Here is a 55,924-nt window from a genome sequence, read left to right on the forward strand (position 1 = left end):
GCGCTGCCGCGCAATCCGGAAGACGTTGAAAACTGGATGTCCGGGCTCGCAGAGTAAACCGGTGACCCACTGACAGCTGATTGACAGAGCAGAGGCTCCGCACCCGTTGGGTACGGAGCCTCTGCTCTGTCTGTGGCTAAGTTTCGTTCCTGCTAGCGGGGAATGCCGCCTCCGCCTTCGCCGGGTTCCTTCTCTTCACCGCTGTGCTTGCCGGCAGGGATCTGCGGGGCCGCCTCCGGGCTGCCCGGAGCCTGGGCCTGCTTCGGCTGGCCCTCTTCCGGTCCGGCAGGGGCGGCCGGCGCCGGGGCGGACGGAAGACGCACACCGTACTGCGGACGGCCGTCGGGAAGATCCGGGAACTGCCCCCGAGGCACGGTTCCCGTTGGAGCCTGCCCTCCGCCCGAAGCCTGGCCCCGGCTCGAATCCGCGTTCTCCTGTCCCGCGCCCACCGGTTGGTTCGGCTGGTTGGGCTGGTTGGGCTGCCCGCCGGTTGCCGCCCCGTACGGGTTGGCCCAGCCGGCCGGACGTTCCGGTCCTGTTCCGGGACCGCCCTGCGGCGGTCCCTGTTGTCCCTGTCCCATGTACGGCGGACGGTACTGCGGAGGCTGCGGGTGGCCGTGCTGGCCGATCATCGGCAGCTGCTGCAGAACGCGGCGGGCATCGTTGGCGGCCTGCGGCGCCACGATGACGTCATAGCTTGTGGCGATGACTTGGCTCGTGGAGGTGAAGTCCCGCCGGCCGCGCTGGAGGGCATAGGCGAGCACCCCGAAGAGCAGCCAGAAAACCGCACCCAGTGCCATCGACGGGATCAGGGAAATATAGCTCTCGCCGCCGGCGAAGAGCATCAGGGCCAGTCCAACGAACAACCCGAACCAGGCACCGGTAGCCATCGAAGACAGTGCAACCCTGGGGTAGGACAACCTGCCGGTCACCCGTTCCACCGACTTCAGTTCGCTGCCGATAATGGAGACCATCTGCACCGGAAACTTGCTGTCTGCCAGATAGTCCACCGCCTTCTGGGCATCCAGGTAGGCGGTGTAGCGGCCCACCGTTTCGCCCTGGGGCAGGGCGCGGCCTTCATCACGTGGCGGCTTTGAACCGAAAAGGGTAGACATCCCTCCATTCTGTCCCACTTACCGCTCCCATGGGGGCCGTATCGCTCGAAGTGAACTTCATCCCGCCGAGGGAAGCCGATCGAGGTCAGTTCCCCCGCCGTCAGGCTCTGCGGCAGTGCCCCGATACGGCGGAAGCGCCGGGCACCCCGTAGCCTAAGAATGTGAGCAAAAATCCTACCCGTGTCTTCATCGCACGCCTGCTCGGCCTGGACGTTTTCGACCCCCTGGGGGACCGTTTGGGCCGGCTGCGCGACGCCGTCGTACTGGACCGCGGCCCCGGTCTTCCTCCACAGGCCGTGGGCATTGTGGTGGAGGTGCCGGGCAAGAAGCGCGTCTTTGTGCCGCTGACCCGCATCACGTCCATGGATCCCAGCCAGATTATCTGCACCGGCCTGGTCAACCTGCGCCGGTTTGAACAGCGCGGAGCGGAAATGCTGGTGGTTGGGGAGCTCTTCGACCGGCGGGTAAAGCTGCGCGACGGCAGCGGCGAAGCCACCATCGAAGATATTGCCATTGAACAGAACCGTGCCGGTGACTGGTACGTTTCCAACCTCTTCGTCCGCCGCGGAGGTTCGGAATCCCGGCTGCGTCCCCTGCGGCGGCGAGGTGAACAAATGATCGTGGATTGGAAGGACATCATCCACTGGGACACCTCGGGCCCGCAGGCCGCCACGTCCTTCGTGGCCCAGAACGACGATCTCAAAGCTGCCGACTTTGCCGACGCCCTGCACGAGATGAGCGGCAAGCGCCGCATTGAAGTGGCCAGCGAACTCCAGGATGAACGTCTCGCGGATGTGCTGCAGGAACTGCCCGACGACGACCAGGTCCAGATCCTGCAGTCCCTGGACGTGGAGCGCGCTGCCGACGTGCTGGAAGAGATGGATCCCGACGACGCCGCGGACCTGCTCAACGAACTGCCGGAGGACCAGAAGGAAGAGCTCCTGCAGCTGATGGAACCCGAGGACGCACGCGATGTCCGGCGGCTGCTGAAGTATGAGGAAGACACCGCCGGTTCGCTGATGACGCCCGTTCCGGTCATCCTGCCGCCTGAGGCAACGGTCGCCGAAGCGCTCGCCCATGTGCGCCGTGAAGAGCTGACCCCGGCCCTGGCTTCCTCGATTTACGTGTGCCGGCCTCCGCTGGAGACGCCCACGGGACGGTACCTCGGCGTCGTGCACATCCAGCAGCTGCTGCGCTCGGCTCCTCCGGAGGCGCTGGGGAATATCCTTGATACTGATTTGGAGCCGGTCCGGGACTACGCGAGCATCAGCGAGGTCTCCCGGATGCTCGCCACTTACAACCTCAATTCGCTGCCCGTCGTCAACGACACCGGCCGCCTGGTGGGGGCAGTGACCGTGGATGACGTCCTGGACCACCTGCTCCCCGATGACTGGCGCGCCTCCGACGATGCCCCGACAAATGCTAAACAGGGAAGGACCCATGGCTGAAAGAGTAAAGTCCCAGACCAGCGGCCTGGACACGCCCCGGACCGCCCGCACGCGTTGGTTGCCTCGGCTCTCCCCAAACCCGGACGCCTTCGGCCACGCCACGGAGAACTTCGCCCGGTTCATGGGAACGCCCACGTTCCTCGTCTACATGACCGTGTTCTGCGCGGTCTGGCTGATCTGGAATACCTGGGGTCCGGAACCGCTGCGCTTTGACGACATTGCGCTGGGTTTCACACTGCTGACCCTCATGCTCTCGCTGCAGGCTTCCTACGCTGCACCCCTTCTCCTGCTGGCCCAGAACCGGCAGGATGACCGGGACCGCGTCTCGGTTCGCCAGGACCGTGAACGCGCCGAACGCAACCTGATGGACACGGAATACCTGACTCGGGAAATTGCCGAGCTGCGGATTGCCCTGCGCGAAGTCGCCACGCGTGACTACGTGCGTTCAGAGCTCCGAAGCCTCCTTGAGGAACTGCTCGAGGCCAACAACAGCGAAGCATCCGAGGACGCTCCCGCTAAGCGCAACCAGCGCCGTCGTCCTGAGTCTTCGGGATCCTCGGCAGCCACGGAACACATGCCCAAACTCAATCCCGGCGGGAGGGAAAACTAGAGCGTGGCACCACTGCAACACACAGCCGACCGTGCCTTGGCTGCCCTTGACACGGTCCTGGACCCGGAGCTCCGGCGCCCCATCACTGAGCTGGGAATGGTCAGCGGGGTGTCCGTGGACGACGACGGCGTCGCCTCCGTGGGCGTCCTGCTCACCATCTCCGGGTGCCCGCTGCATGAAACCATTACCGCCGACGTCGAACGCGTCCTTGGCGGCGTTGACGGCATCTCGGGTGTGCGCGTGGACCTGGGTGTGATGACCCCTGATCAGCGGGCAGCGCTCAAGGAAAAACTGCGCGGATCTGCCGGTGCCAAGGACATTCCCTTCAACCGGCCCGGTTCTCTAACCCGTGTCTACGCGGTTGCCAGCGGAAAGGGCGGCGTGGGAAAGTCCAGCGTCACGGTGAACCTGGCAGCGGCCATGGCTGCCTCCGGTCTGCGGGTGGGGATCGTGGACGCCGATGTGCACGGCTTTTCCATCCCCGGGCTGCTGGGCATCACCCAGCCGCCCACGCGCGTGGATGAGATGATCCTTCCGCCGGTGGCCTACGGCATCAAGACGATTTCCATTGGCATGTTCGTGGCCGGCAACGCTCCGGTGGCCTGGCGCGGCCCCATGCTGCACCGCGCCCTGGAGCAGTTCCTGACGGACGTGTATTTCGGCGACCTCGATGTCCTCTTCCTGGACCTTCCGCCGGGCACAGGCGACATCGCCATTTCCGTGGCCCAGCTGCTGCCGCAGTCGGAGATTCTGGTGGTGACCACACCCCAGGCAGCGGCGGCGGATGTCGCGGAACGCGCCGGCTCCGTGGCTTCACAGACAGGTCAAAGTGTTGCCGGCGTCATCGAGAACATGTCCTGGCTGCAGCTGCCCACGGGTGAGCGGATGGAGTTGTTTGGCTCGGGCGGCGGAGATATCGTGGCCAAACGCCTCAGTGAAGCACTGGGCAAGGACATTCCGCTGCTGGGGAGCATCCCGCTCGACGTTGACCTGCGGACCGGCGGAGACTCCGGTGCACCCGTGGTGCTCTCGGAAGCAGCTCTGGTGGAAGGTTCTGCCGGTGCTGAGCTGCGCCGCATCGCGGGGTCCCTTGCCAGGCGTCCCCGGGGGCTGTCCGGGCTGAAGCTGGGCGTTAGCCCGCGTTAGCCCTGTGCTCCCCAGTTCCGCGTACTACGTGGCTTCGGTGTCGAAGGGAGCCCGTTCGCCGTTCTGCAGCCGCATCAGCGGTTTGACGGCGGGCGGTCCGGTGGGTGCGGCTGCGCGTTCGGCGCCGGGGGCGCTGGTGCCTCCGCGGGGAGCTGCAGGCGCGGGCCGTGCGCTGACCGGCTTGACGGCATCCTCAAAATCATCAATGAGTGCTTCCTTGATGATCCGGCGCGGGTCGTACTGCCGCGGATCCAGCTTGCGCCAGTCCACCTCGTCGATCTCGGGGCCGACCTCTTCCCGGAGCTGTTCCTTGGCGCCGCTGGCCATCCGCCGTACTTCACGGACCAGGCGGGCGAGCTGGGAAGCATATTCCGGCAGCCTTTCAGGCCCCAGGACCGCCACGGCAAGGATTGCCAGGACGAGCAGCTCATAGCCGTTGATTCCGATCACCTGTGAAGACTACCTTTTCTGCCGCATCGCGGGCCAGTTGCGGGACATGGCGGGAGGTTTCCCTGCTGTCGGGTCATTCCTGTTCTCCGGTGCCTGTCATGACGGACAATCCGCGTTTGATCCGGTCCCACACGCCATAGGCGGTATCCCGGGCGTGCAGCACCAGCCGGGATGATTCGGTGAGGGAAATCTCGCTGACCGCTTCGTCGAGGACGTCCGGTGACGCGGCCAGGGTGTAGGTGACCCGGCTCGATGCGACGACTGCCTGATGAGGACGCTGCGGATGCATCCAGATTTGAGGGCGGCCCGGGCTCTGTTCCTGCAGGACGAAGCCTTCCTCGGTCACCGGCTTCCCACTGACACCGTCTACGACAGTCTCTTCGGACCAGGAACCCGGGTGGGTCTCATAAACGGTGACACTGTTTCCGTTGCCTTCCAGCGTCATGATGACTGCAGGATGCCCGTCAACCAGGCCAGCCCGTGCTCCCGCCACGGACAATCCTGCCGCAGCCAGTTCCGGGCAGGCCCATCCGCGGGAACGCAGTTCTGCCAGCTGTTCCGGGGCCAGCTCATCATCCGGGGTTCCTCCGGTGACCTCGCTCCATACGGCCGCCAGGCCCGGCGTTGCCTGCTGCAGGGCAGGCGGCTGCGCCCAGCCTCCCAGCAGATATGCGGTGGACAGAACCAGGCCTACGGCGGCGGCAACGACACCGGTGGCGGTCACGAGCCGGTGGCGGCCGCCACCCGAGGGAACCGGCTGCTGGGCATAACCGTCAGGCGCCGTGTCGCCAGCCATCTGCGCGGTGCGTTCGATCCGTTCGCGCAGCAGAGGGCTGGGCTCGGGAACTTCCAGTGAGCGCAGGCGTGCCCGCAGGCGCCGTTCGCGGGCAGCTTCGGAACGACAGGCGGCGCATCGGGAAAGGTGTGCCTGGAGTGCAGCAGCACGGGCCGGGTTGGCCTGGCCGTCCAGGTACTCCTGCAGGAGTCGTTTGGGATGTCGCATGGAGTCAGTTGGCGCCCGCCACGCGTGGAAGCTTGAGCCGGGGACCGGTTTGGGTACGGACTTGGGGATCGCGGTGGGCCAGTTTCTCTTTCAGCATGGTCCGGCCGCGGTGAATACGCGAACGGACAGTGCCAAGCTTGACTCCCAGTGCACGGGCAACCTCGTCATACGACAGGCCTTCGAGATCGCAGAGAACCACGGCCGCTCGGAAGTCAGGAGGAAGTTCGTCCAGCGCTCGGGCGATGTCCACGTCGAGGTTGTTGAACTCGAAGCTGCGTTCCGGTCCCGGCCCGTTGCTGGGCAGCCGGCTTTCCGCTTCTTCGGTCATGCCGTCAAACCTGATCCGGCTCTTCCTCCGTGCCTGGTCGAGGAAAAGATTGGTAGTAATGCGGTGCAGCCACCCGTCCAGGGTTCCGGGCTGGAAGTTCTCCAGGGAGCGGAAGACACGGACAAACACCTCTTGGGTGAGGTCTTCGGCGTCGTGCCGGTTTCCGGTCAGGCGGTACGCCAGCCGATATACTTTGGCTGAGTGTGCCTGCACTACTTCTTCCCAGGTGGGTCGCACCCACTCGGAGGCAGCCGGTCCGCCGGCTGCTGAGGTCGTGGACAAAGCCGCCCTCCTTCCCGTGAAGTCATGTCATTGCGCCTGTGGCGAAACGACTCCCCTTGCTGGTGTCCTGCATAATTATGTTGACCCATCAATCTGGGAGTTCTCTGTTAGCACTCTTGGCACGCACATGGAAGTACCGCTGCACTGCTGCCGCCGGCGTGCTTCCCATCCAAGGCCAAGGGTGAAGACGGTGGGCCTTAAGCTTGACTGAGCATGGTCCCCCCTTCCAACGAAAGTGATTCGAATGAGCGCCGACAAGCAGACCAGCTGGTCCTACACGGAGGGCCTTCCCTTCGAGGACGAAGTCCTGCTGCGCGCCCGGGAGCGCTCCTACGAGCTGGGAGTCTCACCGATATCCACTGGCGTGGGAGCGGCCTTGACCGTCCTGGCAGCGGCGTCCAAGGCCCAGACTGTGGTGGAAGTAGGCACCGGTGCCGGTGTCTCCGGCGTATGCCTGCTGCGAGGGCTGGGCCGCCAGTCGGTTTTGACGACCATCGATTCCGACGTCGATCATCTCCGGGCAGCGCGTGAGGCCTACCGCGAGGCCGGAGTGGCCGGCAATCGAACCCGCACCATCTCAGGCCGTGCCGCTGAAGTGCTTCCCCGGCTCACCGACGGAGCCTACGACATGGTCTTTATCGACGCCGACAAGCCTTCTTTTCCGCTCTACGTGGCGCAGGCTGTACGGCTGCTCAAGCGCGGCGGACTGTTGATAGTCAACGATGCCCTGGACCACGGCAAAGTCTCCGATCCGGCTATCCGTGAAGAGACCACCAACACCATGCGAAAAGTGGGCAAGGTGATCCGGGACAATGACGCTCTTGTGTCGTCGTTGCTGCCCACCGGCGACGGTCTTCTGCTGGCTGTGAAGACAAACTAGCAAGCAGCCGGAACACAGACGGAGGCGCCCGCCCGTCTCTCAGTTGACCCCGTCCTGCAGTTAGCTGGGCCGCCGGAGGTTGGACGCGTCCCGCAGAAAGCTGATGAGCAGGCGAGTTCCAAAGCCGGTGGCGCCCTTGGCGATTTCATGTTTGTCCGCACGGGCGCTCATGGGGCCGGCGATGTCCAGATGCACCCAGGGAACGCCGTCGACGAACTTCTCCAGGAACAGCGCGGCCACAATAGCCCCGGCGCCGAACTTGAGGGCCGGCGGTGCCACATGCGCCACGTCGGCCGTCTCCGAGGCGAGAGCGTAGTCGTAGTCATGCACCAGGGGCAGCGGCCAGATCCGGTCCCCGGATGTGTCTCCCGCTTTCTCCAGCGCCTCCAGCAGGTATGGAGTGTTGGAGAAGACCGCCCCGTACTGCTGGCCCAATCCCAGAGCCGCAGCTCCAGTCAGGGTGGCAATGTCCACCAGAACATCCGGAGCAAGCCCTGCCGCAGCATAAGCCAGCGCGTCGGCGAGGACCATCCTGCCCTCGGCATCCGTGTTGCCGATCTCCACGGTGGTGCCGTTGTACGTGGTGACGACGTCACCGGGCCGGTAGGCCGAAGCGCCAATGGCATTCTCGGCCAGCGCCAGAATGCCGGTGACGCGGTGCGGCAGCTCCAGCTCGGCAGCAGCCTCGACCGCCGCCAGGACCACGGCGGCACCGGCCATGTCCATCTTCATGCTCATCATGGCCTCGCGGGGCTTCAGCGAGATGCCGCCGGAGTCGAAGGTTATTCCCTTACCCACCAGAACCACGTGTTCCGCAGTCTTGGCAGAAGGCTGATAGGAAACCTGCACCAGCCGCGGCGGATTGGCGGCTCCGGATCCAACAGCCGTCAGGCCGCCGAATCCCTGCCGGAGCAGTTCGGCCTCGTCCAGCACGGTGATTTCCAGGCCCGCACGCTCCGCGACGGCGCGGCTGCGATCAGCCATCCATTCGGGGGTTGCGACGTCGGGGGGAAGGTTGGTGAGGTCCCGGGCCAGCCACACGGCCCTGGCGGTAATCTGTGCCAGGCGAAGGGCGTCGGAATCCAGCCCGGTGACTTCCATGGCACCGGCCATGGCCGGGCCTGCAGGGGTTTTCCCCTGCCGGGGAGCAGTGTATCCACCCAGCAGGAAGCCTTCAACAAATGCCTGCTGGGCAGCTGGGTCCAGTCCGTCGACCACCGCTGCACGAATAAGGTGCGCCCCCTTGGTGGCCCGCGCCAAGGCCGCCCCTGCGCGGCGCAGGCTCTGGACGGACTCATCGCCCACACCCACAAAAATCAGTTTTGCCGGCAGCTCGCCGGTTTTGCTCGACGGCGGCTCCACCAGCAGCGTTTCACCGGCCTTGCCGGTAACGCCTGCCGTGGCGGCGCGGGCCGCCACATCCACGCCGTACCAAAGGGCAGTTTCCACAGCGCCCCGCCGGGGCTGCGGCGTGGGATGCAGCGCTTCGTCGGTATCCTCCCTGGACGAGGTTTCCGGAGCCGCCGCGATGGCGACTGCCAGGACATCGACCCCTTCCTCAGGTGCCGGCTGCAGCCCGGTGCCGGCGGTGGGGGCGCCGGTCCGTGCCTTCAGCTGCTCCGCTGCGGACACTGCCGTCATGGCTGTGCCCGGCATTTTCGGCCCTGGAGCCGCCCCGGTTGAGGGGGTGGCCCGGGAGGATCCTCTGGGGAGTCGCTGCATGGTTTCGCTTCCTAGCTCGTGGCGCCCAGCAGGCAATCCTTGAGCTTGCCCGCTTCCTCGGCGTTCAGCTCAACAACGAGCCGGCCGCCGCCGTCGATCGGCACCCGCAGAATGAGGCTTCGCCCCTCCTTGGTGATTTCCATTGGTCCGTCACCTGTACGCGGTTTCATCGCTGCCATGTTCCAGTTCCCCTTTCACAGTGCGCTGGGAGCTGTGCCCCCAGTCACACATGTAACCTCTGTCGCACGGCCTCAAACCTGCTCCGGCGGCAATTGCCCTTCATTATTCCGCACAAACCCGGCGCAAACGAAATTTCTTGTGTTCCGCGCCACAAAACTAGGGTGGATAATCCCCTCCGCCGGGGAGCGGAGTCCAGCGCCAAAGCCAGGCCACCCAGACAATCTGGAGCACCAGGAACGCCGTTGTGACCGCCGCGCGGTAGGCCCGGGAACTGCTCAGGGACGCCAGTGCCAAGCCCAGCGGGAACAGCGGCAGCAGCAGCCGGAACGTACTGGTCAACGGATTCAGGAAGGCCAGAAGGTACATCACGTAGGCCGCGCACCATACCTGCATTTCCACTCCTAGCCGGCGCACCGGCCCGGAGTTGAGGCACAGGAAGGTGAGGGCCACCAGGGCAATCAGCGTCACCGGACCCATGACGGGACCGAAGAGGCGTTCTGCCTCGACAAACCACGGCTTGAAGACCAGCAGGGTGTCTCCCCGCCATGCCGTTTCCGTGTCCGTGTAGGCGCGCACATCACCGGTGACAAGCCAGGCCAGGGCTGGCCATGCGAGGGCGCCCACACCGGACGCAGCGCCCAGGACCACCATCCGCCAGGCCTCGGCCGGTGGAAAGGCCTCCTTTCGCCGCAAAATCCAGCGGCGCAGGAACAGGATGCCCATCATCAGCGCAAAGGCGACACCCACGGGTCTGGACAGGCACATCACCAGAACGACCGGCACGGCGGACAGGTAGCGGCGGGTGATCAGCAGATACAGCGATGCTGCCAGCAGCAGCAGGTTCAGCGACTCCGCGTACGGAACCTGCAGGATCGGGGACACCGGATTGACTGCCACAAAGACCACGCCCCAGAGCGCGGTGCCGGACGAGGCCCGCAGCGCGAAGAGCCGGTACACCATGAGCGCGGCGCCAAACCCGGCAGCGGTGGCCACCACGGGTGCGAGGACGTCCCAGCCCAGTCCGGTCACGGCTGCGAGCGCGCGGACCAGCCCCGGGAAGAGGGCGTAGAACGCCCATGGGTTCTCCTGCGCCCGGCCCGATTCGTCGCGGGGGATTTCAGACGGGTAACCGCCGGCAAAAATGCGCTGGTACCACTCGCTGTCCCAGGCGCCAATGAACTGCAGGTACGACGGCGGTCCCTCCCACCCCCACGGGTTCAGTCCCTGCTGCGCGGCCACGGCCACGAAAACGGTGAAGGAAAAGAGGCGGGCAAGCGCCCAGACGGCCAGGACCCTCAGGTACCACGGCCAACGGCTGACGGCTTCCGAAAGGTGCGAGGCGGCGCGCAGCAACGCGGCGTTGGAGGCCGACGGCGGCCGGCCGTCCCCTTCCCGGACCGACCTATCCGTCATGGCGGACCCAGCAGCTTTCCAGATGATCATTGGCGTAGCCGGTGGCCTGCAGCATCGCATAGGCGGTGGTGGGACCCACAAAGCGGAAGCCGCGCTTCTTCAGCGCCTTGGCCAGCGCAGTGGACTCCTCGGTGACGGCGGGAACGTCGGAAATGCTCTTCGGTGCCGGGCGCGCCGGGTCAACTCGGTGTGCCTCAAGCAGGGTTTCCAGGCTCTCCCCTGCAGGCAGGTCCAGGAGTGCCTGGGCATTGGCGATGACGGCGTCGATCTTTGCCCGGTTGCGGACAATCCCCGCATCAGCCATCAGCCGCTCCCGGTCCGCATCGGTGAACCGGGCCACGACAGTGGGATCGAACCCGGCAAAGGCCTTCCGGAAGGCAGGCCGCTTCCGCAGGATCGTGATCCAGCTCAGGCCGGACTGGAAGGCCTCGAGGCTCAACCGTTCGAACAGAGCCGCTTCGCCGGTGACCGGCCGGCCCCACTCCTCGTCGTGGTACTGCTGATAATCGGCGCTGCTGACAGCCCAGGGGCAGCGAAGAAGCCCGTCGGAACCGGCCACTGTGCTCATGCCGGCGCCCCCGGATCCCGAGGGGAGCGTTTCTCCAGGGCAGCGTCCCTTTCCGCCAGCACTGACTCAAGCCGCGCCAAAACGGCGTCAACCTGGTCCATCCGGTAACCCCGGAACGCCACGGAGAACCGCAGCTTCCCTACGTCGTCGGGCCGGACCTGGTCCGGAAGCAGGACCGGGGGCAGCCGGGGGTCCGGTTCCACCAGTCCGGGGTCAGCGGTCGCCGCAGGCCGGACCGGCGCCGCAACGGATCTGAGCCAGGGCCGAAGCCCGGTTGCCGCGAGTGTCACGGAGCCGGCAGCAAGAAAAGCCACGAGAACTAGGAAGGTTGTCACAGGACCATCGTGCCAGACGGGGACCCGCTGCCCCCTCACCCCGCAGGCGGTGCGTCAGGGCGCGACGTGCCCCGCACTGTCGGCAATCATCAGCTCCACGGCCTCCGCCGGGTCATCCACGATGTGGATCAGGGCGAGGTCCTTCTCGGAGATCATCCCCTCGGCCAGCAGCGTGCCCCTGACCCAGTCCATCAGGGGGGACCAGAAGTCGGTGCCGATAAGGACGATCGGGAAGGAGGTGACCTTCTGCGTCTGGACCAGCGTCATGGCTTCGAAGAGCTCATCCATGGTTCCGAAGCCGCCGGGCAGGACGATGAACCCCTGGGCGTACTTGACGAACATCGTCTTCCGTACGAAGAAGTACCGGAAGTTGATGCCCAGGTCCACCCAGTCGTTCAGGCCGGTCTCGAAGGGCAGCTCGATGCCCAGTCCCACCGAGATGCCGCCAGCCTCGACCGCCCCTCTGTTCGCTGCCTCCATGGACCCCGGGCCGCCGCCCGTGATGACAGCCAACCCTTCTTCCGCAAGCAGCCGTCCCACTTCCTCGCCGAGCTTGTAATACGGAGACCCCGGCATGCTGCGGGCGGAACCAAAGACGCTGACGGCCGGACCCAGCTCCGACAGCGTGCCGAAGCCTTCCACAAACTCGCTCTGGATGCGCAGTACCCGCCACGGATCCGTGTGCGTGAAGTGCGTCTGGTCGGCGCCGTCGAGCAGATACTGGTCCGACTGCGGCGCACGGGCCTGCGCCCTGCGCAGTTCCACCGGTCCGCGTTTGCGGGGGCTGGCATCCCGGCCTCGGGAGATGTTGTCGCTGAATTCCATGCTCCAAGGGTAGCCACATGTATGTCCGCGCTCTCACGCGTGTCGGCGAACACGTTTGGTTGCTCTTGCGTCACGATTGTGGAGAAATTGTGGACTCTGACACATTTCGGACACAAACATTGGATATCTTTCTTCTTATGACCCGTGACACAACCGAAGGCGCAACGCCTGATCCTGCTGCACCTCTTGTCTCGCTCAAGAACGTCAACAAGCACTTTGGTGACCTGCACGTCCTGCAGAACATCAACCTCAACGTGGCCCGCGGCGAAGTGGTCGTAGTGATTGGCCCCTCGGGTTCCGGAAAGTCGACCCTCTGCCGTGCCATCAACCGGCTGGAGACGATTGACGACGGCGAGATCGCCATCGACGGCAAGGTGCTGCCCGCCGAGGGAAAGGCGCTGGCAAAGCTCCGCGCCGACGTCGGCATGGTGTTCCAGTCCTTCAACCTGTTTGCCCACAAGACGATCCTTGAGAATGTTTCCCTGGGACCGGTCAAGGTCAAAGGCATGAAGAGCGCCGAAGCAAAGAAGCTCTCCATGGAACTGCTGGAGCGGGTGGGCGTGGACAACCAGGCCAACAAACTGCCGGCGCAGCTCTCCGGCGGCCAGCAGCAGCGGGTGGCGATCGCCCGTGCCCTGGCTATGAAGCCCAAAGTCATGCTGTTTGATGAACCCACCTCAGCCCTCGATCCCGAAATGATCAACGAGGTGCTGGACACCATGGTCAGCCTGGCCAAGGAAGGCATGACCATGATCGTGGTGACCCACGAAATGGGATTCGCCCGCAAGGCTGCCGACCGCGTGGTGTTCATGGCTGACGGGCAAATTGTCGAGGAAGCCACCCCCGAAGAATTCTTCACCAACCCCAAGAGCGCCCGCGCCAAGGATTTCCTCGGCAAGATCCTCGCCCACTAAAAACGCTTCACCGGATCTACCAGATCCACCGCAGTACCGGATTCACCAGTTGGGGGAAACCCCTTGAGGCTAGGCCACCCCGTCCGGGAGGCCGCTATGCAAGGAGCAAACATGCGCAAGACCCGTTACGCCGCAGTGGCATTCGCCGCTGCAGCAGCACTGACCCTCTCCGCCTGCGGAGGCGACTCCGGCAGCGACGCCGGAAGCAGCGAAACCGGCGACGGAGAGAAGATCGTCATCGGCATCAAGTTTGATCAGCCCGGCCTGGGCTTCAAGGAAGGCAACGAGTACACCGGCTTCGACGTTGACGTCGCCAAGTACGTAGCCCAGGAACTGGGATACGGCGAAGACCAGATCGAGTGGAAGGAAACCCCCTCCGCTCAGCGCGAGAACGTGCTGGAAAACGGCGAAGTGGACATGATCTTCGCGACGTACTCCATCACGGATGCCCGCAAGGAGCGCGTGGCCTTCGCCGGACCGTACTTCGTTGCCGGCCAGGATCTGCTGGTCAACGCGGACAATTCCGACATCAGCGGCCCCGAGGACCTGAACGGCAAGAACCTGTGCTCCGTCACCGGTTCCACTTCCGCCCAGAAGGTCAAGGACACCCTGGCCTCCGACGTGAACCTGCTGGAGCAGGGCGGCTACGCCAACTGCGTGACCGCCATGCAGGGCGGCCAGATCGACGCCGTCACCACTGACGACATCATCCTCGCCGGCCTGGCGTCCACTGACGCGAACGCCGGCAAGTTCAAGGTGGTCGGCAACCCGTTCAGCGAAGAGAAGTACGGCGTTGGCATTTCCAAGGACAGCGACCAGTGCGAGGCCATCAACACGGCCATCCGCAAGATGGTTGAGGACGGCTCCTGGGAAGAATCCATCAAGGCCAACACGGAAGGTGCTGACTACACCTACAACGCGGCTATGAACCCGCCGGAACCCGAAGCCTGCGCCTAACCGCTGACTCCGGCTTCACTCGCCGGCTCCAACCCGCGGTGCATGTGCAGGAAGGTTCCTTCCTGCACATGCACCGGTTCTTTCTCAGAACTTCACCATAGAAGAGGTACAACATGGGTGATTTCTTCACCCTCTTCGAGGACGTCCCCGCCGCGTTCTGGGTCAACATCCAGCTCGCCTTCTGGGCCGGCCTGGCGTCGCTGGTGCTCGGAACAATCCTTGGCGTCATGCGGATTTCGCCGATCGCCAGCCTGCGCTGGTTCGGCACCGCCTACGTCAATATTTTCCGCAACACCCCGCTGACCATCATCATGGTCTTCGCCGTGCTCGGCTTGTGGGGCCAGCTCCAGATCAACCTCAGCTCCAACTTCACGCTGAACTTCTTCCTGCTCGCAGTCGTGGCCCTGAGCGTCTACCACGCCGCTTTTGTGTGCGAAGCGATCCGAAGCGGCGTCAACACCGTGCCCCTGGGCCAGGCGGAAGCAGCCAGGTCCATTGGTTTGTCCTTCCTGCCCGCCGCTCGGCTGATCATCCTGCCGCAGGCATTCCGCGGCGCCGTGGTTCCGCTGGGCAACGTGCTGATCGCCCTGGTCAAGAACACCACAGTGGCCGCTGCCGCCAGCGTGGCTGAAGCCTCCGGGCTGATGAAGACGCTGATTGAGTTCCGGCCGGACGTCATGACGCAGATCTTCCTCGTCTTTGCCCTCGGCTTCGTTGTCATCGTCATCCCCATCGGCCTGCTCACCACGTGGGCATCAAAGAAACTGGCGGTTAGCCGATGAGCACGCAGGCAGTCCTGTTTGATGTCCCCGGTCCCAAGGCCAAGCGCCGGATCCTGATCTTCAACATCCTGGGCGCGCTGCTGGTCCTGGGGATCCTCGCCGTCGTCGTCAACGGACTGGCCGAAAAAGACCAGTTCGAGTCCGCCAAGTGGACCCCGTTCCTCGAGTGGTCGACATGGCGCTACACACTGCTTCCCGGGCTGCTGCAGACTCTGAAGGCAGCCGGCGTCGCCGTCGTGGCCTCCATTGTCTTCGGACTCCTTTTCGGCTTCGGCCGTCTCTCCGGGCTTGCCCCGCTGCGGTGGGTGTGCGACGTCGTTGTGGAGTTCCTGCGCGCCGTGCCGGTGCTGCTGATGATGATCTTCCTGTACCAGTTCTTCGCCAAGTCCACCCCCATGGAAGCTGCAGACGCTCCGTTCTGGGCCGTGGTGGTGGCACTGACCCTCTACAACGGATCAGTGATCGCCGAGCTGGTGCGCTCGGGCGTCTTCGGGCTGCCCAAGGGCCAGCGGGAAGCGGGACTGGCAATTGGCCTTACTCCGTCCCAGTCCCTGCGCAACATCGAAATCCCGCAGGCGCTGGTGGCCATGCTTCCGGCCCTGCTGGGCCAGTTCGTCGTGATCCTCAAGGACTCGGCTCTTGGCTACATCATCGGCTACTCGGATCTGCTGGCCAACGCCCAGCGCCTGGGCGCCGGTGAAGGCAACATGCTGCCGTCCCTCCTGGTTGCCGCGGCCATCTTCATCGTGATCAACATGCTCCTGACCTTCACGGCCCAGCGGCTCTCCCGCCTGCTGGGTGCGCGCGCGGGGAAGCTCCTGGAACGCGAAGAGGCCATTGACCCGGAGGGCATCGAAGCTCCGGTGAAGTAGCAACAGCCAACAGACAGGCAAAGGGGAGGACCGGCAGCGCCGGTCCTCCCCTTTACTTGTCCGCCTGTGGCTGTGTCAGCTCAGCCAGGTCCGCAGCGCAGCCAGGCAGGCCCGCACGGCATCCGCCTCGACATGTTCGTTGTCCGTGTGCGCCAGCAGGGCGTCCCCCGGACCGAAGTTCACGGCCGGAATACCCAGGGCACTGAAACGGGCAACGTCGGTCCAGCCGTACTTGGGCTTGGGTTCCTGCCCGACGACGGCGACAAAGCTCGCCGCGGCGGGCTGGTCCAGTCCAGGACGGGCACCGGCGGCGGCATCCGTGCGGACCAGATCGAATCCGGACAGCAGGTTCCGGACGTAGGCCTCGGCTTCTTCCACCGATTTGTCCGGGGCGAAGCGGTAGTTGATTTCAACCGTGGCGGCATCGGGAATCACATTGCCGGCGGTGCCGCCCCAGATCTTCACGGCGTTCAGCGACTCCCGGTAGTCGAGTCCCTCGACAGAGACGGTGGCCGGTTCATGATCGCGCAGCCGCGTCAGGATTTCCGCTGCCGCGTGGATGGCGTTCTCCCCCATCCAGGCGCGGGCGGAATGTGCGGCCCGGCCGGCGGTGGTGGCGTGGAAGCGCATGGTTCCGTTGCAGCCGCCCTCCACCGTTCCGTTGGTGGGTTCCAGCAGCACGGCGAAGTCAGCCTCCAACCAGTCCGGAAAGCTCTCCTGCAGCCGGCCCAGCCCGGACAGCGACGCTTCGACTTCCTCGTGGTCGTAAAAGACGTATGTTACGTCCCGTGTCGGGGTGGCCAGCTCGGCTGCCAGTGCCAGCTGCACGGCCACCCCGCCCTTCATATCCGTGGCTCCGCGGCCGTACAGCACTTCGCCGTCCCAGGATGAGGGAACGGTTCCGCGCGAGCCCGGAACGGTGGGCAGGGGAACGGTGTCCAGGTGCCCGGCGAGGATCACCCGTTCGGCGCGGCCCAGTGAGGTGCGCGCAATGATGGAGTCGCCGTCGCGCACCACCTCCAGATGCGGCAGGGTGCGCAGCGCAGCTTCCACCGCGTTGGCCAGCTCCGTCTCGTTGCCGGACACGCTTTCCATGTCCATGAGGTCTGCGGTGAGCAGGGCAACGTCGCGGGTGATGTCCAGGGGGCGGGAGGAGGATGGTGTCATGGTTCCACCCTACCGATCCGTAGGCGGAGGGCAGGAAGCGGGCTGGTCCTCCAGTCTTGGCAGGCTGCCGCTCGGTAGACTTGCAACCATGACTTCAAGCACTTCCTCGCCCACCGCCCGCATCGCTTCAGGCCTTGGCCTGGCGACCATCACCGACGACGGCACGGTGTTGGATGTTTGGTATCCGCAGCCGGTGCTCGATGCACTGGACGCAGCCGGTTCGGCTGACGCCAACTCCCCCGGCGCCGAGCTCGAAGCCGCCGCAAACGCCATGGTTGATCCGATACGCGGCACGCACGGCGCAGTTCTTCGCACCGAGATCGACCTCGATGCCGCCCCGGCGGATACCGCCGATGCGTACCTGCGCCTGCATCTGCTCTCCACCCGCCTTGCCGCACCCAACACACTGAACCTGGACGGCATCTTCGGCAAGCTGCCCAACGTCGTCTGGACCAACTTCGGACCGTGCGCGGTTGAGGGCTTTGAGGCAGTCCGCCTGCGGCTGCGGGCGCGCGGCCCCGTCACCGTGTACGGCGTGGACAAGTTCCCCCGGATGACGGACTACGTTGTTCCCTCCGGTGTGCGGATCGCCGACGCCGGCCGCGTCCGGCTGGGCGCCCACCTGGCCGAAGGCACCACGGTCATGCATGAAGGTTTCGTGAACTTCAACGCCGGCACCCTGGGCGTTTCCATGGTGGAAGGCCGCATCTCCGCCGGTGTGGTGGTGGGCAACGGCACCGATGTGGGCGGCGGCGCTTCCATCATGGGCACGCTCTCCGGCGGCGGCCGGGAGAAAATCGCTCTCGGTGAGCGTGTGCTGCTGGGCGCCAACTCCGGTGTCGGAATCAGCATCGGCAACGAATCGGTCGTGGAAGCCGGTCTCTACGTCACGGCCGGCACCCGGGTGTCCGTGCTGGTCCCCGGCGAGGAGCCGCAGATCGTCAAGGCGGTGGAACTCTCCGGCGTCCCGAACCTGCTCTTCCGCCGCAACTCCACCACCGGCGCAGTGGAAGCCCTTGCCCGCAGCGGGGCAAGCGTGGAACTTAACGCTGCCCTGCACGCCAACTAGCACTCCAGCCCTTGGCTTCCGACACCCGCGGCCGGCGCAGCACCGGATTCCTTCCGGTGCTGCTGCTGGTGGTGCTCTTCCTCGCGGCGGTCACCGTATACGCCGTGTCCGTGCTCCGGGAGCCGGGAGACAAGGGCCCCGCACCCGCCGCCTGCACGGCAACGGCGGACGGGGTTGACTACCGTCTGACGCCCGGCCGGACCTCTACGGCTGCCCTGATCGCCGGAATCTCGGTCCGACGGGGCATGCCGGCGCGTGCAGCCTCCATTGCCGTGGCCACAGCCATCCAGGAATCCGGGCTGCGGAACCTCAACTATGGGGATGACGCCGGACCGGATTCCCGCGGATTGTTCCAGCAGCGCCCGTCCCAGGGCTGGGGCAGCGAAGAGCAGGTGATGGACCCGGTGTACGCGGCGAATGCCTTCTACGATGCGCTGGAAAAGGTTCCGAATTACGCGGACCTGCCGCTGACGGTGGCGGCCCAGACGGTCCAGCGCAGCGCGTTTCCTGACGCGTACGCCGATCACGAGGCCGAGGCCAAGGCCTTCGCGTCCGCCCTGACCGGGCACTCCCCTGCATCGCTGACCTGCACACTGCCGCCGCCGTCCACCTCGGGCAGCCCGGACGCCGTCCTGGCGGCAATGAGCGCCGTCTACGGTCCGGTGGACGCGACAGTCGAAGGAGACCGCATTACCGTTGCCGGAACCGGAGCCTACGGCTGGTCCCTGGCGCAGTGGGCGGTCGCCAATGCCGAAGCCCTGTCCCTGGACTCCGTGGCCTTCGACGAGCGGCGGTGGACGCGCGCAACCGGTACCTGGGATCCCGCGCCCGCCCAGGGAAGCGCCGTCGTCATAACGGTCCATCGCGCGGCTGAGCAGTCATGAACCCCAGCCCACGGCGGAATCCATTAGTCTGAAAGCATGCGAATACTAGTTACCGGAGGCACGGGATACATCGGATCCCACACGACGCTGGCCCTGCTGGAAGCGGGCCACGACGTAGTGGTCCTGGACAATTTGGCCAATTCGAGCGAGGAATCCCTGAAACGGGTCCAGGAGCTGACCGGACGCAGCGCCGTCTTCGTGCGCGCGGACCTTTTGGACGAGGGCGCTGTTGACAGCGTTTTCGCTGAACACGGGATTGACGCCGTCATCCATTTTGCGGGCCTGAAGGCCGTGGGCGAATCTGTGGCGAAACCGCTGTACTACTACCACAACAACGTGGGCGGCACCCTGAACCTGCTGCGCATGATGGACAAGCACAACGTCCGGACGCTGGTCTTCAGCTCCTCGGCCACGGTGTACGGAGCCAGCGAAGAGGTTCCGCTGACCGAAAAGATGCCCATGGACGCGGTGAATCCCTACGGCCGCACCAAGGAACAGATCGAAGACATCCTCGCGGATCTGGGTGCTGCGGACGGACGCTGGAACATTGCGCTGCTGCGCTACTTCAACCCCGCCGGCGCCCACGAGTCGGGCCGGATCGGCGAGGATCCCACCGGAGTGCCGAACAACCTGCTCCCGTTCGTTGCGCAGGTGGCGGTGGGCCGCCGCGAGAAGGTCATGGTGTTCGGCAACGACTATCCCACGGAGGACGGCACCGGTGTGCGGGACTACATTCATGTGGTGGACCTGGCTGCCGGCCACCTCGCCGCCTTGGAGTACATCTCCGTGAAGTCCGGGGTGCACCGCTGGAATTTGGGCACGGGCAACGGCTCCTCGGTCCTCCAGGTCCTCGCCGCCTTCTCGAAGGCTGCGGGCAAGGACATTCCGTATGAGATCGCTCCGCGCCGTCCCGGCGATGCCGCCGTCAGCTACGCGGATCCCTCAGCGGCGCTGGCAGACCTGGGCTGGTCCGCACACCGCTCTTTGGAGGCCATGTGCGAGGACCACTGGCGCTGGCAGAAGAACAACCCGCAGGGCTACGCCGCGTCCTAGCACCTGACGGACAGACAAAGGGCCCCCGGAATCCTTCACGGATTCCGGGGGCCCTTCTGCGTTGCTGCTCAGCCGCAGGATTTGCGGGCTTAGCGTACGGGGTAGTTGCGCTCCAGGGAGCCGGTGTAAAGCTGGCGCGGACGGCCAATCTTCGTCGCGGGGTCCAGCATCATTTCACGCCACTGGGCAATCCAGCCCGGCAGGCGGCCGATGGCGAACAGCACCGTGAACATCTTCTCCGGGAAGCCCATGGCCTTGTAGATCAGGCCGGTGTAGAAGTCCACGTTCGGGTACAGCTTGCGCTCGATGAAGTAATCATCGGCCAGGGCCTTCTCTTCGAGGCGCATGGCGATGTCCAGCAGCTCGTCGTTGCCGCCAAGCTTGGCCAGGATGTCATGGGCCGTGGACTTGACGATCTTGGCCCGCGGATCGTAGTTCTTGTAGACGCGGTGTCCGAAGCCCATGAGCTTCACGCCGTCTTCCTTGTTCTTGACCTTCTCCATGAAGGTTTCCGGAGCCATGCCCGTGGACTTGATCTCCCGGAGCATGTTCAGCACGGCCTCGTTGGCGCCGCCGTGCAGCGGTCCGGACAGGGCGCTGATCCCGGCGGAAACGGAAGTGAACATGTTGGCACCGGCGCTGCCCACCAGGCGGACGGTGGACGTGGAGCAGTTCTGCTCGTGGTCGGCGTGCAGGACCAGCAGCTGGTCCAGTGCCTTGACCAGGTCCGGATCAATCTCGTACGGCTCGGCCGGGAGGCCAAAGCTCAGCCGCATGAAGTTCTCCACGAGGTTCATGGAGTTGTCCGGGTAGAGCATCGGCTGGCCAAGGCTCTTCTTGTGCGCATAGGCAGCGATGACAGGAAGCTTGGCCATCAGGCGGATGGTGGAGAGTTCCACCTGCTCCTCGTCAAACGGGTCCAGGGAGTCCTGGTAGAAGGTCGACAGGGCGCTCACCGCCGAGGACAGCACCGGCATAGGGTGCGCATCGCGGGGGAACCCGCCGAAGAAGCTCTTGAGATCTTCGTGCAGCAGCGTGTGGCGGCGGATCCGCTGATCGAAGTCTTCCAGCTGGGACGGCGTGGGGAGTTCTCCGTAGATCAGGAGGTAAGACGTCTCCAGGAAACTTGATTGCTTGGCCAGCTGCTCGATCGGGTAGCCGCGGTACCGCAGAATCCCGGCGTCGCCGTCAATGTACGTAATGGCGGACTTCGTGGAAGCAGTATTCATGAAGCCGGGGTCATAGGTGACGGTTCCGGTCTGCTTCAGCAGCTTGGAGACATCAAAGCCCTCGTTGCCTTCCACCGCGCCAACGCGGGGAAGCTCCAGACGGTCTTCGGTGTTTTCCCCATAGTGCAGCTGTGCACTGGGACGCTCAGTCATTAAGTCTCCTTCAGGAGTTTGCAGAAACCAGAGCTATGGGTCCCGTTTCTTCCGGGGCACCCATAGTGTCAATTCCGCTGGATCTATTTAGGCAAAACGCTACCCTTTAGCCGGGCTTTAGGACTAATCGAGGGCCGGGTTGTTGTTGAAGAGATACATACAGCGGATCCGGCCCCCGGGTTATTCGGCGGATTCTCCGGCTGCTTGTCCGGCTGCTTGTCCGGCGGCCGCAGTCAGCCGTTGGGCGGCGGCTGCCACCCGCTCGTCGGAACCGGTCAGTGCAATCCGGACAAAGCCGGCCCCGGCCTCTCCGTAGATGCTTCCCGGCCCGGACACAATGCCCAGCTTCGCCAGCCGCTTCACAGTGGTCCAGGTGTCTTCACCGGCAGTTGCCCACAGGTACAGCCCGGCCTCGGAATGGGAGATCCGGAGCCCGAAGCCTTCCAGCGCGGGAACCAGGAGTTCCCGCCGCGCCCGGTACCGGTCCTTCTGCGCGTCGACGTGCCCGTCATCCCCCAGGGCCGCCTCCATGGCGGCCTGCACGGGTGCGGGCACGATCATGCCGGCATGCTTGCGGCTGTTGATCAGATTGGCAATGATCGCGCTGTCGCCGGCGATAAAAGCGGCACGGTAGCCGGCCATGTTCGACTGCTTGCTCAGCGAATAGACCGAGAGCAGCAAGTCGTTGCTTCCGCCGCTGACGGCGGGATCCAGGATGCTTGGTACGGGCGATCCGCCGAGCGAGGGATCCCAGAGGCCCCAGCCCAGTTCGGCATAGCATTCGTCGGAGGCGACCACGGCTCCGACGGACCGGGCGGAGTCCACCAGGGCGCGCAGCGAGGACGTTGAGCGGACAATGCCGGTGGGGTTGCCGGGCGAGTTGACCCAGACCAGGCGCACCCGGGCGCGGACGTCGTCGTCGAGCTCGTCCAAATTGTCCGCCGCCACCGCCGTGGCACCGGCCAGGACGGCGCCCATGTCGTAGGTGGGATAGGCGACCGTCGGACGGACGACGACGTCGCCCTCCCCCAGCCCCAGCAGCAGTGGCAGCCAGGCCACCAGCTCTTTGGAACCAACGGTGGGCATAATGTCCTGCGGGTCCAGTCCCGGCACGCCGCGGCGGCGTGCGTACCAGGCCGCAATCGCTTCCCGGAGGGACTGTGTGCCGTGGGTGGTGGGATATCCCGGTGCGTCGGCTGCTGCTGCCAGTGCCTCACGGATGACTGCCGGAGTGGGGTCAACCGGTGTTCCGATGGACAGATTTACGGCCCCGTCCGGGTGCTCGGACGCCAGTTTGACGTAGGGAGCCATGGCTTCCCACGGGTATTCCGGGAGGTTCAGTCCAAAGGTGCGGGACGGAGCGGAACTCATGCCTCTTGGTTCTGCGGAGGCAGCACGGCGATGATCGGGTGATCCTTGTGGGTGTTGCCAATCTTGGCAGCCCCGCCCGGGGAGCCGAGGTCATCGAAGAATTCCACGTTGGCCTTGTAGTAGTCGGCCCATTCCTCGGGAGTGTCATCCTCGTAGTAAATGGCTTCGACGGGGCAGACCGGCTCGCAGGCACCGCAGTCCACGCACTCGTCAGGGTGGATGTAGAGGGAGCGTTCACCTTCATAGATGCAGTCCACCGGGCATTCCTCAATACATGCCTTGTCTTTCACATCTACGCATGGCTGCGCAATTACGTACGTCACGTCCCTTGCCTTCCTGATCTGCGGACCGTCCCGGAGGGAGAAATCCACGAAGTGTTGGTTCCACGTTAGTAGCCCGAACCATTATCTCCCAGCCGGACCCTCCCCGCGTACCATTGAACAGTGAACGTTCCGACCCCTGCAGCCGTCCTCCGTGCCCTTCCCGAGGGTGCCCGCGTGGTGGTCCGTTACCGCATCGAGGGCGGTTTCACTGACGTGCTGGGCTATTTGGTGCAGGCAGGGGAAGAGTCCGTGACGGTGTCGGGCCGCCGGGGAAACGTCATTGTTCCCTGTGCCCTGATAACCGCTGCCAAGCAGGTTCCCCCGCCGCCGGAACGCCGTTCACCGAGGAACTGAGCCGAGGCCTGCGTAACGGGGAACTGCCCCCTGGCCCGCCGGCCTTAAACCAAAGAAGACCGCCGTGGTGTCCACGGCGGTCTTCTTTTCGTTGCGTTGAGCTAAGCTGTCGGCTCCGCCGCAGCGCGGCGGGACCTGGCCAGCACACGCGAGGTGATCAGCAGGGCTGCGATGGTCGCCAGCGCCTGCCCGTACAGCCAAATGCGGCCGGCCAGGACAATCCCGGGCTGCTCCTCGAGGATGGTTCCGGTGATGATCAGCGGAGTATCCCAGAGATCGAGCGTGAAGAGCCCCAGCACCACGTAGGCCAAGAGTCCCGCGGCTGCGCTCCACAGCGCCGCACCGGCCCAGAGACCGGCAAACACGGTGGCTGCGCAGCTAAGGATCAACGCAGCGGCAGCTCCCAGTGGCAGGGCTGTGTCTCCGATGTAGAGAATCTGGGCGTGCAGCCCCGTTCCCAGCACGGAGGCCAGCAGACCGCCAAGCACAGCTGCCAAGGGGCCCCGCCAGCGCGGGGCCCGACTCAGCGGCACTGTTGCCGAGCTAATGGGATTAGCTCTTGGCGCGCGCGCGGGTTACCTTGGCACGCTCGGAAGCGCCCAGGACCAGCTTGCGGATGCGGATGGACTCCGGAGTAACTTCCACGCACTCGTCTTCGCGGGCGAATTCGAGGGACTCTTCCAGAGTCAGCTTGCGCGGCGGGGTCAGGTTCTCGAAGGTGTCCGAGGAAGCGGCACGCATGTTGGTGAGCTGCTTTTCCTTGGTGATGTTCACGTCCATGTCATCGGCGCGGGAGTTCTCGCCAACGATCATGCCCTCGTAAACCTCGGAGGTGGGCTCCACGAAGAAGGAACCGCGTTCCTGCAGCTTGATCATCGCGAACGGGGTGACGACGCCGGAGCGGTCAGCGATCAGCGAACCGTTGGTGCGGTACTCGATCGGGCCAACCCAAGGCTCGTAGCCTTCAGCGATGGAGGAGGAGATGCCGGCACCGTGGGTTTCCGTGAGGAACTTGGTGCGGAAGCCGATCAGGCCGCGGGCGGGAACGATGAACTCCATGCGAACCCAGCCGGTGCCGTGGTTGGACATGTTGACCATGCGGCCCTTGCGGACGGCCATCAGCTGAGTGACTGCACCGAGGTATTCCTCGGGTACGTCGATGGTCATGTGCTCCATCGGCTCGCACTTCTTGCCGTCGATCTGCTTGGTGACAACCTGCGGCTTGCCAACGGTCAGTTCGAAGCCTTCGCGGCGCATCTGCTCCACGAGGATGGCCAGGGCGAGCTCTCCGCGGCCCTGGACTTCCCAGGCATCCGGACGCTCGGTCGGAAGGACCTTCAGCGAAACGTTACCGATCAGTTCCTTGTCGAGGCGGTCCTTGACCTGGCGGGCCGTAACCTTGGCGCCCTTCACGCGGCCGGCCAGCGGCGACGTGTTGATACCGATGGTCATGGAGATTGCCGGATCATCGACAGTGATCAGCGGCAGCGGCTTGGGGTTGTCGATGTCGGTGAGGGTTTCACCGATGGTGATGTCCTCGATACCGGCAACGGCAACGATTTCGCCGGGGCCGGCGGATTCGGTCGGAACCCGGTCCAGGGCCTTGGTGGCCAGCAGTTCGGTGATCTTGACGGACTTCATGGTGCCGTCGGCACGGGCCCAGGCAACGGTCTGGCCCTTGTGCAGGGTGCCGTTGAAGATGCGCAGCAGTGCCAGGCGACCCAGGAACGGGGAAGCGTCAAGGTTGGTCACGTGGGCCTGGAGGACACCCTCGGGATCGTAGGTGGGCGCCGGGATGTGGTCGATGATCGTCTGGAACAGCGGTTCCAGGTTGTCGTTGGCCGGAGCGGAGCCGTCAGCCGGCTGTTCCAGGGAAGCAGCGCCGACGCGGGCGGCTGCGTAAACGACCGGAACGTTCAACACCAGGTCCAGGTCCAGGTCCGGAACTTCGTCCGCGAGGTCCGAGGCCAGGCCCAGGAGCAGGTCCATGGCTTCGCTGACGACCTCGTCGATGCGGGAGTCGGGACGGTCGGTCTTGTTGACCAGAAGGATGACGGGCAGCTTGGCGGCCAGCGCCTTGCGCAGCACGAAACGGGTCTGCGGCAGCGGGCCCTCGGAAGCATCAACGAGCAGCACAACGCCGTCCACCATGGACAGGCCGCGCTCAACCTCGCCACCGAAGTCGGCGTGGCCGGGGGTGTCGATCACGTTGATGGTGATGGTTTCACCCTTGGCAGCCGGACCGTTGTAGAACACGGTGGTGTTCTTGGCCAGGATGGTGATGCCCTTTTCGCGCTCCAGGTCACCGGAGTCCATCACGCGTTCTTCCACGTTACCGTGGGCGGCAAACGAGTTCGTCTGCTTCAGCATGGCGTCGACGAGAGTCGTCTTACCGTGGTCAACGTGGGCCACAATCGCAACGTTGCGGAGATCGCTTCGTACTGCGGTGTTTACAGCCGTGTTGGTTTCTGACATGCGTGAGGACTCAATTCATAGGAGATAAGTTCGAAGGTGGTGCACAGTAGCCCAGTCGTGTGACCGGGCTAATCCGGCCGTTCTGTACGAATCCCGCTCTGCACGTATGCTCCGTAAGAATGTACCGAAGGCGCCGCCGTCAGCGGGCACGCTAATATTCTAGTCCGAAGACCATAAGTTCCCTAATGGAGTTCTTTGGCGCCTCGCTGACTGTACCTCGCCAGGCACCGAAGAAGGCAGGCAGCTCAACGCTGCCTGCCTCCTATTTAGGCCGCGTGGCCTAAGCGCTAGGCCACAGCCGGCGGGAGCATCAGCCCGGCACCCGGGATGGCCGCCAGCAGCGCCTTCGTGTATTCCTGCTGCGGATTGTCGAAGACATTGTCGGTGGATCCGGTTTCTACGATCCTGCCCTTTTGCATCACGCAGACCTCGTCCGCGATCTGGCGGACCACGGCCAGGTCATGGGTGATGAACAGGTAGCTCAGTCCCAGTTCGGACTGAAGATCCGAGAGCAGGTTCAGGATTTGCGCCTGGACCAGGACGTCCAGGGCCGAAACAGCCTCATCACAGATGACCACTTCAGGGTCCAGTGCCAGTGCGCGGGCGATAGCCACGCGCTGGCGCTGTCCGCCGGACAGCTCGTTCGGGTAGCGCCGCATCATTGACGCCGGCAGCGAGACCTGGTCCAGCAGCTCCCGGACCTTCTTCTCGCGGCTCTTGGGATTGCCGATCCCGTGGACCCGGAGCGGTTCCTCGATGGTCCGGAAGATGTTGTACATCGGGTCCAGAGATCCGTACGGGTCCTGGAAGATGGGCTGCACACGGCGCCGGAAATCGAACATCTTCCTGCGGTTCAGAGTGGTGATGTCCACTCCGTCGAACAGGATCTGCCCCTCCGTCGCCTTTTCCAGGCCCAGGACCATCCGCGCCACCGTGGATTTGCCGGAGCCGGATTCGCCGACGACGGCGGTGGTGGTGCCGCGCGGAATCGTAAAGGACACGTCGTCGACGGCTTTGAAGTCGGTGGACTTGCCCAGCGCCCCGCGCAGTTTGAACACCTTGGAAAGCTGCTTCACCTCAATGACGTTCTCGGTCTTGACTCCGTCGGGATGTGCCGCGAGGAGTTCCGCCGAGTCATCCAGGCCCAGTGATTTGGCCGTCTCAATCCGCCGGGAGGCGAGCGAGGGCGCGGATTCCACGAGCTTGCGGGTGTACGGGTGCTGCGGGTTGGTGAGGATTTCCAGTGCGGGACCGGATTCCACCACCTGCCCCTTGTACATCACGACAACCTTGTGGGCGCGCTCGGCTGCAAGGCCGAGGTCATGGGTAATCAGCAGGACTGCAGTACCAAGCTCGTCGGTCATGCGGTCCAGATGGTCCAGGATCTGGCGCTGCACGGTGACGTCCAGGGCCGATGTCGGCTCGTCGGCGATGAGCAGCCGCGGCCGGCAGGACAGGCCAATGGCAATCAGCGCACGCTGGCGCATGCCGCCGGAGAACTCGTGCGGGTACTGGTTGGCCCGCTCCGCGGCGTCCGGCAGTCCGGCCTCGCTGAGCACCTGCGCAATATCTTTCGCGGTGTGCGGCAGGCCGTTGGCCTTCAGCGTTTCCTTGACCTGGAAGCCGATCTTCCACACGGGGTTCAGGTTGGACATCGGATCCTGCGGAACCATGCCAATGGAGGAACCGCGCAACTCCACGATGCGCTTTTCGCTCGCATGGGTGATGTCTTCACCGTCAAAGATGATGCTGCCTCCGGAGACTGCACCGTTGGCGGGCAGAAGACCGATGGCGGCCAGCGCCGTCGTCGACTTTCCGGAGCCGGACTCCCCCACGATCGCGACCGTTTCTCCGGGCATGATCGTCAGGTGGGCGTTGCGCACAGCCGGGACGTCGCCGTTGTTCGTCTTGAACGTAATGGCGAGGTCCCGCACTTCGAGCAGCGGCTTGGGCAACCCGTTCAGGGGCTGTGACTGGTCCATGGAATGCGTGGACATGGTTCCATCCTTAGTCATCGCTTACGCGACTTGGGGTCGAGCGCGTCCCGCAGAGCATCACCAAGCATGATGAAGGACAGCACGGTCAGCGACAGTGCAAGTGCCGGCCAGAACAGGGCCATCGGATTGGTGCGCAGGGAGGGCTTCGCGGAGAAAATGTCGTTGCCCCAAGACATGACGTCCGGCGGCAGGCCAATGCCCAGGAAGGACAGTGTCGACTCGGCCACGATGAAGGTGCCCAGCGAAATGGTTGCGATGACGATGACGGGTGCCATCGCATTCGGAATGACGTGCTTGATCAGTGCGGACATCCGTGAGACGCCCAGCGACTGGGCTGCCGTGACGAAGTCCGCGTTGCGTATCTCAAGCACGGCGCCTCGCGTAATGCGGGCAACCTGCGGCCAGCCGAACGTGACCAGGATCAGGACGATGGTCCAGACGTTGCGGTTCTCCCGGAAGAACGGAAGCTGCACCACAACGATGGCGCCAAGGATCATCGGCAGCGCAAAAAAGATGTCGCTGACGCGGGCCAGGATGGCATCCACCCAGCCGCCGAAGAAACCGGCAAGGGCGCCAATGACACCACCGACAACAACCACGCCGAGCGTGGCCAGCAGGCCGACCATCAGCGATGAGCGCGTTCCATAGACCACTCGCGCCAGAACATCGCAGCCCTGCTGGGTAAAGCCGAGCGGGTGGCCCGCAATCGGACCGCCGTCTGAATTGGCCAGCAGGCAGTTGTCGTTGGGCTGTTGGCTAGTGAAGATGCCGGGGAACAGTGCCACGACAATTACGGCCAGAAGCAGCAGGGCGCTGATGATGAACAGCGGCTGCTTGCGCAGGCTGCGCCAGGCTTCGCTCCAGATGCTGCGGGGCGCGCCGTCTGCGGTTGAGCTGTCAACGGGCTGGACCGGAGTTTCCTCCACGTCCGCCACGAAATGCTCGATCGGGTAGGGAGAGACCTTGCCGCGTGAAGCGGGGGTCAGTGCTTTGTCATTCTCAGGCATATCGAATCCTCGGGTCCAGCCACGCGTACAGAAGATCTACCAACAGGTTGGCGAGGCAAAAAATCAGGATCAGCACGGTGACGATGGAGACGACCACCGGAGCTTCACCATTGAGCACGGCGCGGTACAGGGTGTTGCCGACGCCGTTGACGTTGAAGATCCCTTCGGTCACGATCGCGCCGCCCATCAGGGCGCCCAGATCGGCACCCAGGAAAGTGGCAACCGGAATCATGGAGTTGCGGAGAATGTGCACCGTGACGACGCGCGGACGGCTCAGGCCCTTGGCCGTTGCGGTGCGGACATAGTCAGCATTGGCGTTCTCGATCACGCTCGTGCGGGTAAGACGCAGCACGTAGGCGAAGGACACCAGGCCCAGCACAATGGCAGGCAGCAGCAACTCGGTGAAGGACGCGTCACCGCTCACGGTGGGGTTGGTCCAGGCGAGTTTCACGCCAAAGACGAACTGCATCAGGAAGCCGAGCACGAAGATCGGGACGGAAATGACCACCAGGGACACCACGAGAACCGTGGAATCGAAGATCTTGCCCTTGCGCAGGCCGGCGAAGAGGCCGAAGACGATGCCGAAGACGGCTTCGAAGACGAGGGCCATGACAGCCAGCTTTGCGGTGGTCGGGAAGACCTCGGCGATGATGGTGGAGATTTCGCGGCCGGCGAAGTTTGTTCCCAGATCAAAGGTCAGAACGCCCTTGAGGTACAGCAGGTACTGCATCCAGAACGGCTGGTCCAGGTTGTACTGGGCCCGCAGTGACGCTTCGACGGCGGGGGTGCAGCCCTTGTCGCCGCAGATGGCGGCCGTGGCGTCGCCGGGAAGGCTGAAGACCAGGAAGTAGAGAAGCAGAGTGGCGCCCAGGAAAACGGGGATTAGCTGCAGGAAGCGCCGAAGAACGTATCCGGCCATCAGATGTTTGCCTCTGGCACAGTGCGCACACGGGGGCGCTGGGTGGTGAAACTCATATTAAGAGCACCTTTACATTGGAGCGGCCCAAGGGCCCGGCAGCGGTGTGCGGCCGGGCCCCCGAGCTGTGAGGAATTACTTGCCGGTGATGGCGTAGTACAGGGGTACGCCGTTCCAGCCGAACTCAACGTTGGTCACGTTGGTGCTCCAGCCGCCCTGGGCAACCTGGTACCACAGGGGGATGGCGGGAAGATCTTCGAGGAGCATTTCCTGCGCCTCGTTCATCTTCTCGTTGCCTTCTTCAACGGTGGACGCCGAGAGACCCTCGCTCAACAGAGCGTCGAACTCGGGGTTCTCGTAACGTGCGTCGTTGGAGCCGGCTCCGGTGGCGTAGATCGGGCCGAGGAAGTTATACAGCGACGGGTAGTCTGCCTGCCAGCCGGAGCGGATGGCTCCGGTGAGGACAGCGTCGCTGGCTTCGGTGCGTACTTCCTTGAACGTCGCGTACGGCTTGCCGGTGACCTCGATGCCGAGGTTGTTCTTGAGACCGTTGACTACGGCTTCAACCCAGGTCTTGTGGTCGCCCTTGTCCGCGTTGTACGCGATGGTCAGGGGCTGGGACTCGTCGTACGGCGAGATCTTCTCGGCTTCTTCCCAGAGTTCCTTGGCCTTTTCCGGGTTGAACTCCAGGTTTTCACTGCCGGGCAGGTCCGCGGAGTAGCCATCCAGCACGGGTGCTGTGAAGTCTTCCGCCGGGGTGCGGCCGTTGCTGAAGATCACCGAGGTGATTTCTTCACGGTCGATCGCCATGGAGAGAGCCTGGCGGCGCAGCTTGCCGGCTTCACCGCTCCAGTTCTCCAGGTAGTAGGGGATGGCGATGGTCTGGTTGCCCGCGTACGGGGACTCGATGGAGCGTTCCTCGCCGAGGTCGTTCTTGAAGTTCTTGACGTCTGACGTCGGGATGGTCTTCAGGACGTCCAGGTTGTTGGAAATCAGGTCCTGGTAGGCCGTGGTGTCGTTCTGGTAGATCTTGAACGTAATACCGGCGTTCTGGGCTTTCTGAGGTCCTTCGTAGGACTCGTTCGGGACCAGGTTGATCTCCTGGTTGTGCTCCCAAGCGCCTTCTCCGTCGAACTTGTACGGACCGTTGCCCACGGGGTTCTCACCGTAGGTCTTCGGGTCGGCAAGGGCTTCGGGGATCATCGGGTAGAACGCGCTGTAGCCCAGGCGCAGCGGCCAGTCGGACTCAGGCTGCTTCAGCGTGACCTGGAACGTGGTGTCATCGATGACCTTCAGCCCGGACATGGTGTCCACTTCCGAGCCCTCGGCGCTGGCTTCGTCGTACCCTTCGATGCTCTCGAAGAAGTAGCTGGAGAGCTGGGCGTTCTTGGCCGCGGCGCCGTAGTTCCAGGCATCCACGAAGGACGCAGCAGTTACCGGCGCACCGTTGCTGAAGGTTTTGCCTTCCTTCAGCTTGATGGTGTAGTTCTGCGCGTCTTCGGTCTCGATCGACTCGGCCATTTCATTCTGCGGCTTGCCGTCAGCGTCGTAGCTGATCAGGCCGGCAAAAAGCAGGTCCAGTACTGCCCCGCCGCCCACCTCATTGGTGTTCGTGGGGATCAGCGGGTTCTGGGGCTCTGAGCCGTCCGCAATGATGACACGGCTGGTGTCACCTTCTGCGCCGGATTCCGAGGAACCATCTCCCCCGCCGCAGGCGCTCAGCGCCAGAACGGCCACGGCCGCGACGCTCAGCATTTTGGAAGTGCGTGTGAAGCGCATTCCGCCTCCTATGTTGTCTATGGGTGCCAACGTCTTGCGTCGGCATTGCGGCTCGCAGACAGTGAGCCGACTCACAAGGTCAAAAGCATATTGCTTCGGAGTACACCGTACTCACCACTGGAAGCCGTGAATGACTCCCGGGACGCCTTGGGCAGCCTCGAGCAAGGCAACAAGGTGCCCCTCGTCTGGAATTATATAGAAAGACATGTCGACATAACGATTTGGTATACCCCTGACGTGTTACGACACAAAGGTGTCTTTCCGCCTTCCGACCTGCCATTATGCCGTGGCTCCGGGGAGCCTGCCATGACAAAGGTCACTACCGGGCCACGGACCATTCCCAGAAGTTCCACCACAGTCCGGTCTGGTTCGGCATGTACTCCACATGCTCGATGGTGTCCGCAGAGGCTTGGAGCCCCGGCACCTGATATAGGGGCAGACCGTATCGGGCGCTCCAGATGAGCCGGTCGATCCTGGTTTGAAGTTCATCACGGGCCTGGGCATCGGTCTCCGTAATGAGGTCATCCATCAGCGCATCTGCCTCCGGACTGGAGAAACCGTTGAAGTTTGACGCGGCTCCGGTGCGGAAGATCTGCGGCACGCCGGACACCCCGACTCCCGACGCAGTCCAGCCGAAGATAGCCGCGTCGTAGCTTTCCGTTCCCAGCTGGGCGGCCCATTCAGCGGCCGGCAGTCCGCCGTCCACCACGTTGAATCCCGATTCCGACGCCGATTCTTCGATCCGTTCATAGGCCAGGGCACGGTTTGCATTGTCACGGTTGTAGAGGATCCGCACCTCGGGTGTGGCGCCGTCGAGCAGTTCGCGCGCCCGGTCCGGATCCACCTCGGCGAACTCGCCCGATCCGTTGGTGGCGGCGGCGTCCTCATAGCCAGCCTGGTCGGCGAGGAACACCTGGGAATCCAGCGGCTTGGCCCCGGGCTGCAGCGGCTCGACATTGGCTTCCACAATGGCCTGGCGCGGCACGGTGCTCAGGAAGGCCTCACGGACCGCCTCGTCCGCAAAAACGCCGTCGAACTTCAGGTCCAGGTGGTCGTAGGCGAGCTGGTTGCCCTGATGCAGGTTAATGTTCCCCAGCGCCTCAAGTTCAGTCAGCGTGCCGCTGTCCGCGCGCGGGGAAATGATGTCCACTGAGCCGTCTTTCAACGCCGTCACCTGGGTTGAGGGATCCTGCAGGAACCGGACCGTGATCCTGTCCAGTTCCGGCTTGGGCCCCCAGGTGTAGTCCTCATTCCGAACCAGGGTCAGGGAGGCTCCCGGTTCGATGCCCTGGACAATGTAGGGGCCGCTGGACAGGTAGAGGGCAGGGTTATCGGGAAGGTTGTCGGCGGCGAAGGCGGTGTTCCAGTAATCGGCGACGGCGCGCAGTTCGGGGTCCACCGGCGCAGGATCCAGGGGATCTCCCGCCGCGGTGCCCAGAAGCAGCTGCGTCAGCTCTTTCTCGTCCGCCAGCCCTGCCCCCTGGGCGACGACGTGGGCCGGGACCCCAATCCCGCCGTCGTCCGCCAGCGATCCGAACGCTGTCTCCCAGTCCGCGTACGGCTCTGAGTAGGTCAATGTGATGGAGCGGTTGTCCTCGCTGACCTCCGGCAGCCCGGTCAGGGCCAGGGCTTCGCTGGAGCCGGCATAGTCGAAATAGCGGGTGCCGGACAGGACAGTGCCGTTGCCGGCCGCGAGCTCGTCATCGAACCTGCCGGATGCCGCCGCCCAGGCAAGGATCATGTCGTCCGCTCCCACCGGGGCACCGTCGGACCAGGCAACTCCCTCATTGACGGTGTATTTCACCGCCAGCGGATCCTCGGAAACCTTTTCATAGCTGCCGAAATCCTCCAGCGGAACAATCTCAAGGTTGTTGTCCACGTAGTTGAATCCCGAGTGGGTGGCGTACGCGATGCGGTTGTTAATATCGGTGTTCCCGTCCGCGGTTTGCGGGTTGAAGGAACTGAAGACGCCGGCTTCCGCCACGGAGATCTCGCCCCCCGGAGTAGGCGAAACGCCCGGCAGGTCCTCGGTGGCGTCCGGCTCAGCGGTGCAGGCTGCCAGCGCCAGGACCGCGGCGGCGCAGCCGGCGAAGAGTTTGGTCAGGCGGTCAAAACGCATTGCTGCTCCCCGGGACGTTATGGCGTCGATCGCACACCTTGTGATGATGACACACCGGGGACGCTTCCCACGAGCATCCGCCGAGGGGTCGACGTCGGACCCGGCTCAACCGACAGCCGCGCCCGTAAGATGATGGCAGAGAGTACGAGCACCATTCGACGAATCAGAGGACCCCGTGAAAATCACCATTGTCGGAGGCTCAAAAGGCACCGGAGCACAACTCGCTGCGCTCGCTCAGGCAGCAGGCCACGAGGTTACGGTCGTCTCCCGGAGCGCCAGCGCACCGTCCGGTGTCCGGACCGTCATCGGCAATGCGACCGATCCTGCAGTGGCTGCCCAGGCCGTGGCGGGAGCCGACGTCGTCGTTGTTACGGTGGGCGGCGCCAAGGGTGTTTCCCGGCAGCGCGCTGCCGTCACCAAAAACGTCATCGGTGCGATGCAGAAGGCCGGTGTGCGCCGGCTCGTGGTGCAGTCGTCACTGGGGGCGGGCGATTCGGGCTCGCAGATGCCCGCGCCGCTGCGGATCGTCATGCAGGCGGTGCTCGCCAAGGCGCTGGCCGACCACAACGAGCAGGAGGCTGCCGTGCAGGGCTCCGGCCTGGATTGGACGATCGTGCGGCCCACCGGCCTCACGGACAAGGAGCCGACGAGCACCTGGAAGGCGCTGACAACGAACGAGGACGGCCGGCTTGGAGGTTCGATCCCCCGACGGGACCTGGCTGCCTGCATGCTCGGAATCCTCAGCGACGATTCCACCGTCGGCAAGGCCCTTGGGGTGAGCAGCTAGCACGTGAGTGTGGATGCCCGGTGATGAGATCTCCGGGCGTTGTCTGCGGACCTCAGTCGACCACGGACCGCACGATCCCGGCGATAAGTTTTTCGGTTTCATCATCGACCGTCTCGAAGTACCACGCGGCCGGCATCAGTGTCCCGTTTACCCCGCCTGCAGGTCGGAAGGCAGCCTTCTCGGTGATCGCGAGGTTCATGCGTTCGTCATTGCGCAGTGTCACAAGAGCGGGCGTGCTGGCCGTCTTCGCGTAGGCGGGCATTCCGTACCAAATTCGCGGTTTCAGAGTCGGGGCGGCAGCCATGATGATGTCATGCACACGCTGCATGACTGCCCGCTGCGGCTCCTGCATCTTCGAAATCTTCTCGATTACCTGAGTCAGGTTTTTCTCGTCCTTCGTCGACATGTCGTGTCCTTTCCCTAACCGATGCCGGGCATCGGCGAAATGAAGTTGGCGTATGCGTACGCGCCGCACTCCATCCGGACATGTCCTGAGGTGCTCAGGCCTCTCCGCGATGATTCACGTGGTCCTCACGTGGAAGCGCAGTAGGTGGCGCGTGCCACCGGAATCAGAATATCTGTCATGCAGACGGATGCCACCCCTCTGCGGCAGATCCCGCACACGTTACTTCAGCCGGCCCGTCGATAGTGCACGGCGAGCGCACCGTTTCTGAGCGGTTCCGCCGAGATCAAATCCAGGCGGCGCGTGCTGGGCAGAATCCCCTCGTAAAGGGTCGGGCCGTGGCCGGTAATCATGGGGTGTACGAGGAAGCTGTACTCATCGATCAGATCCAGCCGGTCCAGCCCTGCCGCAAGTTTGCCGCTACCGACGAGCACACCGTCGGGAGTCCGGTCCTTGAGGTCCTGTACTGAGGCGCGCAGGTCGCCGGAGAGGTGATGGCTGTTGGTCCACGGATAGTCGCTGCGGGTTGCCGACACGACGTACTTCGGTTTGGCGTCCAGTTTGAGCGCCCACTCGTGCATGGCCGGCGGAGCTTCAACCTGCCCGCGGGCAACCAGCGGCCAGTAGCTCTCCATCATCTCGTAGGTGATGCGACCCCATAGCATTGCGCCGCACTCGTCCATGAGGCGGGTGAAATGGGCGTGTGTTTCGTCGTCGGCAATACCTTCCCGGTGGTCGATACAACCATCCAGCGTGACGTTGAAACCGAACGTTAGACGGCCCATAGGACGATTCTAGGTCGCACGGTTTCAGGTGCAATGGGCTGCGGATTGAATCCAGTCGCGCCGAATCAGACCGTACACCCAGGAGTCGGACACGTCGCCGTTGACGATGCAGTCCTCGCGCAAGGTCCCTTCGCGAACGAATCCGAGCTTTTCCAGCACACGGGCCGAGGCCACGTTGCGTGTATCTGTCTCGGACTGAACCCGGTTGAGATCCAGGCTGTTGAAGGCCCATGTCAGCAGGGCGCGCGCTGCCTCCGTCGCGTAGCCGCGGCCCCAGGCTGCCTCGGTGAGGCAATACCCCAGGGAAGCGCTGCGGAAGTCGGGGTTCCACCCGTTGAAGGTGCACCAGCCCACGAATTCGCCGTCAGACCTGCGAATGAGAACCACGCGTGCGCCTGTGCCTTCGTCCGCCATCGTCTGGCATCCGGTCATGAAGCGTGCGACCTGCGACCGCTCCGTCCACGGAGGAGTGTCCCAATAGCGAAGCACTTCGGCGTTGCTCTGCAGCGCGAATAGTTCGTCAGCGTCGGAATCGGCGAAGGGCCGCAGCAGTAACCGCTCGGTGTGCAGAGTCGGCGTCGACAAAGTCATGGGTGCCACTCTGCCATACGGTCCCAGGCCGTCCGGACGGCCCGAAACGGCGCCTGTGGTGCATCAGCAGCAAAAGGGAAGCCCCACCAAAGGCGGGGCTTCCCTTCCAGCCCGCACAATCCTAGACCGTCGCGAGTGCTGCCTCTTTCCGGGCCTTGGCCGCCGAGATGCGCGGGCCGCTAAACCACAGCACGATCCCCGCCAGAACCCAGATGCCCAGAGTCAGGGCCGCAGCACCCCCGCCGACGCCGTCGAAGTACGCCACGGAACGGACCAGGGTGCCGGCAGCGCCGGGCGGCAGGAGCTGGCCGATCATGGCCACCCCGGCGGGCAGCCACTGGGCGCTGGTCGAGATGCCGGCGAAGGGGTTGCCCACAAACATCATGGACATGGCCGCAATGGTGAACCCCTTGGTGCCAAAACACTCATTGAGGCCGGCCAGGGGAAGGGCCAGTGCTGCGATGCCGAGGGCAACGCTTGCCGCAACCGGGACCAGGGGACCCTCGATACTGCCAAAGAGGTACTTCAATACGGCAGCGACCACGAACCCGCCGGCCACCGAAAAACCGGTGAGGCCGGCGAAGATCCACCAGCGCTGGCCGGACAGCATGGAACGGAACGCCACGGCCGGCACAATGCCGCCGAACACCAGCGGAAAAGCCAGACCGCCGATGCCCACGCCCGTCGGGTCGCCGGAGGGAAGCGGAACCACGTCCACAATCTCGGCCGTTTGCCCCATGCTGCCCGCCATCGTAGCCCCGACATTGCTGACCGTGCCGGAAACGGCCGTTGAGCCGGCGCTGGCCACGTAGACGGTCATATCCGGATCGGTGAAGTCGAATCCGCCAACGATCTCCCGCTTACGGATTCCCTGCTCGAGGTCCTCTGCATTCTCGTAGGACTGCACCACGAAAGCGCCCGGCGACTGGGCCTCCAGGGTTTTCGAGACCGAGTCTGCCCGGTCCTGCGGGCCTACCACTCCCAAACCCAGATCCCGTGGTCCGGAGAGGAGCGACGGCGAGATGAACAGCATCAGGAGGGCCAGCAGGATGACGGAAAGCCCGGTGGTTAGACCGGCCCAAACGGCCGCGTGCTTTCGATGAGAGCCGGATGACGGCGTTTGTGTTGTCATGATCCTTCTTCTTTTCGGAGGAACTTCCTCCGCTTCTACGGATGATATTCCTCCGGTTTAGACTGAAGGTCAATTTGAAGGGAGTGCGGATGAGAGCTGACGCTGCGCAGCGAAGAGAAGCGATCATCACCCATGCGAGGCACCTTTTTGCCGAGCGGGGCGGCGATGTTGCGCTCGACGCTGTAGCCGCCGCAAGCGGCGTTGGGATTGCCACCCTGTACCGAAACTTTCCCTCCCGCGGGGACCTTGTCCACGCCGTGGTCCAGGACATTGTGGACCAGATCATCCACGCTGTGGATCAGACCCGGAGCACGCTGAACACTGATCCGGCTGCGGCATGGAAGGACCTGCTGTCCAGCCTGACGGCAATGGAACTCGGTGCGCTAACGGACGGGCTCGCGCTGCAGGCCGGGGCCGTCCAGGATTTGGAAGCCACACCTCTGGCGCAGGTCCAGCAGCCCGCAGTAGATGCCCTCAACGATCTGCTCGCAGAGCTCAAGCGGCGCGGTGCAGTGCGGGAGGCCCTCTCTGCCCTGGACGTAATAGTTGCGGTCGCGACGATCACCCGTCCACAGGTCTCCCCCATCCGTGGAGCAGCACCGGGTGTGCCGGACCAGCTGGCCGAGGCGTATTTTCTCTGGAGCCGAGGCCAACAGGCCTAACGCATGGGCCGGCGCCTGATCACCCGTGTGCAGGTCCGGATGGAGCGGCTAATCCGCACCGCGCAGACGCAGGGTGGAGAATGCAGTGCATGAACATCACTACGGAGGCCAGCGCGTACGGTGAGGCAGTCCGCGCAGTCCGGGAGGGCGCGCTCGATCCGGACGAGGCAGCCGAACAGCTCATAGTCCAGATGACGGAGTCGGAGATCCTCGGGCTGCTCGACGGTGACTCCCCCGGGCTGCTGCTCCCGCTCATCCCGATGCTGCTGCGCCGGCGGCCGTTCGTGGCCGGGGCGGTCCCGCGGCTGGGCATCCCGGGAGTCCGGTTCAGCGACGGCGGCCGCGGCGTCGTCATCGGCGCCTCCACAGCCTTCCCCGTGACGATGGCGCGGGCCGCAACCTGGAATCCGTCGCTGGAGGAACGGGTCGGGATCGCGGTGGGCCTGGAGACCAGGGCGCGGGGAGCAAACTACTCCGCCTCCGTCTGCGTGAACCTGCTTCGCCACCCCGCGTGGGGCCGGGCGCAGGAGTGTTACGGGGAGGATCCGGTGCTCACCGGCCGGATGGGATCGGCGATGACCCGGGGTGTGCGCGTGCACGCGATGGCGTGCGTGAAGCACTTCGCGCTGAACTCGATGGAGGACGAGCGCTTCGAGGTCGATGTGTCAGTCGACGAACATGCCCTGCACGAGGTGTACCTGCCACATTTCAAGGCTGTTGTGGAAGCCGGCGCCGACTCCGTCATGAGTTCCTACAACCGAGTGCGGGGCGAGTACATGGATGTCAATCACTCCCTGCTCACCGACGTGCTGCGGAATGAGTGGGGCTTTCGCGGATTCGTGACGAGCGACTGGGTGTTCGGCACCCACGACGCCGTCACCAGTCTCCAGTCGGGGATGGATGTGGAGATGCCGCTGCGGCTGCTCCGCGCCCGTTCTTTGCCTGCAGCGCTGCGGAGCGGTCACCTGGACCGCGCAACTGTGCGGCAGTCCGCGCGCCGCATCCTGCGCACCGCCCTGAACCATGCCGCAACGCGGGAGGAGGCGACGCCGGGCGCGGACCTGATCGCTTCCCCGGCGCACCGGGCGCTTGCCCGCCGGGTCGCCGAAGAATCGATTGTGCTGCTGAAGAATGAAACCTGCGGCGCGGAGCCACTCCTGCCGCTGGCTCCCGCAACCCGCCACCTCGCGGTGATCGGACGACTCGCGGCACGGGCAAACCTTGGCGATCACGGCTCATCACGCGTCCGGCCTCCCTCCGCGGCCTCGGCGCTGCAGGGGTTGCGTGAGGCGCTCCCCCGGGTGCGCATCACGACCGCCTCAGGACGGAACGAAGGCGCCGCGGCCGCGCTGGCAGCCGCCGCGGACACAGCGATCGTCGTCGTTGGCCTGGACCAGCACGACGAGGGCGAGTCCGTTGTCACCGGCGGCGTTAACGTGGGCGTGCTCGGTCCGGCCTTTGGATCGGGCGCCCTCAGTCGGGTCGTCACCGGTCTCGCGCACCTGGCCTCGCGTTTCGTCCGAGGCGGCGACCGCAGCTCACTCAACCTGCGTCCCTCCGACGTGCGCCTCATCCGCGCCGTCGTGGCTGCAAACCCGCGGACCGTCGTCGTACTCATTGGCGGCAGCGCGATCCTCACGGAGGAATGGCGGGACCAGGTGCCCGCGCTTGTCCTCGCCTGGTACGGAGGCATGGAGGGCGGACGCGGGCTCGCAGGCGTGCTGACCGGTGCTGCGGAGCCCGGCGGGCGGCTGCCGTTTGTGCTGCCAACGGACGCCGCGCATCTGCCGCCGTTTGACCGCACCGCGAAGTCCGTCGTCTACGACGACAAGTGGGGTCAACGCCGGCTCGACGGCGACGGACACACACCGGCGTTCCCATTTGGGTTCGGCTTGAGCTACACCACGTTCGAGCACCGTCTTCTCGAGCATCGCTTCGACGACACGGGCGGCACCGCTGACGTGCTCGTAACGAACACGGGCAACCGCAAGGGCTCCACTGTTGTTCAGGTCTACGCCGCAGACGTGTCAGTCCCCAGGCCGGTCGCTCAGCTCCTGGGCTTCCAAAAGGTGAGGCTGCAGCCCGGCACGGAGACAGCTGTGCGGGTTTCCCTGGATGCGGGTCCCACACTGCAGCGCGATCCGGACACCCAGCGCTGGTTCCCCCGCGCCGGCGACTGGGCCCTGCTCGCCGGCCAGCACAGCCCGGTCAGCTGGGCAGACGCGGTCCGGTTGAGGCGCTCTGCGGAACCATCCGATGAGGACGGGATCTCTGGACGCGGACAGACAGCGTGTCATCCTGCCGCAGGATGGCGCGGAGCAACCGCCGCTCCTCCCACCTAAGCGACCTGAACGCTTGGCTGCGCCGCAGCACCAGGCCCCCGTCCGGGGCCCCGTACCGCTTCTGCAAATCCTCCAGCTCCGCGGCCTGCAGCAGAGCGACCGTGCTGCCCGTAGCCGAGTCGATCAACCGGACCAGCGCGGATGGTCCGCTCAGATCCGTCGCGACAACGCGATCCTCACTGGCGGAGAGGATTGTCTTCTGCGCCGCGCGGGTTACCACCAGCGGACGGGACGGCCCGTCCAGCAGCCGTGACAGCACATTTGCCGCAGCCTCAGGTCGGCCCGTCCTTTGCGCCGCGGCCTGCATCTGCTGCAGGCGACCCGGCTCGCGCAGCACCTCGTCGATCTTCCAGCCAATTGTCGCTGAAGTGTTGCAGCGGATCGCCGCCCCCTGTTCCAACAGGTAGTCGCCATTGCGGACCTCCTGCCCCGGAATGGGGTTCACCATCACCATGGGCAGGCCGGCAGCCATGCACTCCGACACTGACAACCCGCCAGGCTTGCCCACAAACAGGTCGGCGCGGCGCAGCAGCTGCGGCATCTCCGTTGTGAAGCCGAGCACGCGGTAGCGGTCTCCGGCGGGTGCCACCAGATGCTCGATACGCTGCCGCAGGGCATCGTTTCGTCCGCACACAACCGTCGCCGTGAACGGCGAGCGCATGTGCAGCGTCTGCCGCACCACCGCGGCGGCGTAGTCGCCGCCGGACGCGCCTGCGGAGATCAGCAGCATCGGGGGCTCGGTTGCGTCGCGGGAGGGCGCGCCCTTCAGCTGTGAGGCGATGGGAATCCCCGGAGCCGCAACTCGATCGGAGGGCAGGCCTAGCGCCATCAGTTCCACCCTCCCCTCCTCCCGGGCCAGGAAAAGAGCATGGAACGCGCCGGTAAGGGACAGCCCTTGGAAGTCATAGTCCGTCGTGACGACGGCGGTCCTCGCGTTGGTCACGCCGCGAAGGAGCAGCGACGCCAGCAGCTGGGCGGGCAGGAAATGCGTGCACACGATCGCGGTCGGCCGGAACCGCTTAATGGCATCAATGACCGGAACGGAGTTCATCCGTGTCCAGGGGTCCATGGGGCCCCGGCGCCGGAAAGGACGGTCACTGATGTCGTAGCCCCAGTCGATCAGCCACGGCAAGCCCTCGACCAGGACGAAGTAGCCCTTGTTTAGCAGTGCCCGGTAGAGCACGCTGCTGACCTGCAGCACGTCCAACACCTGGACCTCGGCGACGTCGGCACGCGCGGCGCACGCCTGCTGCACCGCCGCTGCGGCGCTGTTATGCCCGGCACCCACGCCTGCGGACAGGATCAGTACGCGCTCCCCTTCAGCGGTCTTGGGGGTTCGTGTCGACGTATTGGGCATGAAGCGAGGCTAGCAGGAGCCCTCATCAAGCCTTTGGTCCCTGCCGGGCATCGACAGCCGTGAGTTCTCTTTTGGCTCGCCGCGCAGAAGCACCCTCCATCGCCACTACTTGCAAATACTGCAAGTCGTTGCAAGTATCGAAATATGAACACTGAGTTGCCCGCTGACCCTCAGGACCCGCAAATCGCTACACCCGATCAGGCCCGACGCCTCCTCTCCTCCATCCCGAAAAGACCCGAGCGCCAATTCGCTGCCAGTGACCACGTAAGCACCGCAGCGACAGTCGCTTGTTCGCTTGCCGCAGGGCTGATTGCCCTGAGCGGTCATCCTTGGTGGGCAATCATCCCCACCCTCTGCGCACTGATCACTTCACATCGCTGGATCGCAAGCCGCCTGTCACGGCCGAACGAGCCTCGCCTCAAGTTGACCATCGCCATCTCAGCCTTCACCGTATGGTTACTCATCCCCGTCTGGAGAGGCATCACGCACGGGGAGACGATCCCCTTCCCTGAAGCCTTCCTCTTTGCCGGCCTCGCACCAGCATCCTGGCTGACGTTCTACATCATCCTGTTGATCCGCCGCTGAGGCATCCATGGTCCACACCGAACTCGACGCGCACCTGGTCGCCCCGAAGCGCTTCGTCACCATGGCGCATCTAAACCAAGTGGAGCAAGCGGACTACTCTTCGCTGCAGCAAACAACCGGCCTGTCGTCACCTGACCTCTCGAAAATCATCCGTGACCTCGAGGAACGGGGGCTGGTCGAAGTGACCAAAGAACGCCGCTCCCGCTACGGCACTACCTTGGTCAGACTCACTCCGCAGGGACAGAAGACTTTCAAAGCTCTTCTCACAACGATCAATCGAATCGCAGGTCAGTGAATGACCCTCGCCGTGCTCAAATACACGTACCAGGAATGCTCATAAAGGAGCGGCGGAACAAGGGGACCCCAAAAACGAAAATGCCACCCTCCGAAGCTTTCACGGAGGACGGCATTTCCAATGAGTTGAGCGATAAAATTAAACACTAAATCTGAATTCGATCTCTTTACGTAGCCGAGCCATCTCAGACTCCGCGCAATCGCTTGAGTCGCCGCTCGCCGCTCAGCGGCCTCTGACCTCGACGCCGCTGAGCAACGTTCCCTATTTCGTGTAGCGTCTGGAACCCCAAGTCCTCGTCGGCGGGCTGGACTCAGATGGCAGGCTCATTTTGGGTCCTCAACCCTCGAGAGGCGGACTCAGGTCGACGAGCTTTGCTTGGACTGCTTCGGCAGCGATGCGCATCTCCTGGATCCAACCCTCGACGACTGACCCGGGGACGTCTTGTGGAAGTTGCGCGAGTCTCAGCAAAATGGCGATGTCGCCGTCGGGGTAAAACACCGGGACCAAGAGAGCTCCGATGTTGTACCGGCGGTCAGTATCGAACTCACCGATGTGGAACGAGTGCGTGAGTTCGGCCAGCTCAGCCAACAATGCTCTTTCGCGGACGGGCGTGAGCCCGGGCGAACGGTGTTCCGCGATCAGCGCGTTGAGTCGCACGCTGTCCTCCGGTTGTATTTGCGACGCGGCGAACCCCAGATCACGCAGAGTCGCCAAACGGCGACGATAGGTCTGTACGAGCTCAGGGTCACGCACGGCGTTCCCGAGCCACCTCTCGACGATGTCGTCCGGAGCCCAGGCGATGTATGCCTCGCCCATCGGCGGTTTCAAGGGCAGCCGCTCACCGAGCCTCTCGAGCATCTGCGCATCACCACCATACGCCGTTGCTGCGGTAGTCAGTTCGTCATCGTTTACCACCACGAGTGCAGCCGCCTCACAGCGCTGCGATGCCGCCAGCAGTTCGATCTGCGGCGTTGCCAACGCGGCGAGACGCACCCCAACGATAAGATCAGAGTCACCGGCAGCCGTCATGCTGCGCGGAGAGAAGCCTCCATACCCGCCCTGGAAAAACAAGAGCGGTGTCACCTGTCGATTAACTTCCAGGGAGTCCACTTGGCAAAGCTGAATGAAGTGATCGCCGGCATCTATAACCTCCTGCGGCGCACAATGTATGTGCGCCACCGCGCCAGTCAGGGTCGGCACGCCGAGTGGGGAGGGAGCCCAATCCACGCGTGAGAACTTGTCTTCTCCGGCGCCGGAGAAGATCCGGCACAATTCGACCTGGTCATGAGCCAGGACGTTAATGCAGAAGGATTCCGCGGTTCTTAGCCGAGCAAACGTCGCGGAGGACGTGGCCGGCAGAAATGCCACCAGCGGGGGGTCGAGGGATACGGAGGTGAACGTGCCGACCACCATACCTACGGACGAGCCGTCGTCCGCGACGCCAGTGACGATAGCAACCCCAGTCGGGTAGTTACCCATCACCTCGCGAAACTGAAGGGGATTTATGGGGGTACGTGTCTCAGTCATCTTGGACTTCTCTTCCTCGTCCCGGCATTAAGGACATGATCGTTCTTATGGATTGGTTCCTCTTCAGCGGCGTGGGCACGACCCCACCAAGGGTTGGGCTCTTCATCCGCGTTCCAGGCACTCGGTCAGGAACTCATCAATCCGGGCGTTCGCAGTTTTCGCGTGTGGGTGCGGACTTTCAGTGAACGCATGGTCGGCACCAGGGTAAAGCGCGAGCTGTGCGCGGCCGCCCGCTGCGAGCCATCGGCAGTACATAAACATGGAATCGTCGAGCATTGCATCGAGCGTTCCGACCGTGAACAAGGCAGCCGGCAGGTCCTTCAGATCGGCATAGAGCGGAGACACCTCGGATGCTTGGTGGAGTGCGGCATCAGGGGCATACGCGGCGACATTGCGCGCAATGTCTTCCGTTGTGAGGACTCCGCTTTTGGCAAGAACCTGGCTTGGCGTCATTGACGAGTCGTACACACCGAATCCAAGGGAAACGCCCTTGATATGTGAACCCAGGCCTCGATTCCTCAGGCGGATTAAAGTTGCAACCGCCAGCAAAGCCCCTGCGGAGTCGCCAGCCATAAGCGTGGTCGGAGCACCGAAGACAGTTGTGGAGTTTTCCAACAGCCAGAGAGCGGCCGCTTCGCAGTCATCCCACGCCGCTGGATAGGGGTCCTCAGGTGCGAGCCGATAGCCGACACTCACGCAGGTCACTCCCACCGTGTCGGCGATCCGTTCCAGCACCGCGTCCTGTTGATTCGCTCCACCGAGCACGAACCCCCCGCCATGGATGTGCATCAGGACTGCGCGCGGATTCGCACTCGGCACAACGTGCAGCGTGCGACCATCTCCGATTTCCACATCGTATGCTTTCGCAGAGACCCGGGCCGCCGGCTTGAAGCCACCCTCCCGCGCTTTGTCCAACCCGATTTCCCAAATGCCGGGAAGGTTGCCAGTAAGCTCGGCGAACTTCGAGTTGAACGCCAGCACCTCTTCTGAGACCGCCTTCGGCGCGAAAGCTTCCATTCCTATTCCGTACATGTGTCCACCGATCCGGATTCGTCTATTAAGGGCATTGGCATGCAGTTTCCAAGCTGGCTCTCACTCTTTGGTCCCACCCGCGAAGCCCTGCATCAGCCTCTTCTGGGTCACCATGTAGAAGATCATGATGGGGATGAGCGCAACGATCACGACTGCGAAGATCTTGTTCCAGGCTGAATTGAGGCCTCCGATGTATTCGTACATAACGACGGGGAGTGTCGGATAGTCCGATCCGCCCAGAAAAATTAGCGGCGTGAAAAAGTCGTTCCACACTACGAGTCCGGAGAGGATTGCCACCGTCGCCGTCACTGGACCCATCAACGGAAGCACAGCGTGCCAGAAGGCCCGGAACGGACCCGCACCGTCAAGAGCAGCGGCCTCCTCATAGTCCCGCGGATGGCTGCGGAAGAAGGTCGCGTAGAGGAAGACGCTCAGCGGGAGGAAGGTGCCCGTATAGATGATGATCAGGCCCACAAGCGAACCGGAGAGTCCGAGCGCGCGCGCCCCGAGGTAGAGCGGCACGATTCCCAGCTGGGTCGGCAGGATGATTCCGACGAGAAAGAGGTAGAAGACGATGTTCGCCCACCTTCGGGTGGAACGAACGATGACATAGGCCGTCATCGAACTGAGGAGAATCAGCAGAACCAGGGTTACGCCCGTGATGATCACGCTATTGATAAAGCCGATGACCACACTGTTCTTGCCGGTGGTCGTGAGCACTTCAATAAAGTTTGACCACTCCAGGTGCGAGGGAAGTGCAATCGCGGACGAAGTCGACATCTCCGACGTCGACTTCAGCGATCCCACGATCAGGAGGTAAAGCGGGAGGACAAAGATGGCGGTCGCGATGATCATGAGGATCTCGCGCAGGAATGTGAGCCGTGTATATCGATTCATGACGCTCCTAGACGTCCCGGTTTCGCGTGATGAACTGCTGGAGAATCGCGAAGAAGAGGATAATCACGGTCAGTACCATCGATAGCGCCGCACCATACCCGAAGTTCCCCCGGGAAAATGCTTCCTGGTACACGAGCAGGGCGAGGTTCTTGCTGGAATTAACGGGTCCCCCGCCGGTCATAGCAAGAATTGGGTCGAACAGACGCAAACCGAAGATGAGACCCAGCATCGTGACGATCCCGATCGATGGGCGAAGCGCGGGGAGGGTTACATGCCAAAACTTTTGCCACTGGTTCGCGCGGTCGAGTGCGGCAGCCTCCTCGACCTCCGGCGAAACCCTGGAAAGCCCTGCCAGGAAGATGACCATCGCCAACCCGGTCCCTTGCCATAGGATCACCACCGCGACGGTCCAGAGCGCGGTATCGGGGTCGCCAAGCCACGTGCGGCGGAGGTCACCCAATCCCAACTGGAGTAAGGACTCATTGAGTAGACCGTCGTATTGAAAGACGTACTTCCAGATGTACGAGACAGCCAGGGGGCTGAGCGCCAGTGGAAGGAAGACCAGTGCGCGCAATACATGGCGCGATTTCAGTCCGCGGTTCAAACCCAGGGCAAAGAGCAGCCCGAGAACGGTGGTTCCGACCATCTGTATCAATGCATAGAAGATGGTGGTACCGATCACACCGACGACTGCGGGATCTTGGGCAATCCGCACGAAGTTGGCGAGCCCGATGAACTGGAATGAGCCGATGCCGGTGTAGTCAGTGAACGCAAAGTAGCCGCCCGTAAGCGTCGCAACGAAGTGGATGAGAAAGACCAAGATCATGCCCGGCGCCGCCCACCACCAACGCCCGAAGGCGATCAGTGGCCGCCCGTTCGACAGCCGCAGCGGCCTCACAATCTCGGCAGGATGTTTCTCGGGCTCGTCCTGCTCCGACGTGGTCTTGCCTGAGGTCATGGTTTTCATGCGTCGAAAGCCGCGTCCATGTCGCCGAGGATTTGATCCACCGTCTTCTGGCCCGTGAACAGCCCGGGAACGCCCTCCTGCATCGCCTGCAGAACTGCGTCCGGCCAGATTCCCAGACCGGGCTCGGAGATGACTTGGTCATCCGTGACGAACTTCCCGATAGGTGCGTACACCTCCGGCAACGTCTCTTCATTCAGCTCCCCGGCGGGGATTCCGCCCGTGAGTTCGGCGATCTGCTGACGCTGCGACGGTTCCACCAGCCAGTCGATGTAGGCCTGGATCGCTTCGTCCTTCTCGCTCGCCGCGCTGGATGAGACCGTGTACTTCACCGAGTTGATGACACGACGGTTCTCGGCCGTCTGGCCGGGAAAGGCCTGCACCGAAAATCCCTCGGCAGGAAGGGCATCGGCAAGAACCTTCCAGATGTCGGCCTCACCGGTGCTGAGCGACGCGAGAGGAGGCGTGACGCCCGCCATCACATCTGCAAGGAACTCGCCGGCTGCTGCCTCAGCGCCATCCTGGTAACAACCTGCGCTGAACATGTCAGAGACGGTCTGCAACGCGTAGTGCCAACCCTCGGTGTCGCTGAAGGTGACCTCGTTGCGCGCACGTTTCTCATCCCAGTCGGGGTCTTTCGCATAGACCGAACTAGTTGCTACCAACAGCGTCTGTCCGTCCGCGGTGAACGGGTTGCCGAACTGTCCGAGCGTGAACGACAGGTTCTGGCCCTTGGCTGCCGTGCACATCGCCAGCATCTCGTCGATCGTCTCCGGCCATTTGCCACCCAGGGCTTCTAGGTTCGAGTCGATAGTCACCGCGGTCTTCGGGACGGTCCACAGCGGAAAGCCATATGCCTTTCCGTCCACCGAGTATGCGGCGAGCTCGTCCGGGTTGATGAGATCGGTGGCTGCTCCAGTGACTTCGCCGAGAAGGTCTGCTTCCCCGAGCGTGGTGACACCTGTACCCACCCCGTTGGTGCCCGGCTCGGTCAGGAACATGTCCGGTGCGTTGCCGCCCTGCAGCCGGGTGCTCAGCGCAGAGTTGTAGCCGTCAATGGGGATCGCCTCAACCTCGACCTTAGCGCCGGTTTGCTCCTCGTAGCTCTCGGCCATCGTCTCCCAGGTATTGGAGTTGGCTATGGCCGGGTAAGCGAAGGTGATTGTGTCATCGAGGCCCGATGCTTCCGTCGCGGTCGAACAGCCACCCAAGAGCGGGACACAGAGCGCCATCGCGGCGACAGCGGCTCCACTTCGGAGGTTGTGTCGGTGATTATTCATGTTCATCGTTCTCCTGCTGGTCGTTCGCTTCTCGCGACGTTGCGAGCAGCGTTGTTCCGGTAAGTTCAGTGGCGCTTCGTCACAGATGGAATTCGTGTTTCATTTCCTTCAGCCCTACCGTCTCCGCGATGACAGAGTTTTCAATGCGTCCGACGCCATCAATCTCGACGGCGATCCGGTCGCCAGGTTTGAGGAAGACCTGCGGATCACGGCGGTAACCTACTCCGCCGGGAGTCCCAGTTAGGACGACATCGCCGGGTTCCAAGACGGTGAATGCGGACAGCTCCGCGATTAGCCGAGGAACGTCAAAAACCAGCTGAGACAGTGTGGACTCCTGCACCACAACATCGTTCAGAGTGGTGCGAATCCCCGAGTCAGCCAACGCAACCTCATCTGGCGTGACAATCCAGGGGCCAAGTGGGGTTGAGTTGTCCCATGCCTTGCCCTGTAGCCATTGATGCGTCTTGTACTGGAAGTCGCGCATCGTAACGTCGTTGGCGACCGTGAATCCGAGGACATGATCGAAGGCATCTTCTTCGCTGATGCGACGACCAGCCTTGCCGATGACGACGGCGAGCTCACCTTCCCAATCGACTTGCTGCGACTCAACCGGCAGCTGGATTGGGTCGCTCGCCCCGATGAGGTTTGACGCAAATTTCGAGAACAACACGGGGTAGGTGGGGAGATCCCGCTTGGTCTCGGCGATGTGATCCCGATAGTTCAGGCCCACGCAGAAAATTCTGCGCGGATCCGGGCTCGATGGCAGGAGCGAGACGCTCGCAAGCGGCACCCGCTTCGTATCGTCGATTTCCGCTCTCCGAAGTGCGTCGGCACCGGAACGCACGGTGAGCAACGCGTCTGCGAACGGGGTGACTGTGTCGTTGTTGAGGACCCCGATCCGTGCGGTCCCTCCGTCGCGATACGAGATGAACTTCATCGGTTCGTCCCCGCCGGTAAGCCGCTGCTCTCGCTGGTCGTACGCCAGCTGGGCAACTGCCCGCCCCACAGGTTGACGCTCTCCGGAACCGGATGCCACTTGCGTGGAACATAATCCACCTTCTCGTCGTAGAACTTCTCCATCTCGGCGGACAGTTCGATGTGGTTGCCGGCCGGGTCGTCGAAGAACACGAACAGATTGTTTCCCGGACCATGGCGCCCGGGGCCCCACTGCACTCGGACGCCGATTTCGGTGAGCCGATCACACCAGGCCTTGAAGTCCTCCCATTCAGCGAGATCGTAGGAGTAATGATCGAGGATCCCGGCCCTTCCGACGTTTACGATCGCCAGGGTGTGGTGATCGCGGTCGCTGCGCAGCCAGCAGAACCGTCCATCAGCGAGCTGGTCGCTCAAGCGGAAACCGATGATGTTGGCGAAGAAGTCGACCATGCCCTGCACATCCGCAGTGCCGATGGTCGTGTGCTGAAACTTGATGGGCCGGCGCCCGGGATCGGCGACACCCTCCCCCTGGCGCCGGACTGGTGAGTGGAAGTGCACGGCCACGCCGTCAGGGTTGAGTACCGAAATCCCCTCGGCCGAGCCCGCCGGCGCGTCGATGAATCCCTGATCGAGCGAGGCGAAGGTGAGCCCGGCGTCGGTCAGGCGCTGCCGGATGCCGGCGATACCCCCGGCATCTCTGACTTCGAACCCGAAATGGTCAAGCCCCGGATCACCGGGTGTCAGGTCGAGGACGTGGTGTCCCGTGCCCCAGCCCAGCCGTACGCCTCCGCCCGGTAGCTCATCCTGGCGCACCAGGCTGAGCACCGTCGTGTAGAAATCTTCTGCCCCCGCAACATCGGGCACTCGAAAGCCGATGTGTGAGACGGAAGTTTCGCGCAGAATCCCGGCATTCCCGTTCTCCACGAGTTCGACGCGGTTCTCGGTGTTCATATAGCTGACCCCTTTGACGTTGCAGATGGCGCGCTCACGACGCGGAGCGATAGACGTGCTTGATTTCCTGAAACTCGGCTAGGCCACCTGGGCCGTTAAGCCGGCCAAGCCCACTTCGCTTGTAGCCTCCCTCTTCGAACTGGTCGAAGATCTGCGCCCACGCGTTGGTCCACACCGTGCCGGCCTCGACAGCCATCGATACCCGCAGCGAGCGGGCACCGTCGGTCGTCCACACGGATGCCGAGAGTCCGTATTGGGTGGCATTCGCCCGTGCAATCGCCTCTTCTTCGTCTTTAAAGGTCTCGAAGGTGGCGACGGGACCGAACAGCTCTTCCTGGATCAGCGGGGAGCTCAGATCCTGCACGCCGAGCAGCGCGGGTCGGTAGAAAGCGCCCGGCCCCTCGGTGGGACCGCCGCGGAGGATGACCTCGGCCGCGTTACTCAGCACGAGGTCATCGACGCGCCGCACCGAGGAGTGGTCTATCAAAGGGCCCATGTCAGTGGTGGGTTCGATGCCGGCGCCGATGCGAACGGCCGAGAGAGAGGCGGAAAGCCTGTCCCGCAGTTCGTCCGCGATCGAGGCGTGCGCGATCACTCGGCTGCCAGTCATGCAGAACTGGCCCGCGAACGTCGTAACCCCCGCAGTGAGCGTGGGCACGACGACGTCGAGGTCCGCGTCATCGAAGACAATCATCGGCGTCTTTCCGCCGAGCTCGAGCGATACCCGCTTGAGCAGGGGCGCGGCGTCGGCCATGATGCGTGCGCCGACGGCGGAGCTGCCGGTGTAGCTGACGACACCGACCTTGGGGCTGGAGACCAGCTCTTTGGCGCCCTCGTCCCCGGACTCGGTGAAGAAGTTCACGATGCCCGGCGGGAGCGATTCAACCTGAGCGAACAGGTCGGCGATCAGCGCGTTGGTTAACGCGGTCTGCGCGGGCATCTTGACGGCGACTGTACAGCCCGCCGCCAGCGCGGGAGCAATGGAACGAATGGCGAGAATCGCGGGAGAATTCCACGGCACGATCACTCCGGCCACCCCGACGGGTTCCCGGAGCAGCACCGATACTCCACCGGCAGTCTCGGCGGCCGCGCCGAGGTCAGTCAACGCGAGCCCGGCAAAGTATCGCAGCTTGGGCGCCGCGATGCTCAGCTCGAACTGTGCCTGGCCGAGCGGCTTGCCGTTTTCGAGGGTGATCGCCAGCGCAATCTTGTCAAGGTTCTTCTCCAGTGCCAGCGAGAGGTCCCACAGTGCGCGTGCCCGTGCCGCTCGGTCCGAACGCCAGGAGGTGCTCCGGTAAGCCTGGTCAGCGGCGGCAATCGACTCCACCGCCGCTTCGTGACCGCCATCGTGGTACTGGCCCAGTATTTGGTCGGTTGCGGGATTAAGGGACTCACGAATAGGACCGATGGAGCGCCAAACGCCACCGATGAGGTGGCAGCTGGGCGAGGAAGAGAAGGGGTGCGAGGACATCTTGCTTGACTCCTTGGTTACGGCGACGCTGCTCGTCTGCACAGCGAACCATATGAATAACGACTTATCAATAGAATTTCGAAATTAACGGTTGATTGCCGATACGATCGACCGAAGATGACATCGATACAATCGATGAATCGTGAAGAAGGAGCCCTCATGAACGACATCCCCCCTCCGGCTACCACACGCAGCGCCGTAATCTTCGACGCCCTTCGTGCGGACATTTTGGGCGGGTTTTTTGAGCCCGGCAGTCGCCTGCAGTTCACGAAACTTGTGGAGCGGTACCAGTGCTCGATCGGGTCACTGAGGGAAGCTCTCCAGCGGCTGAGTGAGGTAGGTCTGGCCGAGTCGATCGCCCAGCAGGGCTTCCGCGTCATCGCTGTTTCGAATGAGGACCTCCGGGACTTGGTTGAGGCACGAATGGAGATCGAGGTGACCGTGCTGCGTCATGCCATCCGCCACGGCGACATCTCATGGGAGGGTTCGTGCATTGCAGCCCTGCACATGCTGGATCGCACACCCCGGCATGTTGGCTCTTCCGACTTCCTGTCCGAGTCCTGGACGATTGCTCATGCGACCTTTCATCAGACGCTGCTGGAGGGGTGCCCGAACGGTCGACTTCTGGGTGTGGCAGCTCGGCTGCGCGACGTGGCCGAGCTATACCGGCACTGGACGACAACTCACGATGATGACCTCAACGGGGCTGCCAATGCGGAGCACCACGCGATTCTTGACGCTGCTCTGGCACGTGACGCCGAGCAGGCGGGCAATCTTCTACGCGCGCACATCGAACGGGCGCATGCCCCGTTGCGCCCACGTGCGGCACAGCTCGGCGGCGCAATCCAGTAACGACCACCCGGTGACAGTCGATTTCAAAAAGACATTGATTGTCACAATATGACAGTGTAGTGTCCTCACATGTGCCGCGAAAAGTGGTGCGATCAACGGCGATCACGAGGAGAAAAACATGCATGTAGGTTTCGCCACAGGCTTCCAGCACCAAAGCGGAAACGACGTTAATGACACCACCTTCCTGAAGGAAGATCTGGACATGGCGGTAGAGGCGGAAGACCTCGGCTTCCAGTCCATCTGGGTGACAGAGCACCACTTCACGAACTACTCGATCTCGCCATCGCCCTTCCAGTCACTTGCTTACCTCGCCGGCCGTACCCGCCACGTCAAACTCGGCACCCAGGTTGTAGTGCTCCCGTGGAACGACCCCGTGCGCGTCGCCGAGCAGGCGCTCTGGCTCGACAACGTCACCGAGGGTCGCCTCGTCCTGGGCTTCGGTCGCGGTCTGGGCAAGAACGAGTACGACGGCTTACGCGTCGACATCAACCAGACACGCGAGCTCTACCGCGAACACGCGGAGCTCATCATCGAGGCACTCGAGACGGGCGTCATCGAAGGCGGGGAGATTACAAAGCAGCCCCGCAGAGAATTGCGCCCCCGCCCCTACCGCAGCTTCGAAGGGCGGATTTTCGGATCTGCCGGCTCGCCGCAGTCCGTGCGGACGGTCGCCGAGCTGGGGATCGGGATCATGATCATCAACCCTGAGCCCCGCTCCAACCTCGGCGTCGACTTCGACACCTACCACAAGGTGTGGGACGCCACTCACGGAGAGAGCAAGAAGGCACCGGCACCGCTCCTGTCCGGCACGATCTTCGTCGACGAGAGCAGCGACCGCGCGAAGGAACTCTCACGGGAGTACCACCGGGTGAATTTCCGGGCTGCCGTCCGTAACTACGGCATGGACCAAGCTGACTTCGGTACCACCAAGGGCAACGAGTTTTACCAGGGCATGCGGATCTCGCCCGAGAAAATCGATGAGATGGCCGACAACATGGGCACAGTGATGCCCGCGGGCAATCCCACCGAGATTCTGGAGATTCTGGATCGCCTGAAGCAGGAATCCAACCTCCAGGGTTTCTTCCCCCACTTCCACTTCGGGGGCATGCCCCGCGAAGAGGCACGTCGCAACATGAATCTCTTCGCAGATAAGTGTCTCCCTGAGATCAAGAGCTGGCCTGCAGACAGCTCCTTGGACGAGCCCGCCCCTGTCGGCGCGTGACGGGACGGTTGAGGGAGAACATCGATGCGTGATCTAAAGGGCCGAGTCGCATTCGTCACCGGTGGCGGCAGCGGGATCGGGCTGGGCATTGTTGAGGGGCTCCTCGATCGCGGGGTGGCCGTGATGGTGGCCGACCTGCGCGAGGATCACCTCGCCGAGGCCAGCGAAAGGCTCGCCGGCAGGGGGAAAGTCTCCACGATCGCTGTCGACGTCGCCGACCGGGATGCCATGGCTGCGGCCGCCAAGCATACCCTTGAGGTCTACGGCCGCTGCGACATCCTTGTCAACAATGCGGGCGTTGGGATCAACCCCACGGTCGACGAGGTCGCCTACGCCGACTGGGACTGGGTGCTGGCGGTGAACCTCGGCGGTGTAATTAACGGGGTCATGTCGTTCCTTCCCGAGATGCTGCGTCGGGGGGAGGGGCATATTGTGACAACTTCGTCGATGGCGGGACTGCTCCCCACAGCGAATAACTTCATCTATGCGACGTCGAAGTACGCGGTGCGGGGCATGAGCGACTCATTGCGTCTGACACTCGCGCCGCGCGGGGTGGGCGTGTCCGTTCTCTACCCGGGGCTGACCCGCAGCCGGATCCTGGTCTCCGAAGAGAACCGGCACGAGCGCTTTCTGGTCGATCGTCCGACATCCGCGGCGGCGGGCGGGCCGGTGGTGCCGGGCGACGAGGCGGGCATGGATCCCCGTGATGTGGGCGAAGCGGTGGTCGAGGGCATCATTCTCAATAAGGGATACATCCTTTCCCACGCTGAATTTGGGGACGAATTGGCGGCACATTTCGCGTCGATCCTGGCTGAAAACCCTGCACCGCAAGAGATCGACCCGGGCCGGCTGTTCCTCGAGAATTCCCGGCGCGCTGAGACGGAAGCTGCGATGCGTGCGGTGCAGCGCATCACCGCGGGAGAGCTGCCATGACCGACCACGCTCCCGTTGCGCCTCCGATCAGCGGGAGCAGCACCTCGACGATCGCTCCCCCGGAGCCGAACCTGACGTCGGAAGAGCTGCTGCGACGGGCAGACGACCTACGACCGCTGCTTCGCGAGCAGCAGGCGCAGACTGAGGCCCGTGGCAACATCTCGGCCGAGACGAACGCCGTTCTCGTGAACTCGGGGTTCTACCGAGTGATCCAGCCCCGCACGTTCGGGGGGTATGGTTTCGACCTTCCCACCTATGTGCGACTGACGATGGCGATCTCCCGCGGCTGCCCCGAAACAGGATGGGTACTCTCGCTCGTACTGGGACATGTGCACCAACTGTCATCCTTCCCCCTGCATGCGCAGGTGGAGGCCTACGGTGAGCTCGGCGATTTCCGCGCACCGGAAGTCGCTGCCCCGCAGGGTCGCGGCGTTGCCGAACCCGGCGGCTACCGGGTGAGCGGGGCCTGGGATTACGCATCCGGCTGTGAACATGCGACTCATATCCTCCTCGCGTTCGTCGACAACGACACGGCACCCGGCGGATCACCCGTTCGAATGGGACTATTCGAACGATCCAACTACGAGATCGTGAAGAATTGGGATGTCATCGGCATGCAGGGCACGGGATCCAACCGCGTCGTGCTCGAAGACGTCTTTGTTCCCGCGCACCGCGTGAAGGTTTTCCCGCATAAACAAGTCCTTCCGTTGCCGGAGGCCTACAGTGACAGCCCGCTCTTCAGCGGCCCCGCTCGCCCGTTCATCATTATGGAGTCGGCTTCGGTCGTCGTCGGTGCCGCGGAGGGCGCAATGGATCTCTACGAAGAGAGCTTCCTCACCCGTAAGGCGAACACTCCAGCCGGTGCCGCGCGAGATCAACTCGCGGAGTACCAACTCAACTTCGGGCGCGCCCGAGCGCTGGTCGACACCGCCCGCGCGGCATTGCTGCAGACAGCGACCGACTACATGGCGGTTGCGCGAACGAGTCAGCAGACGGGAGATCCATGCCCGGAAGACGCAGCACGCCGACTCACATTGACCGTGTTGCAGACGGTCCATATGGCGCACGAAGCCGTCGACATTATCTTCCGCACGGTCGGCTCGTCAGCGTCACGGAGCGACTCGATGCTCGGACGGTACTGGCGCAACGTGGGGGTGCTCCGCGGCCACCTCGCTCATCAGTCCGACAGCGCCG

Annotated in this window: 55 protein-coding genes and 1 pseudogene (2 of these 56 running past the window's edge); 22 read left to right on the forward strand and 34 right to left on the reverse strand. The window is 63.8% G+C overall.

All coding sequences use genetic code 11. The annotated features are described in order from the left end of the window. Positions 1–57 carry the 3' portion of an aminopeptidase P family protein gene (locus tag MUG94_RS12990; RefSeq protein ID WP_423724270.1) on the forward strand. Its footprint begins 1,536 nt before the window's first position, so the window shows 57 of its 1,593 coding nt (coding positions 1,537–1,593); the start codon falls outside the window, past its left edge; it ends in the stop codon at positions 55–57. Between the two features lie 95 nt (positions 58–152). Here the strand turns inward: MUG94_RS12990 and MUG94_RS12995 are convergent, their stop codons facing one another. After that, positions 153–1,115, reverse strand: a complete 963-nt coding sequence (locus MUG94_RS12995) for a YflT domain-containing protein (protein ID WP_227906487.1) — start codon at positions 1,113–1,115, stop codon at positions 153–155. Positions 1,116–1,276: 161 nt separating this feature from the next. Between MUG94_RS12995 and MUG94_RS13000 the strand changes: the two genes are divergently transcribed. From MUG94_RS13000 to MUG94_RS13010, 3 genes are read left to right on the forward strand one after another with little or no spacing between them, the layout of a single operon-like run. After that, on the forward strand, positions 1,277–2,563 hold the full coding sequence (locus MUG94_RS13000) for a magnesium transporter (protein ID WP_227892187.1): 1,287 nt from the start codon (positions 1,277–1,279) through the stop codon (positions 2,561–2,563). Beyond that, positions 2,556–3,173 carry a DUF1003 domain-containing protein gene (locus MUG94_RS13005; protein WP_227892188.1) on the forward strand — a complete coding sequence of 206 codons (618 nt, stop codon included), beginning with the start codon at positions 2,556–2,558 and terminating at the stop codon, positions 3,171–3,173. Before MUG94_RS13000 ends, MUG94_RS13005 begins: the two co-directional genes overlap by 8 nt. Positions 3,174–3,176: 3 nt before the next feature. Next, positions 3,177–4,319, forward strand: a complete 1,143-nt coding sequence (locus MUG94_RS13010) for an Mrp/NBP35 family ATP-binding protein (RefSeq protein WP_227906489.1) — start codon at positions 3,177–3,179, stop codon at positions 4,317–4,319. Positions 4,320–4,343: 24 nt separating this feature from the next. Here MUG94_RS13010 and MUG94_RS13015 read toward each other — a convergent pair whose 3' ends face one another. The 3 genes from MUG94_RS13015 to sigE all read right to left on the reverse strand — a co-directional run bounded on the left by MUG94_RS13015 (position 4,344) and on the right by sigE (position 6,382). Beyond that, a complete protein-coding gene (locus MUG94_RS13015; RefSeq protein ID WP_227906491.1) occupies positions 4,344–4,769 on the reverse strand; it encodes a twin-arginine translocase TatA/TatE family subunit in 426 nt (141 codons plus the stop codon). A gap of 73 nt (positions 4,770–4,842) precedes the next feature. Further along, entirely contained in the window at positions 4,843–5,772 is a 930-nt protein-coding gene (locus MUG94_RS13020; RefSeq protein ID WP_227906494.1) for a zf-HC2 domain-containing protein, read from the reverse strand. 4 nt (positions 5,773–5,776) lie between these two features. Next, positions 5,777–6,382 carry an RNA polymerase sigma factor SigE gene (gene sigE, locus MUG94_RS13025; protein WP_227906496.1) on the reverse strand — a complete coding sequence of 202 codons (606 nt, stop codon included), beginning with the start codon at positions 6,380–6,382 and terminating at the stop codon, positions 5,777–5,779. A gap of 244 nt (positions 6,383–6,626) precedes the next feature. Here sigE and MUG94_RS13030 point away from each other — a divergent pair, with 244 nt between their 5' ends. Further along, on the forward strand, positions 6,627–7,262 hold the full coding sequence (locus tag MUG94_RS13030) for an O-methyltransferase (protein WP_227892196.1): 636 nt from the start codon (positions 6,627–6,629) through the stop codon (positions 7,260–7,262). A gap of 60 nt (positions 7,263–7,322) precedes the next feature. Here MUG94_RS13030 and MUG94_RS13035 read toward each other — a convergent pair whose 3' ends face one another. The 6 genes from MUG94_RS13035 to MUG94_RS13060 form a co-directional block, all read right to left on the reverse strand. Next, positions 7,323–8,918: a leucyl aminopeptidase family protein gene (locus MUG94_RS13035; protein ID WP_227906498.1), complete on the reverse strand. Its 1,596-nt coding sequence runs from the start codon at positions 8,916–8,918 to the stop codon at positions 7,323–7,325. A gap of 77 nt (positions 8,919–8,995) precedes the next feature. Next, the gene (locus MUG94_RS13040; RefSeq protein ID WP_104052619.1) at positions 8,996–9,163 is read right to left on the reverse strand and encodes a DUF3117 domain-containing protein; all 168 of its coding nucleotides are present in this window, start codon (positions 9,161–9,163) and stop codon (positions 8,996–8,998) included. 157 nt (positions 9,164–9,320) lie between these two features. Beyond that, the gene (locus MUG94_RS13045; RefSeq protein WP_227906500.1) at positions 9,321–10,577 is read right to left on the reverse strand and encodes a hypothetical protein; all 1,257 of its coding nucleotides are present in this window, start codon (positions 10,575–10,577) and stop codon (positions 9,321–9,323) included. Further along, the gene (locus tag MUG94_RS13050) at positions 10,567–11,145 is read right to left on the reverse strand and encodes a DNA-3-methyladenine glycosylase I (RefSeq protein ID WP_227906502.1); all 579 of its coding nucleotides are present in this window, start codon (positions 11,143–11,145) and stop codon (positions 10,567–10,569) included. Before MUG94_RS13050 ends, MUG94_RS13045 begins: the two co-directional genes overlap by 11 nt. Next, positions 11,142–11,480, reverse strand: coding sequence for a DivIVA domain-containing protein (locus tag MUG94_RS13055; RefSeq protein ID WP_227892202.1), 339 nt, complete (start codon positions 11,478–11,480; stop codon positions 11,142–11,144). The genes MUG94_RS13050 and MUG94_RS13055 overlap by 4 nt, the downstream gene beginning before the upstream one ends. 54 nt (positions 11,481–11,534) lie before the next feature. Beyond that, positions 11,535–12,305, reverse strand: coding sequence for an LOG family protein (locus MUG94_RS13060; RefSeq protein WP_227906504.1), 771 nt, complete (start codon positions 12,303–12,305; stop codon positions 11,535–11,537). Positions 12,306–12,442: 137 nt separating this feature from the next. Between MUG94_RS13060 and MUG94_RS13065 the strand changes: the two genes are divergently transcribed. From MUG94_RS13065 to MUG94_RS13080, 4 genes are all read left to right on the forward strand, one after another. Continuing rightward, positions 12,443–13,219: an amino acid ABC transporter ATP-binding protein gene (locus MUG94_RS13065; RefSeq protein ID WP_227892204.1), complete on the forward strand. Its 777-nt coding sequence runs from the start codon at positions 12,443–12,445 to the stop codon at positions 13,217–13,219. A gap of 111 nt (positions 13,220–13,330) precedes the next feature. Beyond that, positions 13,331–14,176 carry a glutamate ABC transporter substrate-binding protein gene (locus tag MUG94_RS13070; protein ID WP_227892206.1) on the forward strand — a complete coding sequence of 282 codons (846 nt, stop codon included), beginning with the start codon at positions 13,331–13,333 and terminating at the stop codon, positions 14,174–14,176. 113 nt (positions 14,177–14,289) lie between these two features. Next, a complete protein-coding gene (locus MUG94_RS13075) occupies positions 14,290–14,958 on the forward strand; it encodes an amino acid ABC transporter permease (protein WP_227892207.1) in 669 nt (222 codons plus the stop codon). Next, on the forward strand, positions 14,955–15,830 hold the full coding sequence (locus MUG94_RS13080) for an amino acid ABC transporter permease (protein ID WP_227906505.1): 876 nt from the start codon (positions 14,955–14,957) through the stop codon (positions 15,828–15,830). Before MUG94_RS13075 ends, MUG94_RS13080 begins: the two co-directional genes overlap by 4 nt. Positions 15,831–15,905: 75 nt before the next feature. Here the strand turns inward: MUG94_RS13080 and dapE are convergent, their stop codons facing one another. Continuing rightward, the gene (gene dapE / locus MUG94_RS13085; RefSeq protein ID WP_227906507.1) at positions 15,906–16,997 is read right to left on the reverse strand and encodes a succinyl-diaminopimelate desuccinylase; all 1,092 of its coding nucleotides are present in this window, start codon (positions 16,995–16,997) and stop codon (positions 15,906–15,908) included. A gap of 88 nt (positions 16,998–17,085) precedes the next feature. On the opposite strand from dapE, the gene dapD reads away from it, so the two are divergent. From dapD to galE, 3 genes are read left to right on the forward strand one after another with little or no spacing between them, the layout of a single operon-like run. Beyond that, positions 17,086–18,066: a 2,3,4,5-tetrahydropyridine-2,6-dicarboxylate N-succinyltransferase gene (dapD, locus tag MUG94_RS13090; protein WP_227906509.1), complete on the forward strand. Its 981-nt coding sequence runs from the start codon at positions 17,086–17,088 to the stop codon at positions 18,064–18,066. A gap of 11 nt (positions 18,067–18,077) precedes the next feature. After that, a complete protein-coding gene (locus MUG94_RS13095) occupies positions 18,078–18,950 on the forward strand; it encodes a hypothetical protein (protein ID WP_227906511.1) in 873 nt (290 codons plus the stop codon). Between the two features lie 36 nt (positions 18,951–18,986). After that, the gene (gene galE, locus MUG94_RS13100) at positions 18,987–20,003 is read left to right on the forward strand and encodes a UDP-glucose 4-epimerase GalE (protein ID WP_227906513.1); all 1,017 of its coding nucleotides are present in this window, start codon (positions 18,987–18,989) and stop codon (positions 20,001–20,003) included. Positions 20,004–20,092: 89 nt separating this feature from the next. Here the strand turns inward: galE and MUG94_RS13105 are convergent, their stop codons facing one another. The 3 genes from MUG94_RS13105 to fdxA form a co-directional block, all read right to left on the reverse strand. Then, positions 20,093–21,385, reverse strand: coding sequence for a citrate synthase (locus MUG94_RS13105; RefSeq protein WP_227906515.1), 1,293 nt, complete (start codon positions 21,383–21,385; stop codon positions 20,093–20,095). A gap of 180 nt (positions 21,386–21,565) precedes the next feature. Further along, on the reverse strand, positions 21,566–22,756 hold the full coding sequence (gene dapC, locus MUG94_RS13110; RefSeq protein WP_227906517.1) for a succinyldiaminopimelate transaminase: 1,191 nt from the start codon (positions 22,754–22,756) through the stop codon (positions 21,566–21,568). After that, entirely contained in the window at positions 22,753–23,079 is a 327-nt protein-coding gene (gene fdxA, locus MUG94_RS13115) for a ferredoxin (protein ID WP_104052634.1), read from the reverse strand. Before fdxA ends, dapC begins: the two co-directional genes overlap by 4 nt. Positions 23,080–23,199: 120 nt before the next feature. Here fdxA and MUG94_RS13120 point away from each other — a divergent pair, with 120 nt between their 5' ends. After that, positions 23,200–23,433 carry a putative acetyltransferase gene (locus MUG94_RS13120; RefSeq protein WP_227892217.1) on the forward strand — a complete coding sequence of 78 codons (234 nt, stop codon included), beginning with the start codon at positions 23,200–23,202 and terminating at the stop codon, positions 23,431–23,433. Positions 23,434–23,534: 101 nt separating this feature from the next. Here the strand turns inward: MUG94_RS13120 and MUG94_RS13125 are convergent, their stop codons facing one another. From MUG94_RS13125 to MUG94_RS13155, 7 genes are all read right to left on the reverse strand, one after another. After that, complete coding sequence (locus MUG94_RS13125) at positions 23,535–23,930, reverse strand: hypothetical protein (protein WP_227892218.1); 396 nt, start codon at positions 23,928–23,930, stop codon at positions 23,535–23,537. A 55-nt stretch (positions 23,931–23,985) separates the two neighbouring features. Next, positions 23,986–25,908 (reverse strand): translational GTPase TypA, encoded by a 1,923-nt coding sequence (typA, locus tag MUG94_RS13130; protein ID WP_104052637.1) that lies wholly within the window; start codon positions 25,906–25,908, stop codon positions 23,986–23,988. Between the two features lie 287 nt (positions 25,909–26,195). Further along, the gene (locus tag MUG94_RS13135) at positions 26,196–27,905 is read right to left on the reverse strand and encodes an ABC transporter ATP-binding protein (RefSeq protein WP_227906519.1); all 1,710 of its coding nucleotides are present in this window, start codon (positions 27,903–27,905) and stop codon (positions 26,196–26,198) included. Between the two features lie 14 nt (positions 27,906–27,919). Beyond that, positions 27,920–28,912 carry an ABC transporter permease gene (locus MUG94_RS13140; RefSeq protein WP_227892220.1) on the reverse strand — a complete coding sequence of 331 codons (993 nt, stop codon included), beginning with the start codon at positions 28,910–28,912 and terminating at the stop codon, positions 27,920–27,922. Beyond that, positions 28,905–29,831, reverse strand: a complete 927-nt coding sequence (locus MUG94_RS13145) for an ABC transporter permease (protein ID WP_104101493.1) — start codon at positions 29,829–29,831, stop codon at positions 28,905–28,907. Before MUG94_RS13145 ends, MUG94_RS13140 begins: the two co-directional genes overlap by 8 nt. Positions 29,832–29,963: 132 nt before the next feature. Further along, positions 29,964–31,607 carry a peptide ABC transporter substrate-binding protein gene (locus MUG94_RS13150; protein ID WP_227892222.1) on the reverse strand — a complete coding sequence of 548 codons (1,644 nt, stop codon included), beginning with the start codon at positions 31,605–31,607 and terminating at the stop codon, positions 29,964–29,966. 319 nt (positions 31,608–31,926) lie between these two features. Next, a complete protein-coding gene (locus tag MUG94_RS13155; RefSeq protein WP_227906521.1) occupies positions 31,927–33,726 on the reverse strand; it encodes an ABC transporter family substrate-binding protein in 1,800 nt (599 codons plus the stop codon). Positions 33,727–33,901: 175 nt separating this feature from the next. On the opposite strand from MUG94_RS13155, the gene MUG94_RS13160 reads away from it, so the two are divergent. After that, entirely contained in the window at positions 33,902–34,513 is a 612-nt protein-coding gene (locus tag MUG94_RS13160; protein ID WP_227906523.1) for an NAD(P)-dependent oxidoreductase, read from the forward strand. Positions 34,514–34,565: 52 nt separating this feature from the next. On the opposite strand, the gene MUG94_RS13165 is transcribed toward MUG94_RS13160, so the two are convergent. The 4 genes from MUG94_RS13165 to MUG94_RS13180 all read right to left on the reverse strand — a co-directional run bounded on the left by MUG94_RS13165 (position 34,566) and on the right by MUG94_RS13180 (position 37,424). Next, positions 34,566–34,919: a DUF1801 domain-containing protein gene (locus MUG94_RS13165; RefSeq protein WP_227906525.1), complete on the reverse strand. Its 354-nt coding sequence runs from the start codon at positions 34,917–34,919 to the stop codon at positions 34,566–34,568. Between the two features lie 224 nt (positions 34,920–35,143). Continuing rightward, a complete protein-coding gene (locus MUG94_RS13170; protein WP_227906529.1) occupies positions 35,144–35,701 on the reverse strand; it encodes a dihydrofolate reductase family protein in 558 nt (185 codons plus the stop codon). Positions 35,702–35,725: 24 nt separating this feature from the next. Further along, on the reverse strand, positions 35,726–36,292 hold the full coding sequence (locus tag MUG94_RS13175) for a GNAT family N-acetyltransferase (RefSeq protein ID WP_227906531.1): 567 nt from the start codon (positions 36,290–36,292) through the stop codon (positions 35,726–35,728). A 121-nt stretch (positions 36,293–36,413) separates the two neighbouring features. Continuing rightward, positions 36,414–37,424 (reverse strand): hypothetical protein, encoded by a 1,011-nt coding sequence (locus MUG94_RS13180; RefSeq protein ID WP_227892230.1) that lies wholly within the window; start codon positions 37,422–37,424, stop codon positions 36,414–36,416. Positions 37,425–37,513: 89 nt separating this feature from the next. Here MUG94_RS13180 and MUG94_RS13185 point away from each other — a divergent pair, with 89 nt between their 5' ends. Continuing rightward, positions 37,514–38,086 (forward strand): TetR/AcrR family transcriptional regulator, encoded by a 573-nt coding sequence (locus tag MUG94_RS13185; RefSeq protein WP_227906533.1) that lies wholly within the window; start codon positions 37,514–37,516, stop codon positions 38,084–38,086. 260 nt (positions 38,087–38,346) lie between these two features. After that, positions 38,347–40,278, forward strand: a pseudogene (locus tag MUG94_RS13190) (beta-glucosidase family protein); the annotation flags it as partial. A 16-nt stretch (positions 40,279–40,294) separates the two neighbouring features. On the opposite strand, the gene MUG94_RS13195 reads toward MUG94_RS13190, so the two are convergent. Beyond that, positions 40,295–41,785, reverse strand: coding sequence for an MGDG synthase family glycosyltransferase (locus MUG94_RS13195; RefSeq protein ID WP_227906534.1), 1,491 nt, complete (start codon positions 41,783–41,785; stop codon positions 40,295–40,297). Between the two features lie 144 nt (positions 41,786–41,929). Here MUG94_RS13195 and MUG94_RS13200 point away from each other — a divergent pair, with 144 nt between their 5' ends. After that, on the forward strand, positions 41,930–42,370 hold the full coding sequence (locus MUG94_RS13200; protein WP_227906535.1) for a hypothetical protein: 441 nt from the start codon (positions 41,930–41,932) through the stop codon (positions 42,368–42,370). 7 nt (positions 42,371–42,377) lie between these two features. Continuing rightward, positions 42,378–42,665, forward strand: coding sequence for a transcriptional regulator (locus tag MUG94_RS13205; RefSeq protein ID WP_227906536.1), 288 nt, complete (start codon positions 42,378–42,380; stop codon positions 42,663–42,665). A 336-nt stretch (positions 42,666–43,001) separates the two neighbouring features. Here the strand turns inward: MUG94_RS13205 and MUG94_RS13210 are convergent, their stop codons facing one another. The 8 genes from MUG94_RS13210 to MUG94_RS13245 all read right to left on the reverse strand — a co-directional run bounded on the left by MUG94_RS13210 (position 43,002) and on the right by MUG94_RS13245 (position 51,723). Then, the gene (locus MUG94_RS13210) at positions 43,002–44,192 is read right to left on the reverse strand and encodes a flavin reductase family protein (protein ID WP_227906537.1); all 1,191 of its coding nucleotides are present in this window, start codon (positions 44,190–44,192) and stop codon (positions 43,002–43,004) included. Between the two features lie 102 nt (positions 44,193–44,294). After that, positions 44,295–45,209, reverse strand: coding sequence for an alpha/beta hydrolase (locus tag MUG94_RS13215; RefSeq protein ID WP_227906540.1), 915 nt, complete (start codon positions 45,207–45,209; stop codon positions 44,295–44,297). 75 nt (positions 45,210–45,284) lie between these two features. Continuing rightward, entirely contained in the window at positions 45,285–46,121 is an 837-nt protein-coding gene (locus tag MUG94_RS13220) for a carbohydrate ABC transporter permease (protein WP_227906543.1), read from the reverse strand. A 7-nt stretch (positions 46,122–46,128) separates the two neighbouring features. Further along, positions 46,129–47,088: a carbohydrate ABC transporter permease gene (locus MUG94_RS13225; RefSeq protein WP_227906545.1), complete on the reverse strand. Its 960-nt coding sequence runs from the start codon at positions 47,086–47,088 to the stop codon at positions 46,129–46,131. Continuing rightward, positions 47,085–48,371 (reverse strand): ABC transporter substrate-binding protein, encoded by a 1,287-nt coding sequence (locus tag MUG94_RS13230; RefSeq protein ID WP_227906546.1) that lies wholly within the window; start codon positions 48,369–48,371, stop codon positions 47,085–47,087. Before MUG94_RS13230 ends, MUG94_RS13225 begins: the two co-directional genes overlap by 4 nt. Positions 48,372–48,444: 73 nt before the next feature. Next, on the reverse strand, positions 48,445–49,302 hold the full coding sequence (locus MUG94_RS13235; RefSeq protein ID WP_227906547.1) for a fumarylacetoacetate hydrolase family protein: 858 nt from the start codon (positions 49,300–49,302) through the stop codon (positions 48,445–48,447). Then, complete coding sequence (locus tag MUG94_RS13240) at positions 49,299–50,252, reverse strand: VOC family protein (protein WP_227906548.1); 954 nt, start codon at positions 50,250–50,252, stop codon at positions 49,299–49,301. Before MUG94_RS13240 ends, MUG94_RS13235 begins: the two co-directional genes overlap by 4 nt. A 34-nt stretch (positions 50,253–50,286) precedes the next feature. Continuing rightward, positions 50,287–51,723 carry an aldehyde dehydrogenase family protein gene (locus MUG94_RS13245; RefSeq protein WP_227906549.1) on the reverse strand — a complete coding sequence of 479 codons (1,437 nt, stop codon included), beginning with the start codon at positions 51,721–51,723 and terminating at the stop codon, positions 50,287–50,289. 159 nt (positions 51,724–51,882) lie between these two features. Between MUG94_RS13245 and MUG94_RS13250 the strand changes: the two genes are divergently transcribed. From MUG94_RS13250 to MUG94_RS13265, 4 genes are all read left to right on the forward strand, one after another. After that, a complete protein-coding gene (locus MUG94_RS13250) occupies positions 51,883–52,575 on the forward strand; it encodes a GntR family transcriptional regulator (protein ID WP_227906552.1) in 693 nt (230 codons plus the stop codon). 118 nt (positions 52,576–52,693) lie between these two features. Continuing rightward, complete coding sequence (locus MUG94_RS13255; protein ID WP_227906554.1) at positions 52,694–53,797, forward strand: LLM class flavin-dependent oxidoreductase; 1,104 nt, start codon at positions 52,694–52,696, stop codon at positions 53,795–53,797. Positions 53,798–53,821: 24 nt separating this feature from the next. Next, entirely contained in the window at positions 53,822–54,730 is a 909-nt protein-coding gene (locus tag MUG94_RS13260; protein WP_227906556.1) for an SDR family oxidoreductase, read from the forward strand. Continuing rightward, a protein-coding gene (locus MUG94_RS13265; RefSeq protein WP_227906558.1) for an acyl-CoA dehydrogenase family protein crosses the window boundary here: on the forward strand, positions 54,727–55,924 show its 5' portion. 53 nt of this gene lie beyond the right edge of the window; the window shows 1,198 of its 1,251 coding nt (coding positions 1–1,198); it begins with the start codon at positions 54,727–54,729; the stop codon falls past the right edge of the window. The genes MUG94_RS13260 and MUG94_RS13265 overlap by 4 nt, the downstream gene beginning before the upstream one ends.

It is taken from the genome of Arthrobacter gengyunqii, from assembly GCF_023022985.1.
In the GTDB taxonomy this organism is placed as follows: Bacteria; Actinomycetota; Actinomycetes; order Actinomycetales; family Micrococcaceae; genus Arthrobacter_B; species Arthrobacter_B gengyunqii.

Excerpts from the sequence above, each read along its gene's own strand:
- MUG94_RS12995 (WP_227906487.1), bottom strand. The coding sequence starts at position 1,115 with ATGTCTACCCTTTTCGGTTCAAAGCCGCCACGTGATGAAGGCCGCGCC.
- MUG94_RS13005 (WP_227892188.1), top strand. The coding sequence starts at position 2,556 with ATGGCTGAAAGAGTAAAGTCCCAGACCAGCGGCCTGGACACGCCCCGG.
- MUG94_RS13020 (WP_227906494.1), bottom strand. The coding sequence starts at position 5,772 with ATGCGACATCCCAAACGACTCCTGCAGGAGTACCTGGACGGCCAGGCC.
- MUG94_RS13030 (WP_227892196.1), top strand. The coding sequence starts at position 6,627 with ATGAGCGCCGACAAGCAGACCAGCTGGTCCTACACGGAGGGCCTTCCC.
- MUG94_RS13035 (WP_227906498.1), bottom strand. The coding sequence starts at position 8,918 with ATGCCGGGCACAGCCATGACGGCAGTGTCCGCAGCGGAGCAGCTGAAG.
- MUG94_RS13040 (WP_104052619.1), bottom strand. The coding sequence starts at position 9,163 with ATGGCAGCGATGAAACCGCGTACAGGTGACGGACCAATGGAAATCACC.
- MUG94_RS13045 (WP_227906500.1), bottom strand. The coding sequence starts at position 10,577 with ATGACGGATAGGTCGGTCCGGGAAGGGGACGGCCGGCCGCCGTCGGCC.
- MUG94_RS13050 (WP_227906502.1), bottom strand. The coding sequence starts at position 11,145 with ATGAGCACAGTGGCCGGTTCCGACGGGCTTCTTCGCTGCCCCTGGGCT.
- MUG94_RS13060 (WP_227906504.1), bottom strand. The coding sequence starts at position 12,305 with ATGGAATTCAGCGACAACATCTCCCGAGGCCGGGATGCCAGCCCCCGC.
- MUG94_RS13065 (WP_227892204.1), top strand. The coding sequence starts at position 12,443 with ATGACCCGTGACACAACCGAAGGCGCAACGCCTGATCCTGCTGCACCT.
- MUG94_RS13070 (WP_227892206.1), top strand. The coding sequence starts at position 13,331 with ATGCGCAAGACCCGTTACGCCGCAGTGGCATTCGCCGCTGCAGCAGCA.
- MUG94_RS13075 (WP_227892207.1), top strand. The coding sequence starts at position 14,290 with ATGGGTGATTTCTTCACCCTCTTCGAGGACGTCCCCGCCGCGTTCTGG.
- MUG94_RS13080 (WP_227906505.1), top strand. The coding sequence starts at position 14,955 with ATGAGCACGCAGGCAGTCCTGTTTGATGTCCCCGGTCCCAAGGCCAAG.
- dapE (WP_227906507.1), bottom strand. The coding sequence starts at position 16,997 with ATGACACCATCCTCCTCCCGCCCCCTGGACATCACCCGCGACGTTGCC.
- dapD (WP_227906509.1), top strand. The coding sequence starts at position 17,086 with ATGACTTCAAGCACTTCCTCGCCCACCGCCCGCATCGCTTCAGGCCTT.
- galE (WP_227906513.1), top strand. The coding sequence starts at position 18,987 with ATGCGAATACTAGTTACCGGAGGCACGGGATACATCGGATCCCACACG.
- MUG94_RS13105 (WP_227906515.1), bottom strand. The coding sequence starts at position 21,385 with ATGACTGAGCGTCCCAGTGCACAGCTGCACTATGGGGAAAACACCGAA.
- dapC (WP_227906517.1), bottom strand. The coding sequence starts at position 22,756 with ATGAGTTCCGCTCCGTCCCGCACCTTTGGACTGAACCTCCCGGAATAC.
- typA (WP_104052637.1), bottom strand. The coding sequence starts at position 25,908 with ATGTCAGAAACCAACACGGCTGTAAACACCGCAGTACGAAGCGATCTC.
- MUG94_RS13135 (WP_227906519.1), bottom strand. The coding sequence starts at position 27,905 with ATGTCCACGCATTCCATGGACCAGTCACAGCCCCTGAACGGGTTGCCC.
- MUG94_RS13140 (WP_227892220.1), bottom strand. The coding sequence starts at position 28,912 with ATGCCTGAGAATGACAAAGCACTGACCCCCGCTTCACGCGGCAAGGTC.
- MUG94_RS13145 (WP_104101493.1), bottom strand. The coding sequence starts at position 29,831 with ATGGCCGGATACGTTCTTCGGCGCTTCCTGCAGCTAATCCCCGTTTTC.
- MUG94_RS13150 (WP_227892222.1), bottom strand. The coding sequence starts at position 31,607 with ATGCGCTTCACACGCACTTCCAAAATGCTGAGCGTCGCGGCCGTGGCC.
- MUG94_RS13155 (WP_227906521.1), bottom strand. The coding sequence starts at position 33,726 with ATGCGTTTTGACCGCCTGACCAAACTCTTCGCCGGCTGCGCCGCCGCG.
- MUG94_RS13165 (WP_227906525.1), bottom strand. The coding sequence starts at position 34,919 with ATGTCGACGAAGGACGAGAAAAACCTGACTCAGGTAATCGAGAAGATT.
- MUG94_RS13170 (WP_227906529.1), bottom strand. The coding sequence starts at position 35,701 with ATGGGCCGTCTAACGTTCGGTTTCAACGTCACGCTGGATGGTTGTATC.
- MUG94_RS13175 (WP_227906531.1), bottom strand. The coding sequence starts at position 36,292 with ATGACTTTGTCGACGCCGACTCTGCACACCGAGCGGTTACTGCTGCGG.
- MUG94_RS13180 (WP_227892230.1), bottom strand. The coding sequence starts at position 37,424 with ATGACAACACAAACGCCGTCATCCGGCTCTCATCGAAAGCACGCGGCC.
- MUG94_RS13185 (WP_227906533.1), top strand. The coding sequence starts at position 37,514 with ATGAGAGCTGACGCTGCGCAGCGAAGAGAAGCGATCATCACCCATGCG.
- MUG94_RS13195 (WP_227906534.1), bottom strand. The coding sequence starts at position 41,785 with ATGCCCAATACGTCGACACGAACCCCCAAGACCGCTGAAGGGGAGCGC.
- MUG94_RS13200 (WP_227906535.1), top strand. The coding sequence starts at position 41,930 with ATGAACACTGAGTTGCCCGCTGACCCTCAGGACCCGCAAATCGCTACA.
- MUG94_RS13205 (WP_227906536.1), top strand. The coding sequence starts at position 42,378 with ATGGTCCACACCGAACTCGACGCGCACCTGGTCGCCCCGAAGCGCTTC.
- MUG94_RS13210 (WP_227906537.1), bottom strand. The coding sequence starts at position 44,192 with ATGACTGAGACACGTACCCCCATAAATCCCCTTCAGTTTCGCGAGGTG.
- MUG94_RS13215 (WP_227906540.1), bottom strand. The coding sequence starts at position 45,209 with ATGGAAGCTTTCGCGCCGAAGGCGGTCTCAGAAGAGGTGCTGGCGTTC.
- MUG94_RS13220 (WP_227906543.1), bottom strand. The coding sequence starts at position 46,121 with ATGAATCGATATACACGGCTCACATTCCTGCGCGAGATCCTCATGATC.
- MUG94_RS13225 (WP_227906545.1), bottom strand. The coding sequence starts at position 47,088 with ATGAAAACCATGACCTCAGGCAAGACCACGTCGGAGCAGGACGAGCCC.
- MUG94_RS13230 (WP_227906546.1), bottom strand. The coding sequence starts at position 48,371 with ATGAACATGAATAATCACCGACACAACCTCCGAAGTGGAGCCGCTGTC.
- MUG94_RS13235 (WP_227906547.1), bottom strand. The coding sequence starts at position 49,302 with ATGAAGTTCATCTCGTATCGCGACGGAGGGACCGCACGGATCGGGGTC.
- MUG94_RS13240 (WP_227906548.1), bottom strand. The coding sequence starts at position 50,252 with ATGAACACCGAGAACCGCGTCGAACTCGTGGAGAACGGGAATGCCGGG.
- MUG94_RS13245 (WP_227906549.1), bottom strand. The coding sequence starts at position 51,723 with ATGTCCTCGCACCCCTTCTCTTCCTCGCCCAGCTGCCACCTCATCGGT.
- MUG94_RS13250 (WP_227906552.1), top strand. The coding sequence starts at position 51,883 with ATGAACGACATCCCCCCTCCGGCTACCACACGCAGCGCCGTAATCTTC.
- MUG94_RS13255 (WP_227906554.1), top strand. The coding sequence starts at position 52,694 with ATGCATGTAGGTTTCGCCACAGGCTTCCAGCACCAAAGCGGAAACGAC.
- MUG94_RS13260 (WP_227906556.1), top strand. The coding sequence starts at position 53,822 with ATGCGTGATCTAAAGGGCCGAGTCGCATTCGTCACCGGTGGCGGCAGC.